Origin of the sequence: Arthrobacter sp. YAF34, assembly GCF_052113245.1 — a bacterium.
In the GTDB taxonomy this organism is placed as follows: Bacteria; Actinomycetota; Actinomycetes; order Actinomycetales; family Micrococcaceae; genus Arthrobacter.
The window spans coordinates 1-51,411 of record NZ_JBFRCV010000018.1 but is presented as its reverse complement, the minus strand read 5'-3'; the positions used below and the strand labels follow the sequence as shown (position 1 = coordinate 51,411).

The following is a 51,411-nucleotide window of genomic DNA, read 5'->3' as shown; positions in this document are numbered from 1 at the left end:
CCCGGCCGCCCCGGCCGCGTCCAGGGAGCTGGTTTCGTCGAGGAGGATCCGGGCGTGGGCCCAGGAGATCGTCCCGGCCTCCAGGGCGGCCAGGGTCAGCGGCAGCGCCGTGGTCAGGGCCCGGGTGTCGGCCAGCAGGGCCCCGGCGGCGCGTTCGCTGACGGTCAGGACGCAGGCGACCTCGGCGACCACGGCCATCGCCTGGGCTGCGCGGTCGTGCGGGGATCCGGCCGGTGCGGCCAGCGCCGCGGAGGCCTGCAGGTACTGGGAGGCCAGCGTTACTTTCAGCGCGGCGGTCCGGGCCTCCAGCCGGGCGACCTCGGCCAGCCCGTCCAGGGCAGCATCCGCCAGCTCCCGCAACGGATCAGCATCGAGCAACGAATGATTGGAATCCCGCAGCGGATCAGCATCCCGCAAGGGATCGGCGCCGGCCATATCAGCATGGTCCACTCCGGCCCCGATGACGGCAGCAAGCGCAGCAACGGACGCGGCGACGGCTTCCATCGCCTCGCTGTTTTCAGTAACCCACGCTGCCCTGCTCTTCACACTCAAAGACTATGTGGAGGCACCGACAAACAATGAGGTGACCACGAGGCCGCGAGGCAACGTCAGGCGGGCAGAATCCTGACGCCGTCAACCAGGCACTGACGGCGTCAACAAGCATCGGGCAGACCATTTCTGATCGCCACCCAAGGCAGCCAATACCGTTGGCGCGAGTGTTGAGTGTCACAGCCCGGCATAGTAGCGTGACAACCACTGTCAACACGCATCACAAGGACTCGGGAGCGATCATGGCATATATGACACGTGGGCTGGTGGCCGTCACGGCGGCCTTGGCATTGAGCGTGACGGGCGGCGTAGTCGCCGCCCCCGCGCAGGCCGAGCCGCGGCAAACTGCCAAGACGGCCACCGCCACCGGCTACGGCGGGGCGGTTAGCACCGTGGATCCGGAGGCATCCGCTGCGGCGATCGAAGTCCTCCGGAAGGGCGGCAACGCGGCGGACGCCGCCGTCGCCGCAGCCGCGACCCTTGGCGTCACCGAGCCGTACAGCGCCGGAATCGGCGGCGGGGGCTACTTCGTGTTCTACGACGCGAAGACCGGCAAAGTGGGCACCATCGACGGCCGCGAGACCGCACCGGCAGGAATGCCGCACGACGCATTCATCGACCCGGCGACCGGCAAGCCCTACAACTTCACACCCGAACTCGTCACGAGCGGCGTCTCCGTAGGCGTCCCCGGCACCCCGGCCACCTGGGCCCGTGCCCTCGACCGGTGGGGCACGCTGAGCCTCGGCGATGCCCTCAAGCCGGCCATCAACGTGGCCACACGAGGTTTCGTGGTGGACAAGACGTTCCGCCAGCAGACCCTCGACAACAAGGCCCGGTTCGAGGCATTCAAATCAACGAGCGACCTATACCTCCCCGGCGGTGATGCTCCCGCCGTCGGCAGTGTCTTCCAGAACCACGACCTCGCCGCGACATACCGGCTCCTCGCCAAGAAGGGCACGGGAAGCTTCTACGGTGGCCCGCTCGCGACCGAGATCGCGGCCACGGTGCAGACTCCGCCCAAGACTGCGGGCACAACGCTGCCGGTTCCCGCAGGCCACATGACGACGGCGGACCTCGCCGCATACCGCGCCGTGGATCAGGCGCCCACGCACGTGGATTACCGCGACCTGGACGTCTACGGCATGGCGCCGTCCAGCAGCGGCGGCACCACGGTCGGCGAGGCGCTGAACATCCTGGCGCCGTCCAACCTGTCCGGGATGTCCACGCCGGACGCCCTGCACCACTACCTCGAGGCCAGCGCGCTGGCCTTCGCGGACCGTGGCAAGTACGTGGGTGACCCCGCATTTGCCGACGTCCCCACGGCCGCGCTCACGGACCCGCTGTTCGGCAAGGAGCGCGCCTGCCAGATCGATCCGCTGCATGCGGCGGCGAAGCCCGTTGCGCCGGGGGACGTGTCCTCGTACGACGGCGCGTGCCCGGCTGCCGCCGTGGCGCCCGCCGCTGAGAAGGACACGGAGAACATCTCGACGACCAACCTGACCGTCGCGGACAAGTGGGGGAACGTGGTGGACTACACGCTCACAATCGAGCAGACCGGCGGGTCCGGCATGGTGGTCCCCGGCCGCGGCTTCCTGCTCAACAACGAGCTGACCGACTTCTCGACCGTTTACAACCAAGCCGACCCGAACCGGATCGAGCCGGGGAAGCGTCCGCGCTCGTCCATGGCGCCGACCATCATCCTTAAGGAGGGCAAGCCGTTCCTCGCTCTCGGCTCGCCCGGCGGTTCGACGATCATCACCACCGTCCTGCAGACGATCCTGAACCGGGTGGACCTGGGCATGACCATCTCCGAGGCGATCGCCGCACCGCGTGCCTCGCAGCGCAACACGGCCAAAGTCACGGCCGAGCCTGAGTTCATCACCGCCTATGGCAGCCAATTGACACCCTTTGGCCATCAGTTCACGCCGTCGGGGGATGCCTTCACCTCGGCAGCGGAGATCGGCGCCGCGACCGCCATCGAATTCCGGCCCGACGGCGGCATGGTCGCGGCCGCCGAGCCGGTAAGACGCGGCGGCGGATCCGCGATGGCACTCAACCGTCGTTGAGGTAGGGCCACGCAGTCCAGGAAGTAGCCACGCAGCCCTCCGGGCGCGTGGCTACTTCCGTTGCAGTACCGTTTCCGTTGCAGCGCTGTCGGAAGAAAGCGAAACGGCACACCTGTGGTGTCAGCGGCGAGTACCGCGAAGGTTCTATCAAGTAAAAACCGGACTTTAACAGGTAGCCTCCACTCAGGGTTTCGCTGCTCCGCAGTCGTTACGATGGGCTCTGCCGGGCTGGTGGTTTGGGCCGGGTGAATTCGGCGGCATAACTTTAAGCCGCCGCAGTCAGGGCCCTTGTCCCGAATCACGGTCCAGTCGCCGCCCTCAGATTCCAGCGGCGCGCGCCGCCGTTGTTGTCTGGCTCCTTAGTCCGCGTTGCGATGACCGGCGCAGGCGTTACATTTCCGCGGCATCTCAAATAGGTCATGGCGGGTAATTTACCGTTGACCGGCAGGGCACATTTCATGTCAATGACGACTTTGCGAGGAAATCATGCGGCGACCGATTTTTGCACGGCTAGTCCTTATCGCCACAATTGTCGGTCTCAGTTTGGTGCCCCTGCCCGCCAAAGCAGCTGGTGGAGTAGCCACGGACAAGGTGGTCAGCACGCACCAGTCCTCATCTTCTCGGTCGGTGGTTTCGCCAGCCTTTACAACCAGCCAAAACAACGAACTGTTGGTTGCATTTGTGACCTCTGATGGCCCGGCCACAACCGGGTCCCAGCAATTCACCTCAGTTACAGGCGGCGGGCTTACCTGGCGCCTGCGGAAGCGGACCAACGTTCAGTACGGGACGGCCGAAATCTGGCAGGCAGTTTCGAGCGGCATCCTCACAAACGTGAGAGTGACAGCTACACACAACGGGTCGTACCAGGCTTCCATGACGGTCGCCACCTTCACAGGCGCGGACACGTCCACCGATGGAGCGGTCGGGGGCGCGAACGGCCCGACGGGAGCGCCCACGGCCTCACTTACGACAACCCGCACCGGTTCCTGGGTCTGGGGTGTGGGAAATGACTGGACCAGGGCCACCCCCCGCACCGTCGGAAGTGGGCAAACCAAGGTCGATGAGTTCCTTGCCAGCACCGGCGACACGTTCTGGACGCAACGCCAGACTGCGCCCGGCACAGCGACGGCGCCCTCTACCGTGATAATCAACGACACCGCTCCGACTAACGATAAGTGGAATATGTCTCTGATCGAGATCCTGCCCTCCCTGCCCGGGCCAGCTGCCCCGGTGTTCACGGCGTCCACGCCGCCGGCGACGGCCACCGTCGGTGCCGCCTACACCTACACGTTCGCCGCGAGCGGTAACCCGGCGCCGACGTTCAAGGTGAATTCCGGTGCGCTGCCGGCCGGGCTGAGCCTGAACACCACCACCGGGGTTCTCTCCGGGACCCCGACGGCGGCCGGCCCCGCCACGTTCACGGTCGCCGCAACGAACGGGGTCAGTCCCGACGCGGTCACCCCCTCGATCACGATCACCGTGGGCCAGGCCCAGTCGGCTCCGGTGTTCACGGCGTCCACGCCGCCGGCGACGGCCACGGTTGGTGCCACCTACAGCTACACGTTCGCCGCGAGCGGTAGTCCGGCGCCGACGTTCCGGGTGAATTCCGGTGCACTGCCGGCAGGCCTGAGCCTGAACACCACCACCGGTGTTCTGTCCGGGACCCCGACGGCGGCCGAGGCTGCGACGTTCACGGTAGCCGCGGCGAATGGCGTCAGTCCCGACGCGGTCACCCCCTCGATCACGATCACCGTGGGCCCGGCCCAGTCGCCGGACGGTACCCAGGCCGCCGTCGTCTTCGGCTGGGGTCCGGTGGTGAACGGGGACGAGTTTTCCTACACTGGGGCGCCGAATCCGTTGAAGTGGAACGTTTACAACAGTGCGGGACATGCGGGCAACGGGATCCGGAGTCCGAACGCCTGGTCCGTGGACGGCAACGTCGTCACGGTCAGCGGCGACTCGGCCGGCACCACCGGCGGCATGTCAGCCAAGTTTGCCCAGCAGCAATACGGACGCTGGGAAGCCCGGATGAGAACCAGTGCCCGGGATCCGAAATACCACCCGGTCCTGATCCTCTGGCCCAACAACAACACGTCCCCCAACTGCGCGGAGATTGATTACGCCGAAGGAACCTCCGATACGTCCAGAATCAAGTTCTTCCTGCACTATGCGTGCAGCGGCTCGAACTTCCAGACGCAGGCAGCACAGCCGATCGATACTACCCAGTGGCACAACTACGCGGTCCAGTGGACCCCGTCCGGGATCACCGGGTACATCGATGGCGTGCAATGGTTCTCCGACACGGACCCGGCGCACCAGCCCACGGTCGGGATGCACCAAACAATCCAGCTGGACTGGTTCCCGGACGGGACCGCCACCCTGCCAAGCCAGATGCAGGTCGACTGGATCCGGGTCTACAACTAGGTGCCGGGTGGCCCGGTTGGCGGAAGTTCCGGCTCATGAGATGGTGTGAGTTCTTATGAAACGGATTGGCTTTCTGTCCTTCGGCCACTGGGGCGACGTCCCGGGATCGCGCGTGCGGTCCGCCAGGGACGCGCTCCTGCAGGCGATTGAGCTGGCCGTGGCCGCGGAGGAAGTCGGCGTCGACGGGGCATTCTTCCGCGTTCATCACTTTGCCGAGCAGCAAGCCTCGCCGTTCCCGCTGCTCGCCGCGATTGCCGCCCGCACCGCTCGGATCGAAATTGGCACCGGCGTCATCGACATGCGCTACGAAAACCCGCTCTCCATGGCCGAGGAGGCCGCCGCCGTCGACCTCATCAGTGGCGGCCGCCTGCAGCTGGGGATCAGCCGCGGTTCGCCCGAGTCGGTGCTTGCGGGCTACGAGGCCTTCGGGCACGTTCCGGCGGCGGGGGAGTCCGACGCCGACATGGCCCGCCGTCACGCCGAACGCTTCCGGAGCGCCATCGCGGGGGCGGGCATGGCCAGGGGAAATCCGCAGGTCAGCGGTCGCAGTGGGCTGGTCCCGCTTCAGCCGTTGTCCCCGACGCTTCCGGAGCGGATCTGGTGGGGTGCCGGAAACCGCGCCAGCGCCCGATGGGCCGGGCAGCAGGGGATGAACCTCATGTCCTCGACCCTGCTGACGGAGGACACCGGGGTTCCCTTCGACCAGTTGCAGGCCGAGCAGATAGCCGGATTCCGGGAGGCCTGGGCAGCCGCCGGCCACGCGCACACGCCACGGGTGTCCGTATCACGGAGCATCGTTCCGCTGATCGACGACGAATCGCGGCGTTATTTCGGGCTGCGCGCCCAGGCCGATGCCCGGGACCAGGTGGGCTACCTCGACGGCGGTCTGGCCCGCTTTGGGCGGAGCTACATCGGCGATCCCGGCCGCCTGGTTGAGGAGCTCGCCCGGGACGCAGCCGTGGCCGCGGCGGATACCGTGCTCGTCACCGTCCCCAATCAGCTTGGCGTCGACTTCAACGCCCGGGTGCTCGAGTCGATTGCCCGCGACGTCCGTCCCGCCCTGGGCTGGGAGTGACGCGGGCGCCGGCTCCCCAAAGGGTTTACGGCGGCACGGCCGCCCCTAGCCACGGGCAGAACTGGCACGCCGTCCCATGGGCCAGTACCGTCGTCGTAAGCAAGACGTTCGCAGACAGGCAGGGGCACCATGAGCAAGAGCGGCAGGAACCGGCACAAGGCCAAGGGATCGGCCGGGTCGGGCGGGGCTGGTAGCCGGGCTTCCGCGGCCCAATCGCTGAGTGCCTTCCGTGCCGAACGCGCTGTGGACGCTCTCACGCCAGCTTACGTCCGGTGGTTCGAGGAGGGCTCACCCGGCTCGGCGGCCGCCGCGTTGGAAAGCCTGGTGCTAATCAAAGCCGTCATGGGTCGCTATATGGAACGCACGGCCGCGTCGGACGTGACACGCCTCGATGCTGCTGCCTTGGCCGCCGCTGTTTCGGACGAACTTGTGGCCACGCTGGACGCCATTGCCGCTCTGGCCGGTGACGCCGCCCTCGACGTGGGGGCCGTCGAGAGCACCAACTTCGTCGTTGACGCCGTTCACGCGTTCGTTGGATTTCTCGTGGAAACTGACAGGTGGAGCGGCTCCGTGGATCAGCTGGCTGAAATCGTGGACTTTCTCGACACCACCGCGGAAGACGACGCCGGATGGGGTTACGTCGACGTGCCGGACATCCCCGAAGGACAGGCTTTGGACGTCTTTTCCGGCCTGCCGCTGATCCGGCGGGCAACGGCGCTCCTAGAGTGGATTGGGGATGGCCGGGCGGTCACGGCAACCGGTGCGCTCCGCCTGCGGGATATTGAAGCGGCGGCTGCCTGCGTCGGGGTGGCCGTCAGGGGCGGCTCCAAGCGGGCAGGTTCCCCGACGCCGGACAGCGCAGGTTCGGCCAGCGACGTGCCCACGGTCCGAAGCATGTACGAGGTGCCGCTCCTGGCGCAGATGTGGGCTGCTCTCGAAACCGCCGAGCTGATCAAGATCACGTCGACCAAGGTGGTGCCGTTCGAAGGCACCGAGGACTTCTTGGCCGGCGGCCCTTCGGCGAGGCTGGAGGAAATGGCGTTCTATGTTGACCAGTTCCTGGTCGCGGCCGTGCTCGATTACGATCCGGCACAGCCGTGGGAGCGGACTCTCGCCGGGCTGCAGACATCGCTCCTGATAGCGGCGGCAACGGAGGACCCGCCCTCGCTGGAACGCGTCCTTGCCGCCGCTGACCAGGCGCCGGCGGCGGAGAAAGCAATGGCTGGTCTGCTAACCGGCATGGCCATAAGCCGCATGGAAGCCCTCGCCGAGCTGGGGCTGCTGACAATCAACACACACTTCCGTGTGCCGCCGGCCCTGATCCGCTGCGTGGCGACTGTTTTCGATGACGACCGGCTGCTGGCAGAACTAGGCCTCGCGCCGGCCGCCGACGGTCCGGATGTTGTGCCTGGTGCGCCGGCGCCGGAAATGACGAAGGCGCCAGCTCCCACACCGCAGACCGAAACGCCCGTCCTGCAGCTCAAAATCATGCTCAACGGATCCAAGCCGCCCATCTGGCGCCGGGTCCTCGTACCTGCCGGAATGCCACTGCCGCAGCTGCACACGGTTATCCAAACACTGTTCGGCTGGTTTGATTACCATCTGCACGAGTTCCGGACCGGGGGATTCCGCGGCCCCGCGTATGCGCCGCTGACCGGCGAGGACGACTTCTATGGCGATGCTTCCCACGACGAAGCGACCGTGACTGTCGGCGAACTACTCCCGGGCGCGGGCAGCAGCATGACCTACACGTATGATTTCGGCGACAACTGGGTGCACTCCATCAAGCTGGAGAAAGTTCTGGCCTCCGACGACGGCGGCGGGCAACTCCCGCGGTGCACCGCGGGGCGCGGTGCCGCGCCGGCGGAGGACAGTGGCGGCACGTGGGGCTGGGCGAACATCGTCGAGGCCGTCAACGATCCACGCCACGAGGAACACAAGGAGTACCGGGAGTGGCTGGGAATGCTGCCGGGCGAGACACTGGACCCCAAAGCCTTCGATCTTGAAGACGTCAACGAGGACCTGGCAGACCTCTTCTGACGTGAGCACCCTCGCGCCGGCCGCCCCGCGCCAATATGTTTTTTTGCTGAGAGCTGGGCTTGGAGCTATGGCATCGCCGGGCGGTCGCCCTCACGCAGCCAGTCGTCGAAGAACGCGTCGAGCTGCTGACCCGATGCCTTTTCCATGACGGTCTGGAAGTCTTCCGTCGTCGCCGTCGAATCGTTGTAGCGGCTCAGCCACAAGCGGGCGCCCGCAAAGAACGCCGCGTCGCCAACCTTCGCGCGCAGCGCCTGGAGTGCAGCCGCGCCGCGGACATAGACCTGACCGGCGAACAGGTTGTCGCGGCCCGGGTCTGCGATGTTGAGCGCCCAGCGGTTGTTCGCGTCGAGGTACGCCACCGCGTCCGCGAACTGCTCCGGCATCGTCGCCGTGCCCTGGTGCTCGGCCCACAGCCACTCGATGTACGTCGCCCAGCCCTCGTTCAGCCAGATGTCCTTCCAATCAGACGGGCTCACCGCGTCCCCAAACCACTGGTGCCCCAGCTCGTGCACCACCGTGTATTCGTCGGCGACCCCCGAGTAGACCGGCCGCGTTTGCGTCTCCAGCGCATAGTCGACCGTGTCGTCGTCGACAATTGCGCCGAACGCCTCGAACGGATACCGCCCGAACCGGCTCTCCAGGAAGGTGATCATCTTCGGCTGCAGCGCGAGGGATGCCTTCGTCTCTGCCAGTGCCTGGCCCGTCACGCCCGCGTCGATCGCGTTGATGATTGGCAGGCCGCGCGGGCCCACATCGCGGGACAGGGCAAAGTCACCGACAGTCGCCGTCGACAGGTAGCTGGCCATCGGGTCCGAGGCCTTCCAAGTCCATGTCGTCCATCCGGCCGTGGTCGCAGGGCGGCCAATCGGCAGCCCGTTCGCCACTGCGGTCTTGCCAGCCGGCACCGTGATGCGGAACGTGTAGGTCGCCTTGTCTTCGGGATCGTCGTTCACGGGGTACCAGGTCGCCGCGCCCTCGGGCTCGTTAACCACCATCGCCCCGTCAGCGGTGGTGACCCAGCCGTAGAGCGCCCCGGTGGTGTCGAGCGGGCGCCCGGTGGTCCCGCCATACTCAATGACGATCGTCGTGGTCTGTCCCGCCTTCAGCTTCGGCCGCAGCCCGATCGTGAGTTCCCAGATGCGGTTCGCATCGTCCTGGTTCTGCGACCATTCGGCACGGTCGCCGCCCTGCGACTTTCCATGGTCCGCGGCCGTGCCGCCAACGCGGACCGACGTGACGTCGAGGCCGCGCAAGTCGAAGTTGAGAGATTGCAGGTCCTGCGTCGCGCGGAGGGTGACTGTCGCGACGCCGCTGAGCCGGCCTGCGAGCACCGCGGGGTCCGACGGCGGCGCGTAGCGAAGCGCGAGGTCGTAGTGCAGGACGTCGTACCCGCCGTTGCCGGCGTAGGGGAAGTACTCATCGCCGCTGCCGGGGGCGCCCGCCGTATAGCGGGGCTCGTCGTGGCCGGGAGCGGCCTGCGCCGTGCCGCTGAGCGCACCAATCCCGGCTGCCACCAGCACCACGGCAAAGGCCATGTGGCGCAGGCGTCCAATTCTTTGCTTGTTTTGGCTGCCGGTCATCTGCAGGTCCCTTCTCGTTCCTAAGTCTGGACTTCCGAGGCTGATCATGGCCGTACACATGGGGGTCTGGGAATGTCGCCCATGATCCTCACAGAACCTAGGAAAACCTTGAGCCTCGGGCCTGGTCCTGCACGCAGAAGTCCGGCTCGGTGATGCCGTGCTCATGGTGGCGAGTGACGATGCGGGACGAGCGTGATCGAGCCCGAAGACACTGACTGGGGTGCGAGGCGTGCGAGAGTGCTGGACCCTCAAGGACGCGAGTGGAGTGCGGGAAGTTATGCTCCGGGTGGCGTCTACTAGCTGACTGCGTGCCCTGAGGGGCGGCGGCTAGGCGACGTTTGTGCCAGCGGTACCGGGGCCGGCATTAATGGCCGCCGCCACCAAGCGGTCGAAACTCGCGGTCCCATTCTCGGCCGGGACCACGGTGAAGACCGCAACCCATTTCTCCGGGGCATGCTTCTCCAGCGTGGAAGCCCGGGCGACATGAAGGTTCAACCCGGGGACGCCGCTGACGTCGAGCGGGAGCCTCTCGCCGCTCTTGGCCAGGTGCCGAAACTGCTTGACCGACAGTTGGTCGCCAGGCCTGTTCGTCACCTCGGCGATGGTGATGTTGATCCTTTTGGTCAGCCCCTTGAGAAACCTTCGCTGAGCCGATGCCGCGCGCAGCGTGAGAAACGCGGCGAAGCAGAACGAGAATAGGAGCGCGGCACCGAAACTTCTGAGGCCGGACAGGAAGATCATCAGGAACAGGGACAGGATCATGCCCAAGATACTGGACATGATGAACTTGGTAACGGGGTGTTCGCCTGGCTGCTTTGACCAACGGACAAGAACGACGGTGTTCTTGCGGGGCTGATCGCGCCTTGAAATTTCCATGATTAGTATCCCTTCACTTCGATCAGCGCCTCGGCCAGGATGATTGCCTCGCGTGCTTCCTTGAGATCGCCCAGCAGCCCCGTGTCGGGAGGGACTCCGGCGGCCACGGCGGAGCCGGCGAGTTCGGAAAAGATGCTGCTCAACTCTTGGCGGTCCTGGGCCAGCATCCGGGACGACGTCAGCTTGATCCTGCTCAGCTCAAGCTCAAGCAGTGACTTGTCGATGGCCTCCCGACGGCCCTGAATGTCCGCGAGCTTTGCCGTGATGCGCTCGGCACGGCCGCGGAGCATCGATTCCATCTTTCCGGCCACGACGTGGAGCTCGCACAGCGCGGTGTAGGACTGCGGCGACCCGGAGTGCGCGCCGAGCTGCTCACTGACGTAATACCGCCGTCGTTCCCATTGCCGGACGGCCGATTCATAGGGTTCCAAGAGCAACGAGACGGCTGCCAGGGCCTTGTTCAGCGACTCGGCGCGGGTGGTCAGGCTGGCCGTGGCGGCGTCCAGCCTCGACAGGAACGCGTCGTAATTGTCGTGGGGCCGGGCGCTATCGGAATTCACGAGCCACTCGCGCGCGGTGGCGCGATTCCCCTTGCCGGCACTTGCCCCCGTCTCCCATGGCAAGAGAATAGAGCCTCCGGGCCCGATGGCATAGGGCCCAGGCGTGGATCCCGGACCATTTTCGGGGCGGTGGTCGGCGTGCCGGTGCTCATGAGAGGACGCACGATCAACACCGGCGGAAGCAGGTCCACCGCGTCGTGTAGGGCCACCGCGTCGTGTAGGGCCACCGGGTCGTGTAGCGCCACCGGCTCGAGTAGCCCGTCCCGGAGGGCTGCGGGCGCGTCTTCGTCATGGACGCTGGCGGCTTCGGGAACGACGCGGCGGGATAGTATCCGGCCACCTGCATAATGTAGTTCGCCCACTGCGGGCCGGCGAGCATGTACCCGTCAATGGCCTTGTAGAACTTGCCGTTGATGGTGATGTTCCGGCCGGGACGTTTTTGGCCTTCCAGGGCATCGCCGAAGAAGGACGCGGTGGCAATGCCGCTGGTGTAACCGACCACCCAGGTCGCGCCGTTGGTATTGGAAGTGCCGGTCTTGGCCGCGGTCGGGAAGCGGCTTTGAACCTTGGGATGGATATAGACGCCGGACCCGCGTTTCAGCACGTCCTGCAGCACCGACGTGACGCCGCGGGCCACCTCTGGCTTGATGGCGTCATGGCAGGCGCTGGACTCGGCCGGGAGCCGTCGTCCCGCGGCATCGGTCACAGCCACAATGGCGATCGGTGCGCAGTACCTGCCGTCATTGGCAAACGTGGCAAAGGCGTTCGCCAGATGGAGCGGCGCCACTCCAATGGCACCGAGCAGATTGCCCAGCTGGTGCATGTTTACCCGGGCGTTGTCCACGCCGCTATGGATCCCCGTGGCGTCGACCATTTTCTGGATCCCGCAGAAGTCGAGCTGGGCGGCCTCGGCGAAGGTTGCGGTGTTAATGGAGTTGTACACCCCGTAGTCCACCTGCATACGGCGGTAGTAGCCGGCGTCGTTGTTCTGCAGGTCGTCCGCCGCGCCGAGGCTCTTCTGAGCCGTGCTGTAGGCCCCGAGGACCCTGCCGCAGCTGGACCTCCACGGAAACCCGAGTGGATAGGAACGCCGGGAGGCGTCCACTATGGCGGTCAGGGGCTTGCCCTCGTTGAGCCACTCGGCCAGCGTGAACGGTTTCATGGTGGAGCCGGGCTGGAATCCGCCGGCGCCATTGAGGTCTTTGCCGTTGGCGTCCCTGGAATCGACATTGAAGTTCAGCTGGGTGTCGAACTTCCCGGGCTCGGGGAGGAACACGGTGTTTTGTGCCATCGCCAGGATCTTGCCCGTGCCGGGAGCGATCGAGACCAACGACGCGCCCCATTTGTCCGGGTTGGCCCCGGCCGTGGCATCGACCTGCGCTTGCGCGGCCAGTTGCAGCCGACTGTCCAGCGTGGTGGTGATGGTCAGGCCGCCGCGGAACAGCTTCCGCTCACGTTCGGCGAGATCGACGCCGTACGCCGGGTTGTTGAGGATGAGGTGGGACACGTAGTCGCAGAAATACGGTGCCAGTTGTGCGCCGGCGCAGCCCTGCCGCCCCGGCGTGAGCTTCAGGCCCACCGGGGCGGCGACGGCGGCATTATGTTGCTTTTGCGTAATGGAGCCCTGGCTGAGCATTTTGTCGAGAACCTGGTTGCGGCGGGCGACGGCGTTTCTTGGGTGGACGTCGGGATTGTAGAAACTGGGGCTGTTCACCAGGCCGGCGAGAAGCGCGGCCTGGGGCAGGGTGAGGGCCAGGGCCGTCGTGTTGAAGAAATAGCGCGACGCCGCTTCAATGCCGTAGGCGTCCTGGGCGAAGAATACGATGTTGAGGTACCCCTCAAGGATCTGGTCCTTGGTGTACTTCTTTTCCAATTCGACGGCGAGCTTCATCTCCCGGATCTTGTCAGCCATGCTCTTCTGCCCGTTGAGGACAATCTGGTCTCCCCGGTCAGTCGCCACCAGCGATTCATTGAGCACATTGGTCACGTACTGCTGGGTCAGGGTCGAGGCCCCCTGCTTGCTGCCGCTGCTCAGGTTGGACACCAGCGCCCGGGCAATGCCCTGCGGGTCGATCCCGCCGTGCTCATAGAAGCGGCGATCCTCGATCGCGACGATCGCTTCTTTGATGTAGGGGGACATCTGGTCGAGCCCGACCTTCACCCGGTTTTCCGCATAGAACGTGGCAATCGGCTTCCCGTCGGCACTGAGCACCCTGGTCGACTGCGACGGCGGATCGACGGTCAGTTCGGAGGGAAGGTTGTTGAACAGCACGATCGATTCCTTGACCGCGACGCCGGCCCCGGCAACGGTGGGGACCAGGAGGCCCGCGGCCAGGACCCCGCAGACCGCGCTCGCGGTCAGGAAGCCGAACAGCCGCAAAAGGGTCGCGGCTACTAGCGATCCGGTGCGTTTCCTGGGCGTCATGGTGCCTGAACAGGTTAGGTCAGCGAGTCGATTGCCACGGTGATTGCAAGGAGGAGCGGAACGTCCTCGCCCGCCGCGATTTCAACGCCGTAAGACTCCCGCACGCGGAACCACTTCTTCGAGACCGTGGCGATGGTGTGGCCGTCGCGCTCGATCTGGTACTCGTGGTCGACGATGTTGCCGTGCGCCTTCAGATCGGCGCCGTCCTTCACATCAATGGCAAAGCGGTCCCGGAGCCCGATCAGCGCCTTGTGCACGGTCGCCGCAGTGTCGCCTCCGCGCTCGATCGCGATTTTGTCCCGAAGCGAGAGTTTGCGCTCCTGGATGTGCGCCACCTCGTTGCCCGAGGCGTCCTCCAGCACGAACGTGTCACGGACGCGGACAGCCTTGCCGTCGACCTTGTAGGAGCGGTTGCCTTTGTCATCTTCGATCCAGAAGTCATCCCCGATCGACAGCAGTTTCTCGCGCATCTGAAACCGTTGCCCTGCCGGCTCGTCGTGGCGGTGCCGTATTAGTCCCATGTCCTGACCCTAGTGTCGCACCGCCAACCGGCGCCTCACCCGATCGGGGTGGTTCCGGTGCCCGCAAAAACGCCTCCCGGGGAGGGTGCGGTCGGCCGTCATCACCGGGCCCTATCCGCCGGTGCCGCCTCCGTGCAAGCATGGGCTCAGCGACGATGCACCGTGACGATGCACCATGACGATCTACAGCGAGGAGAATCGATGAAATCCAACGAACTGCTGCTGGACGCCTTCAGCCGGATCCATGAGGCCGTCACCGCCGCCCTTGACGGCGTCGACGACCGGACCCTACTCCGCCGGCCGGCAGGCAACGGGAACTCGATGGCCTGGCTGATCTGGCACCTCAGCCGGGTCGAGGACGCGCAGCTCGCCTCCGCTGCGGGCCTGGAGCAGGTGTGGACCTCGCAGGGCTTTGCCGGCCGGTTCAACCTGCCGCTTGCCCAACGCGACACGGGCTACGGTCATTCGAGCAGCCAAGTCGACGCGGTCCAGGCGTCGCCGGAGCTGTTGCTCGACTACTACGACGCCGTCCACCGGCAGACCGTCGGATTCCTGCAAAACCTCGGCGACGACGACTTCGACCGCATCGTCGATACCCGCTGGGACCCGCCCGTCACGCTCGGGGTGCGGCTGGTCAGCAGTGTTGCCGACTGCCTCCAGCATGCCGGGCAGGCGGCGTACGCCAGGGGCCTGAAAACCGGGCACACCACCGGCTAGGGGCGCCATGGACCCCGCCGACCTCCGCCGGCTCTTCCCCGGGCTCAAGGACACCATCTACCTCAACACCGCCACCATGAGTGTCGGCAGCGCCCCGGCCAAGGCGGCTTACGACCTCGCCGTCCGGAACTGGTCGGCCGGCCGTTTCGACTGGATGGCAGCCGAACGCGCGGGCGAGGCGGCGCGCGCCATGTTCGCGGCGATCATCGGCGCCACAGTGGAGGAAATCGCCATCGTTCCGGCGGTCAGCACAGGCGCCGGGATCGTTGCCGCGAACCTTCCGCCCGCGAAGCCCGGGGAAAACATTGTGGTCCCCGAGAACGAATTCACCTCAAACTACTTCCCGTGGCTCCTGCTCCGGGAGCGCGGCTACGAGGTCCGCACTGTGGCGCCCGACGGCGACGGCGTGCAGGCCGCGGCGTTCGGCAACGCGGCCGACGGCGGCACCCGCCTGATCGCCGTGAGCGCGGTGCATTCGGCCAACGGCTACCGGGCAGACCTGCCCGCGCTGAGCCGGGTCGCTGCCCGCTCGGGCGCCTGGTTCTTCGTCGACGCATGCCAGGCGGCCGGGGCGGTGCCGCTGGACGTGGTGCGCGACGGCGTCGACTTCCTGGCCGCCGCCAGCCACAAGTTCCTGCTCGGCTCAAGGGGCATGGGCTACCTCTATGTCCGCCGCGGGCTGCTGGAGCGTCTTCAGCCAATCGTGCCCGGCTGGAAGGCCGCCCGGAATCCAACCGAGAGCTTCTACGGACCGCGCATGGACCTGTCGCCTACCGCGTCAAAGCTCGATGCGTCGTTGGCGTGGTTTCCTGCCCTGGCAGAAGAGGCGGGGCTCGGCATCTTTGGCCGTTTCGGGATCACGGACCTGCTCGATCGCAACGCCCGGCTCGCACAGCGGCTTGAGTCCGCGCTGGCGGCGGAGGGCTCTGCCTTCCGGCCCTTCGCCGAGCAGCACCGCTCCACCATCGTCTCCGTGCCGGTGAGCGACCCGGAGTCGGTCCTGGCGCGCTTCCGGCAGGCGAACGTGGTGGCATCGGTCCGCGGCGGCAGGATCCGCCTGGCGGTACATTTCTACAACCTGGAGGAAGAGCTCGACCGCGTGGCCGAGCTCATAGGGCGCGCGTGAGCTTCCGCACGCTGCCGCCAGGCTAGGGCCGGAGCGCCGATCCGGGTCCTAAGGTGTGAGCGGACCTCGAAGCACGCGCCGGGCCAATGCGGTGTCGCCTTCGATGATGGCAGTGTCTTCGAGGTTTGATCGGCCCCACAAACCGAGGTACATGCCGGAAAGCGGGGCGGAAACCGTCGCCACGGCCGGGCCCGGGCCAAGCGTCCAGCGCCCGGTCCCGGGCACGTGGAAGGCCACGGCCCTGTCCAAGGGCGGCATCCGGTCCAGCCGCAGCTGGCGCGGCGCGAACATTGTCAGGACTTCGTCGACTCCGTCGGCCATGGTGTCCTCGCCGGGAGCCGGGATCTCCAGACCCAGCGCCTGGCAGGCGTCGATGAGGTGGATGGCGTGTTCATGCGCCTGCCGCCGGAGCCAGAACCCGGCCGTGCGCGGCGGCGGTCCAAAGTTCCAGCACGCTGTCCCGGGATCAAGTGCCGTCATCGTTTGGAGGAAGGGCGCCACGCCGTCGAGAAACCATGCGGCGGCACCCTCCGCCGGGGGAACCGGTTCCCCAACAAATGTTCCCTCACGAACCACTGCGGCGGCCCACCGCTCGATCGACCCCACATGCCCGAAGAGTTGGTCAACAGTCCAGCCGGGGCAGGCCGGAACGGGACGGGCCAGCAAATGCTCCGGCAGGCGGGCGAGCGTGCAGAGACGGTCCAGGGAGCCAGCCAGTTCGGCCAGGTAGCGATCAGGGGACATGCGATCAGCCTAACGCGACGCCGAGGCGAGCGGCCGGCGCAATCCGAAGGTGCGCAGCCGCGGCAGCCAGGACCGTGATCGAGGCGCCATCTTGACGCGGCCGGGCGGCAAGGGTAGACAAGGGCCATCCGGGTGTCGTTGCGGGCGGCCCCGGGGGAGTGAGGTGAGCCATGGCCGGATTAAGCACGCTCCGCACCCTGGCGCTTGGCTGGGCCGGCTTCGCCGCTGCGCAAGCAGGGATAGGGGACCAATGGGCGTACTACTTCGGCGTACTCGTGATCGTGCTCGCCCAGTGCGCCGGCGTACCCCTTCCCGCCGTCGCCGTCCTGCTCGGGGCCTACGCCTCAGCACGTCACGGAGATCTTAACCTTGCTGCCGTGATCGCCTTCGGCAGCCTCGGCGCCATTATTGGGAGCACCATCGGCTACATTCTCGGGCGGATTGGAGGACGTCCGCTGATGCTCAGTCTCGCCAAACGATTTCATGCCGATGAACACCGCATCGAACAGATGGAATCCTTTTTCGAACGGCACGGCGGCACGGCACTGTTCTTTGGCCGCTGGGTCATTGTCGTCCGGCTCTGGGGCGCCATTGCCGCGGGCGCTGCCAAGATGCCCTGGCCCAAGTTCTTGCTGTGGACCATCCCGGGGTGCATCGCCTGGGTCGCGAGCCTCAGCGTTCTCGCCTACGTGGCCGGTGCTCTCGCACAAGCCCTCGGCGACGCCCTCGACATTGGCGGCTGGGTGCTGGTTCCCATCGTCGCGCTGGGCCTGGTGATCGTCTGGCGGCGGCGCAAGCGGCGGAAGCTCGGATCGGGGCAAGGCACGGCCACCGAATAAGACGGCGAATAAGACGGGGACCCAGGATGCCCGGCCCTGGCCGCCCGCGCACTCCGGCTTCCGACAGCATGGGGCAGGAATTCCGGCTCGCCGGTCCCCGCGCACCGCTGTGTGCGGGTTGTCCGGCTAGGATTCCTCGCATGCGTCCCACAACACAGCACCGGTCATGAGCGCAGGGCCGGCGCCACGACCGCTGACGGAGCGATTTGCGGCCCAGTCCGTGATTGAAGAACTGTTGACTCTCCAAGACCTCGTTCCGCCGCGTTCGCGGCTCGGTCGGATATTCGGGGCCAGCCCGCTGAGCGATGCCAGCTGGCCCTGGTATAAGGGCGCGCTGGGCGAGATCGCCGTGGGCCGGATTCTGGCGGGCCTGGGGCCCGAATGGCTGGTGCTCCATGCTGTCCCCGTCGGCTCGGGCTGGTCGGATATCGACCATGTCCTGATCGGTCCGGCCGGTGTTTTCACCCTCAACACCAAGAACCACGCGGGTCAGTCGGTTTGGGTGGCCGGGCAGACCCTGATGGTGGCGGGCAACAAACAACGCCATCTTTACAATTCGGCGCACGAGGCCGCACGGGCCGCCAAGTTGCTGAGCACCGCAGCGGGCGTGGCCGTCGATGTTACGGGCGTCCTGGTGATCGTGGATCCCCGGCGACTCACGATCCGGGAGTTGCCACGTCAGGTGATGGTGCTGACCGAACGGCAACTCCTGGGCGCCCTGCAGCGGCGCAAGGCCGTGTTGGACGCCGCACAGGTGCAGGTCATCGCCTCCGCCGCGACGAGGGCCCGAACGTGGCACACGAAACCGGCGTCGCCCGGCAACGCGGAGGAACTCAAACAGAAATTCGCCGCCCTCCGGCGTCTGGTCAATCAGGCTCGACGGCGCCGGGTGGCTTGGCTACTCGGCGTTCCGGCCGTCAGCTTCTTGATGCTGGCCCCGGCAGGTCCACTGGGAGCTGCGATCCTGCACGCACTGTCCCACCGGTAGCAGAGGCCTTCAGCGAGGAGCGGGTTACGCCCCCGTGAACCTCCGTTCTGCCCTCATGCCAGCTGCCGGAACCGGGTAACCGCCCGCGTTCGCCCGCGCGGCGGCCAAGTAGCGCCCCCAAAAAGACGAGTAGGCCCCACTCGCGCGCTATTCCGTACCGGCTTTTAAGCTCCTCAGTACTGGGTGAATGAAGTCGATGTAGTGGTCTGAAATGGGTCTCAACCATGCGTGATCAAGCGGAATCTCGGGTGCTTTCCGGCCATCTTGCTGGCCGTGTCCGCGGCGGACGCTGGGGTGGGGCGCCGCACATTCCACGGCACCGGGTGGCCATTGTCCCCGGCAACTCGTCCCGGCTCCGCCCGTGGTCCCGAGGCGCCTGGGCTACTCTGCTGTCGACGTCGCTCGCACTGGCCGGGGTGTCCGTGGGCGGGGCCGCCGACGCGGACGTGGGAACCATCGCCCACGATTCGCTGCGGACGGGATGGGATAACAATGAGCCCGCGCTCTCGCCGGCGGCGGTCGCGTCCTCGAACTTCGGCAGACTCTTCTCCGCGACCGTGGACGGCCAGGTCTATGCCCAGCCGCTGGTGATTGGCGGCACCGTGGTTGCGGCGACGGAAAACAACGCCGTCTACGGGCTGGACGGTGCCACGGGCACGGCGAAGTGGACGCGCAATCTCGGGCCGGCGTGGCCCGCGTCAACCGTGGGTTGCGGTGACCTTACGCCTAACATCGGAATCACCTCGACGCCGGTCCACGACCCCGCGACGAATAGCGTATTCATGCTTGCGAAGACGAATGACGGAGCGACGGCCCAGCTTCCACACTGGTACATGCACTCCCTGGATGTGGTCACAGGGGCGGAGAAGCCCGGGTTCCCGGTCGTCATCGATGGTGCCCCGACGAACGACCCGAACCGCCCGTTCAACGCCATGACCGCGATGCAGCGGCCCGGGCTGCTGTTGCTGGACGGGGTGGTGTACGCCGGCTTTGCCAGCCACTGCGACTACACGCCGTTTGTCGGTTACGTCGTCGGTGTGTCGACCACCGGGCTGCAGACGACCATGTGGGCCACCGAGTCCGGCAACAGCACCGCCGAGGGCGGCATCTGGCAGTCCGGCGGAGGCCTGGTGTCCGACGGGCCCGGTCAAATCCTGTTCACCACGGGGAACGGCATCTCGCCGAATCCAGGCCCGGGCACAAAGCCCCCCACCACCCTGGCGGAATCGGTGGTCCGGCTCCGCGTCGGCACCGACGGCAACCTGACGCCCACCGATTTCTTCAGCCCAGCGAACAACGCGAAACTCAACCTAAACGACGCCGACCTGGGATCCGGCTCCCCGGTCGCGATCCCGGACGGTTACGGGACCGCCGCGCACCCGCACCTGATGGCCCAAATCGGCAAGGACGGCCACATGTACCTGCTGGACCGGGACAACCTGGGGGGCATGGCGCAGGGGCCCGGGGGCACCGACGCGGTCCTGGACATAGCCGGCCCCTACAGCGGGGTGTGGGGGCGGCCGGCATTCCTCGGGACGAGCAGCGGCGGTTACCTCTACATCGTTGAGAACAACGGGTACCTGCGGGCCTTCAAGCTGGTGGCAGGGGCCACGGGCGGGATCAGCCTTGCCGCCGTCGGGACGTCCGCGGGCACCTTCGGGTACACCTCAGGTGCGCCCGTGGTGACGTCCGCCGGCACGGACGGGACCTCCGCCCTTGTCTGGGTGGTGTACGCCAGCGGCAGCACCGGGGCAGGTGCGGAACTGCGCGCCTACCGCGCGCTCCCGGACACCACCGGCAACCTCAAGGAAGTGTTCAGCGCCCCGCTGGGGACGGCAGCCAAATTCACCACGGCGGCCACGGACAACGGTCGCGTGTATGTCGGAACTCGGGACGGACACGTTGTGGGGTTCGGTGCCCCGACGACGTCGGCGGTGGGGGCGCAGAACACTGACCTCGGCAGCGCAGAGGTGGGTTCCACCGCCACCGGAACGGTCACCATCACCGCGTCGCGGACCGTCACCATCAGCTCGGTCACGGCTGTCGCACCATTCAGGGTCGGAACCGCGCTCGCGCTGCCCGTGGCCTTGGCGCAGGGCGGAAGCATGACGGTACCGGTGGACTTCTCGCCCACGGCCCCGGGACAGGCCGACGGCACCCTGACCGTCACCACAGCGGACGGCGAAACCGATCTCCTCGGCGTGCACGGAGTCGGCACGAAGGACGGTCTGGGCGCGACTCCGGCCGCGGTCCTGTTCACCGATGTACCGACAAACACCGTCAGCCGGGCGACGGTCAACATCGTCAACACCGGCACAACCGCGGTCAACGTCACCGGTGTCACCTTGCCGGTCAGTGCGGAGCTCAGCGTCGACCCCGCCACGACGCCGGTGGTTGGGCAGACGATCCAACCACTCTCATCAATTGCGGTGTCCTTGGTCTTCAGTCCTACGGCGGCGGCTCCCGTCACTGACTCGCTCGTTGTCGCCAGCGACCTCGGCGCGGTGACCGTCACCGTGACCGCGACCGCCGTCGACGGCGCTGCACACCTGCAGATGCCGAGTTCACTTAACTTTGGTGACGTGCCCGTCGGGACGTCGGCCACCAAGGCTTTCCAGATCACGAACACCGGCAACGTGCCCATGACCATCACCAAAGCCAAGGCTCCGCAGGGCGCCTTTTCAACCACCACCCCCATTGCCGAGGGTTTGAAGATTCCCGCCGGTGACTCGGCGTACCAGAGCGTGACCTTTACGCCGACCGCCGTCGGGCAGGCAGGGACGCTGGACACCTTCTACCTGATCACCGCGGACGACGGCCAAGGCGCCCTGAAGGTGATGCTGGCGGGGAACGGCACCGACGACCCGATTGCGGCCTATGCGTGGAAGGCCGGCGCGGGCGATCCCCGTTCTGCTCTCGGCCGGTCGCTCACCTTGGAATACACCGTGGCCGACGGGAAGTGCCAGGACTATATCCGGGGGATCATCTGCTGGTCACCGAAGACGGGGGTGCATTCGGTCAGCGGGGGGATCTACACACGCTACAAGGCGGCGGGGGGCGCCGCCGGTGCTCTTGGCTTCCCGACCGCCGACGAGAATGCGTCGCCGGACGGCGGGGGGCGATACGTCCACTTCTCCGGCTCGGGCGGGTCCTCAATCTACTGGTCGCCGGCGACCGGGGCGCACGACATTCAGGGTGCCATCCGGACCAAGTGGGCGGCGCAGGGCTGGGAGCGGGGACCGCTGGGCTATCCGACCACCGACACCAAGGCCTCGCCGGACGGGGTGGGGCGGTACAACCACTTCTCCGGCGCGGGTGGATCCTCGATCTACTGGTCGCCGAAGACCGGGGCGCACTCCATCCAGGGTGGCATCAGGACCAAGTGGGCGGCGCAGGGCTGGGAGCGGGGACCGCTGGGCTATCCGATCACCGACGAGAAGGGCTCACCCGACGGGGTGGGGCGGTACAACCACTTCTCCGGCGCGGGCGGGTCCTCGATCTACTGGTCTCCCAAGACAGGGGCGCACTCCATCCAGGGTGCCATCCGGACCAAGTGGGCGACGCTGGGCTGGGAGAGGGGACCGCTGGGCTATCCGATCACCGATGAGATGGGCTCGCCGGACGGCGTGGGGCGGTACAACCACTTCTCCGGGGCGGCCGGGAACTCCATTTACTGGTCGCCGAAGACCGGGGCGCACTGGGTCAAAGGTGCGATCCGCAACAGATGGGCGTCCCTGGGCTGGGAGCGCGGCCGGCTCGGCTATCCGACCAGCGACGAGTTCTGGGTTTCCGTCGGCCGGGCATCTAATTTTCAACACAGCCGCCTGACCTGGAACTCGAAGACTTCGCAGGTCACCGGATAGCGCGGCCCGTCAGCGCAGGAACTCCCGGATCAGTTCGGCCGTCTCCCGGGCTCGTTCCAGGTGCGGCATGTGCCCGGTTTCCTCGAAGAGATGCGTTGTGGCGCCGGGCAGCAGCCGGCGCGCCTCCGCCAGGTGGCCGGCGGGCAGGATCACGTCCGAGTCGCCCCACAGGACCATCACGGGCTTTCCGGCTGCGACAACTTCGGCGAGCAGGCGGGCCCGCCACCTCGGGCGGATTCCCCTGAATGTCCCGAGGTCGTGGGCAACCTCGCGGAAGGCCCGCATGGCGCCCCGCCGCGAGCCGCGGGCCACGCTCGCCGCAATCCGGTCCCGGGAGATGAAGGTGCGGTTGACGAAAAGTGCACGTTCCGTCTGATACGCGGCCTTCGGAGTGGGCCGCAGCAGGATCCTGCCGACCACGGGCAGCGCAACCAGGCGCAGTGCCGGCGTCACGGTCGCACCGAAGCCGGCGCTGTTGATCAGCACCAGGCGGCGCACCTTGTCCGGGCGCAGCACGGACAAGCGCATCGCAACGGCGCCGCCGAGCGAGTTGCCCACGACGTCGACGGCGTCCAGGCCGCCTTCGGCGTCAAGTCCGTCTTTGGCATCCACGGCATCCAGGAAGCGGGAGACCCACGCGGCCAAGGAACCGAGGGTGTGCCTTCCGGACAGTGCCGTCGAGCCGCCGAATCCGGCGAGATCCACGCTCAGCACCCGGTGGCTGGCCTCCAGCAGGCGGTGCTGCTCGTCCCAGTCGGCGAGGCTCCGGCCGATGCCGTGGAGCAGGAGGACCGGGGACCCGCTTCCGGTGTCGCGGTAACGGGCCGGGCGGCCGTCCACGGCGATCGTGCGCGGCTCCGCCAACTCCGGCTGCGCGCTCACGGGGCCGCCAGCCGTTCGGGCTTAGTGGAGCGGGATACGGTGGAGCGCCCGCTGAACCGCAGGCCATTGCCAAGGAGCCGGCTGAGCCGGAACATCCTGACGTCGCGGGGATAGTTCTGGTGCAGCCGCCAGGGTGCGTGGCCGCCCTGCTTGGGCATCTGGTCGATGCCGCGGCGGATGTAGCCGGAGGTCAAATCGATGAGCGGCCGGAGTTCGCCGACATCGGCGGGGGCTATGGGCGTCACGGTGGTGTGCCGGCTCCGGTCCAGATGGCGCAGGATCCGGGCCACATAGTGCACCACGAGATCGATCTTGAGGGTCCACGACGCGTTCGTGTAGCCGATCGCGAAGGCCAGGTTCGGGACATCCGCCAGCATCATGCCCTGATACGTGACTTTCTGCGACGGGTCGACCGGGGCGCCGTCGACGCTGAGGTTCATGCCGCCGAAGAGCAGCAGATTAAGGCCGGTAGCGGTCACGATGACGTCGGCCGCCAGTTCAGTGCCGGACGCCAGACGGACCCCGGACGGCGTCAAGGTCACGATCGTGTCGGTGGCGACATCGGCGCTACCGGACCGGATCGCCTTGAAGAGGTCGCCGTTCGGTACGATGCACAGCCGCTCGTCCCAGGGGTTGTACTTGGGCTGGAAGTGCCTGTCGACGTCGTACCCCTCGGGCAGTCGCTTTGTCACCTGGTGCCGGAGGATGCTCTTCATCTTTTCCGGACTCCGCCGGCTGATCTGGTAGCTCAGCAGTGCCCGCGCGATCCCCTTCCAGCGTGAGACGACGGCGGCCAGGCGGCGCGGGACGCGACGCGCGACAAGGGTGTCGAAGCCGTCGTCGGTGTCCGGGAGGACGGCGACGTAACCGGGGGAGCGCTGCAGCATGGTGACGTGCTCGGCGGTGGAGGCCAGCGCGGGAACGAGTGTGACGGCCGTGGCGCCGCTGCCGATCACGACGATCCGCTTGCCGCTCGCATCGAAGTCATCGGGCCAGTGCTGCGGGTGGATGATCTGGCCGGCGAAGCTTTCCTGGCCCGGGAACACGGGGCTGTAGCCCTCGTCGTAGCGGTAGTAGCCGGAACAGATGAAGAGGAACGAACACGTGAAGGTCACCGGACCGTCGGCGCCCCGGATGACCTCGATCGTCCAGAGCGAGGTTTCCGAGGACCAATCGGCACTCACCACCCTGTGGCCGTACCGGATCATCCGGTCAACGCCGTAAGCCGAAGCGGTCTCCCGCACGTACTCAAGGATCGACGCTCCCGGTGCGATCGACGTCGACGTTTCCCACGGCCGGAACGAATAGCCGAGAGTGAACATGTCGCTGTCGGACCTGACCCCCGGGTAGCGGAACAGATCCCACGTGCCGCCGCTGGATGCACGCGCCTCGAGGATGGCAATCGACTTCGAGGGGAAGGCCGTGGTGAGGCGGCAGGCCGCGCCGATGCCGGAGAGGCCGGCGCCGACAATGAGGACGTCGAGATGTTCGGCGATGATGGTGCTCCCTGATCGTTGCGGTCCGGCAGGTGCCGGCCCGGTCCCCGCAGTCTATGAACAGGGTGTTGATGAAGTCAACACCCTGTCGAGAGGGTGCTAAGCTGACCGCATGACCTCACCGTCCGCGGCAAAAACTACACCGGCGACCGGCCCGGCGCCTGACGCGGCCACCGATTCGGCGGCCGGGCCCGTCCCTGAAACAGGCCCCAGGCGCGGACGCCGCGCCGCCAAACTCTCCGGTGACGAACGCCAGCATGCCATCCTGGTCGCGGCGGAGCGGCTGCTCGGTGAAAAGGACTTCGCGGACGTCACGATCGACGACCTGGCGCGGGGTGCCGGCATCTCCCGGCCGACGTTCTACTTCTACTTTGCGTCGAAGCAGGCGGTTCTGCTGACGCTCCTCGACCAGGTGGCGCACGAGGCCGAGAAGCGGACGGCGGACGTCTTCAGCGAGCTCCCGACGGCTCCGGCAACCGCGTGGCGCAAGGCAATCGAGGCCTTCACCGGGACGTTCGCGGCGCATCGGGGAGTGTCGCTGGCCGCCGCGGCCGCACGCTCCTCGGAACCCGAACTCGCCGCAGAGTGGGCCACGCTGACGAACCGCTGGATCGACGCCACAGCGGCCGCTATCCGGGCCGAACGCGACCGCGGCGCCTCACCGGCCGGGCCGGAGCCGCGGCGACTGGCCAGCGCGCTCAACCTGCTCAACGAACGCGTCATCACAGCGGCCCTGACCGGGCTCGATCCGGCAGGCACGCCGCGTGCGGCGGAAGCCCTTGCGGACGCCGTCGAGGACACTGTTGAGACCCTGCTCCACATTTGGCTCACCAGTATCTACGGTGCGGTCCCGGCCGACTCCTGAAGGTCAGGCCTCCCGGAATCCAATCCCAACGGCGCCCAGGCAGCGCCCATGTCGAAGGAGAAAACATGCTCGCAGGCCGGCTAAACGTTGGGAACGCCACGTTCGCGGTGCAGGAAGTGCCGGATCCGGAGGCCGGGCCGGGGCAGGTCCGGATCGCCGTCGCCGCGGCCGGCGTCTGCCTCTCCGACGTTCACCTCATCGAAGGAATGCTGAAGCCGCAATATCTCCGCGGCGATACGGTGACGCTGGGGCACGAAGTCGCCGGGGTGATTGATCAGCTCGGCGACGGCGTCGAGGGATTGCGGCTTGGCCAGCGGGTCCTCCTTCAAGCCGGCGAGGAGCGCGGCGGCACCGTCCTGACGCGCGGAGTTGACTACGACGGCGGCTGGGCCGAGTACGCCGTCGCGTCGGCCGGCACGGTGGTTCCCTTGCCGGACAGCCTCCCCTTCGAACAGGCCTGCTTCATCCCCGACGCCGTTTCTACGCCCTGGGCGGCCATCACCTCGACCGCCAAGATTCAGCCGGGCAAACCGGCCGGAATCTGGGGTGTGGGCGGCCTGGGGGCCCACGCCGTGCAGCTTCTCCGGCTCGTGGGCGCCGCGCCCATCATCGCCGTTGACCCGCTCGAAGCGGCCCGCACGCGGGCGCTCGAGTTCGGTGCCGACGTCGCCCTTGACCCCAACGACGCCGGGTTCGCCGCCGCCATGAAGGTGGCGACGCAGGGCCGCGGCCTCTCCGCGGCGTTCGACTTCGCCGGGGTGCCGTCGGTCCGGGAGCAGGCGGCCAGGTCCCTGGGCGCCGGCGGCAAGATGGTGCTCGTGGGCCTGGCGGATCAGCCGTTGCACGTCAGCAACGGGACGCTCTTCAGCTACCTGAGGCAGCAGATCCTGGGCCACTACGGTTCGGCTCCCGCCGACGTCACCGATCTCGTGGCGCTCTACGAGCTGGGCCGGGTCGAATTCTCGCGCTCGGTCAGCCGCGTGATGCCGCTGGCCGAGGCTGCCGATGCCGTGCGGATGCTCAGTGAGAAGGACGGTAACCCGATCAGGATCGTGCTCAAGCCGTAACCCCGTGCCCCGTTCCCACACTTGGCGGCCGGCCCCGTCTCCTTTGCCGGCTGGGAGCCGATCGCTCTGGAAGCGGGCAGGACGGCGGCGTACATTGATGGTTGGGGGTCGGCAGCCGCGTTGTTCCATCCGTCGCATCGCCGAGGCAGTACAGACCCTTTCGGGGAGCCTGCCCGGCCAGCCCACGGGCCCTGTCGGCTGACGTGAAGCAGAAAGTTTACTTGGCACGGACACCAGGAGACGCGATGTTTGCACTGCGGAAGGCTGCGGCATTGGCCGCGGCGGGCGCCCTCGCCCTCACTGGATGCGCCGCAACACCCGCCCTCGAACGGCAGGCCGTCCTGACCGGCGTATCCGACCTGGCCCAAGCCGCCGTCGTCCGCGGATGGGGGCCGGTCCTTGCGGGAGACGAATTCAATTATGCCGGGGCGCCTGATCCCGGAAAATGGAACGTCTTCGACGGTCCGGGGCACGCGGGCAAGGGGATCAGGAGTCCGAACGCCTTTAGGGTGGGCGGCGGCGTGGTGACGGTCAGCGGAAACGCCGCCGGCACCACGGGCGGCATGGCCGCCACATTCGCCAACCGGAAGTACGGCCGCTGGGAGGCGCGGATGAAGACCAGTGCGCGGGACTCGCAATATCATCCCGTCCTGCTCCTGTGGCCGAACAACAACAAATCACCCACCTGCGCCGAGGTGGATTATGCGGAAGGCACGGCGGACACCACCCAGATCAAGTTCAACCTGCACCACGCCTGCCACGGCCCGAACTTCCAGACGCGGGCCGCACGGCGGATCGACACGTCGCGATGGCACAACTACGCGGTCGAGTGGACCCCCGCCGGGATCACCGGATACCTCGACGGGATGCTGTGGTTTTCCGACTCTGCCCCGGCGCATCAGCCCACGGTGGGGATGCATCAGACGGTGCAGCTGGACTGGTTCCCCACTGGGGCTCATACCAAACCCAGCCAGATGCAGGTCGACTGGATCCGCGTCTATCGGTAAACGCCTGGGCCGTGCCTACTCGCTATGGGGGCCGGCCGCAGCCTGTAGCGCGGCGAGATGCTCTGCCAGGGCCCTTTCCGGGTGCCCCGGATGCGCGGCAAGCCGCTGGCGAAGCATTTCCCGGACTTTGTCGTGCTCCGGAGCGGTGTCGGCGAGGACGGCGTCGATGATTCCGGCTGCCTGGTGTCGGATTCCGGCGGCACCGGCGGCACGCTTCGCGCGGGATGCCAGGTCAACGGGTTCCTGTTCCTGGGGGCGTCCCTGCACGGACGACGGCTCTACCGACATCGGCAATTCCTTTGATCAACGTTCCGGCTGAGCCGGGGACCGGTCTTCCGCCTTCCCCCATCCCGGGTTTGGCCCCGGATCCTAAGGCGAACCACCGAGACAAACCATATAACGGGACCGGGTCCCCAACCCCAAGGGATGCGAAGGTTTTGCCAAGGACCTGCGCAGGTGACGGCGTCGACAACGCGGATGCCCCGATCCGCCGTCGACACGTCGCCTGAGCCGGCGGTCCTTGTCGAACTACTTGCAGACCTGCTTGCAGACCTGCTTGCAGACTTCCTTGCAGACCTACCTGTAGACGCGGACCCAGTCGATCTGCATCTGTGACGGCTTGGTGGCGGACCCGTCGGGGAACCAGTCCAGCTGCAGGGTCTGATGCATGCCCACGGAGGGCAGGTGCGCCGGATTGGTGTCAGAGAACGTCTTCACACCGTCGATGTATCCGGTGACGCCGGCCGGAGTCCACTCCACGGCGTAGTTGTGCCACTGGGTGGTGTCGATGGTCTTGGCCGCCGTGGTCTGGAAGTTCGAACCGCTGCAGGCATAGTGCAGGAAGAACTTGATCTGGGCGGTGTTCGTGCTTCCCTCGGCATAGTCGATCTCGGCACAGTTGGGGGAGGTGTTGTTGTTGGGCCACAGGATGAGCACCGGGTGGTACTTCGGGTCCCGGGCGTTGGTTCTCATCCGCGTTTCCCATTTGCCATATTTTTGCTGCGCAAACTTGGCCGACATTCCGCCCGTGGTGCCGGTTGAGTCGCCGCGGACCGTGGCCACACCGTTGGCAACTGACCAGGCCTGCGGGCTGCGCACGCCCTTGCCGGCATGTCCCGGTCCCTTGAAGACGCTCCATTTGGTGGAGTCCGGGGCCCCGGTGTTGGAGAACTCGTCGCCCGCGACAACCGCACCCCAGCCCCTGGCGGTCGCGGCTTGAGTGGTGTCCGTTGATGCGACGGCGGCTTGGGCCGTGACGGGGGCGGCGGCCGACGCGACCGACGCCGATCCCTTAACGGATGCCGCGTATGCGCCACGAGGCGCAGCCGGAGCGGCCGGCGCCGCGGCGGGTGCGGCGGCGGCAGGTGCCGCGTCGACGCCGGAGCCGGGGGTTTTGCCGACGGGGGCGGTGTCCGCCTTGACGGGTGTGGCAGCAACTCCTGTGGCTGCAGCCTTTGGCGTTGACGCAGCCTTTGCCGCCGGGGCTGCCGCGGGGGTTGAGGCTGCCGGGGACGCGGGAGCTTCAGCGGAGCGTACGGCCTGACCGGACGAGGGCGCAGCGGCACGGGCCGTGGATGCTGCACCGCACCCGGTCAGGCACAGAGCGCCCAGAGACAGCGCAATGGCCATCTTGCTGAACGGTGATGTGGTGAACTGCGTCTTTTTGAACTGCGTCTCTTTGAACTGCGTCTGGTTGAACAACGAACCCCTCCGGGCGTGAGTACTGGCGCACGCAACCGTCGTCGCCGTCGTGGCGACATCGCTGGCGACGGCGAGTGCGGGAAGCTTCATCCGGCCCCTGCCGGAAAGGCAGGAGCGAGCAGGCGCCAAGCGGCGCAACCGGGCCCCGCACAAGGCAGTCGCGCAGGGGCAATCCGGGGCCCTGCATTAGGGCCGGCCCTTCACGGGCAGCGCCAACGTTACTCGATCGTTACGTTTGGCTGCAACCCGAAAAAGCACGCCGGGTCCCCGCCTGATTCGGCGGGGACCCGGCCTGATTTCCGACGGTTGTGTTACACGCAGGCGGGCTGGAAGGCCGGGTCGGCGGGCCGGCCGGACCCTTGTGTCAGCGCGTTGGAGACGAGTCGCTGGACGATGGGGTCGTTTGGAGTCTGGTCATGATCGATCACGTCAGCCGGGCATTTGTCCTGGATGGTGATGTTGGTGATCTGTTGCGACGGGCCGGTGAGGAACTGGCTTTGGTAGGGCGTCACTACCTCGTCATGCGTGGTGGAAATTACCGTGTAGGCCGGTCCGGGAAGTGTATCTCCGATGGAGTTGAGCTCGGTGAGGAAGGGCGAGCCCGCCTGCTGGTCGGAACAGGCTTGGCAGTTGGAGCCACCCACGGAGGTAGCCGGCGGAACGTAGTCGGGGGAGGGGACGATCAGCCCGCTGGTGCCGTGGTTGGACGGGGCAATTCCAACCAGCTGGTTTACCTTCTTGGCGCCATTGAGAAATCCCATGTAGTAGCGCGGCATCATGCCGCCCTGGCTGTGGCCGACCAGATCGACCTTCTTCGCCCCCGTGGAGGCCAGCACGGAATCCACAAACGGGGCGAGCTGCCGGGCGGAGTCGGCCACCGGGCCCGTGGCGTCGACGCCGTTGGTCGCGCCGTAGTTCAGCGCGTAAACGCAGTAACCCTGGTTCTTCAGTGCCGGTGCCATCGTGGCCCAGTTCTTGGCCATGTTCTCGAACGTTCCCGGCACCAAGACCACCGGGTAGGGGTGGACCGCGGAGGGCTTACAGGACCAGTCGTTCGCCCCGGGAGGGGAGACGTCTGCGGTCGCGGCCTGGGTTGCCGGGGCGGCGGCCATGGATGCACAGAGCAGGGCCATGGTCGCAAGGATTGCAGGTTTGGTCAGATGGGGCACGGAAATACCTCTTCGGTTGGACGCGTCGGCAATGACGCTCTGCATGGTAAGAAGCGAGGTAGGGGATCACCCTCCGCTGTGATCCGGCTCACTTCTATCACTTCATGCTAGGAAAGGCGTCGGCAGGGCCGGGGGATTCTGCACGTTTGTGCGGCTCCTTCTCGCTGTGGGCCCGTGCTTCCGGCATTACGCATGCCTTGGTTGCACATTCGTGCAGATGCGGCCGCGGCCGGCCCCGCCGTCGTCCTATTCGCCCGAGGGGAAGTCGTAGGCCGCCGGGACCTTTGCCGGGGCGGCGCCGTAGGACAGGACGATCTCGTCGTGCGCCTTCAACGGAAGGTCCCGGATGCCGGCGTCGCGCTTTTGGCCATTGACGTAAAGGGTCCAGCCGTCCAGCGGGCCGTCCCCGGTGCCGGGGGCCCCGCTGCCGCCGAGGACGCCCCATTCAGTCAGGAGCTGTCCGAGGGTGAACACCTGGCCCGCCGTGGGGGACTCGATGTGGACCACGCCGGTGGTGTCGTGGGTGTGCAGGGCTGAGATGCCGTTGGCCCTGTTGTCCGGTCCGGCTGTGATGCCGATGTTGGCCGGCACCGTCACGGGCTTGCCGTCCTTGAACAGGTCCAGATGTGCGTGATAGTGGTCCACGTTGCCCTCGGCCGTCAGCACCGAGAGGCCGGCCTGCGCGATCCGGCCCGGCGCTCCCGCGATGTCCAGGGCAAAATCCGAGGCGGCCGCCGGCGACGTCCCGGTGGACTCGGGCGAGGGCGCCATAGCCGACGTGGACGGGGCGGCCGACGGGGCAGGGGCAGGGGCAGGGGCAGCGCAGGCTGCCACGCCCAACGTCACGGCGGAAAGTGCGACGGCGAGTGCCAGTTTGGTGTGCATGGTTGCGTGAACCGCTTTCAATTGGAGACTTGCCCTAACAGTCTAGGCAGAAGGGGCGTGCGGAACCTCCAAAGGCGGTTTGCGCCGCGTTTCCACTGCGGGCTGCGAAGGGAAAGAATGGACGCGTGAGTGATGCTGGCGAATTCATTGACGCCGCGCTGCAGCGGGAAAGCTCCTGGAGCCGTGCCGACGAACTGCAGTCCCGGCTGGGAAAAGAACCCGGAGGGAGCGGCCTGCGGTTCTACGGTGCCTCCGTGGGCGCCGTGCGCGGGACCGTCCGCAATGCCGGGCGCCGCTATCCTGGGCTGTCCCACGATGAGATCACGGCGCTCAGCTCGGAATTGTGGGCGGTGCCGGTTTTCGAACGGCGCCTGGCCGCGGTGGTGCTTCTGCAGGCCAAGGTAAAGCTGTTGACCAACTCTGACCTCACACGGCTGGAGGGCTTCATCCGGGACGCGCGGGTGCGGGAGCTCGTCGATCCGCTCGCCGTCGAGGTCGTCGGACCCCTCGTGGCCGGACTCGACGTGCTGGGCAGGGTGCGGGCCGACAGTGTGCTGGAACGGTGGGTGCGCGAACCCGATCCGTGGCTGCGCCGGGCCGCGCTGCTCTCGCCGCTGCTGGCCCTGCGCGCCGGCGCGGGGGACTGGGACACCTTCGTCCGACACGCCGGCTCCGTGCAGCACGAGCCGTCCGAAACGCCCACGCCCGACTCTGACGGCGCAGTGGTCCGGGAGGCGGTTTCCCGGGTCCTGGCGGAGATGGCAAAGAAAAGACCGGAGCTGCGGTTCGCGTCGGTCCGAGGCTGACGAACCGGCGGGGACTGCCCGCGCTCCCGGTCAGCCCTTTGGTTCGCCCGGATTGCCTGGGTCGCCTTGGCCGACGGCGCTGCCGGTCCCGCCGGATTTCCCGTTGACGTGCGCGGGGAGCGCGAACCTCTTGGCTGCCCGGGACCCGGCCGCCGCGCTCGCCGCAATCGTGATCAGGGCGCCCATGAGCAGGGCCGCTGCCTCGCCGGGGAGCAGGACATCAAGCTGCGTGCCGATGCTTGCCGCTGCCACCGGCACGCCGAGTTGGGCCGCCGACAACACGCCGAGCGGCAGGGGGAGCCCCAGGAATGCCAAACCGGAGTGCGTCAGCAGGGTCCCGACTCCCAGCGCCGCGCCGAGGCCAATCATGTCCGGATGCCCGGCCAGGTCCTTGAGCGTGAGGGAGGCGCCCAGCCAGACGAAGAACAGCGGGCTCAGGAAGCCGTCGCTGAGGGCGAACAGTTGGCGGGCCAACCGCCTCGGCTCGCCGACTGCAGCCACCACCAGGCCGAAGGAGAAACCCGCCAACATCACGGACACATTGCCGAAAGTCGCCACACCGGCCAGGGCAAAGAGCACGACCAGTTGGAACCTCAGCTCCAGGGCAAACTTGCGGTTTTCCGAGAGCCGGTGCACGCGTTGGCGGATGCCCGTGTTCTCGAGCCATCTCAGCACGATGTAGAGAACCACGGCGCAGCCCGCCACGGTGATCACGGTCAAGGCCGCCCGGCCCGCGTGGGGCGGATCCACCAGGAGCGGCAGCGCCACAATGCAGGCTATGTCGGCGATCGCGACCTGCGCTGTCATCGAAATGACGTCGGGTCCGCCGAGGCGCAGCGAATCGACGATCGGGAGGACCAGTGCGGCTGAGGAAGACGCCAGCAGCACGACGTACAGGGGCGCATGTCCGGTCCCGAAGAGCAGGCCGATGCCCGTTCCGACAGCCACCGCGGCCGCTGTGGACGCCGCGGCCCTGCGGGCGCCTTTGCCGAGACCGGAGCGGATCTGCGGATCCCGCACGGGAACATGGGTTCCGGCCACAAACATCATCAGCGCGAACCCGATGTTGGCCAGCAGGCTGAACGTCGGATCGGCCGGGTTTACCAGGCCAAAGCCCGACCGCCCGATCACGATGCCGGCCAGCAGTTCGCCCAGCACCACCGGCAGCCGCCAGCGCACCGGCAGGGCCAGCAGCGGGCCGGCCAGAGCGACGGCGGCGATCAGCGCCAGGGTGAGAAATGTCACGGCTCGCCGCGGCGGGCAGGCCGCTGGCTCACCGGGGCGGCCCCCGTGGCCGGGATGTGCCCGGCCGTCGAAACCTTGATCATGGAATGAGACTAGTCCCGTCCACCGTGTAACGCGCCTCCTGTGCCGCGCGGCTAAAGCGCGGTCCGCCGCTCCACCACCGCGTAGGCCTTGCCGTCGAGGAAGGCCCAGTCATTGATCACCATGAACCCGAGCGCGTCCACCCTGTCGTTCAGGACGTGCTCATCGAAGCCGCCGTCCCGTGGTTCCGCGTCCCAGGTGGACACATGGACGTCCGCGCCGTCCAGGATCAGCAGTTCGGTGTTGACGTCGAAATCCTCCTGGGGCTGGTTGCTCAACTGGCAGATGGCGACACAGTGGCTGTTCAATTCGGGCCTCCGCTTCGAGGGTGGTGGTGATGGCATCATCCTATGTTCGAAAAGCCGCGCCGTCCTCTGCGCATTTGACGGATGGGGCCGTTTCTGCCGTTACCTGAATGTGACATTGGGGTGCGGATCGCGTTACGTTGGATAAGTGCCTGTTGTCTCCGATACGGGCGCTCCCCAGCCGATTGCCTAACTCTGCCGCGGCCCGGGGGTAACTCGCATCAACGACCGGCAGAGACGGGGAAACCACTTTTGGCCTGGCTGTTCCGCAGGTCTTGGGGTGAAGCCGCACAGCGCCCGCAACGACGGGCCCCTAGAGTGCGGCCGGGTGACTCCCATCCGAATCCGACAGCTCACCTCGCAGGCATTGGGAGAGGCTACATTCATGACTTCAATCAGTACTTTTGCGCGCCATGCCGCCGTCGTCACCGCCGCGTCCGGCCTGGTCCTCACCAGCGGCATGGCTGCCAACGCTGCCGCCGCGCCCGCGCAGCGTGACTCCGCCCCGGCGTCCAACGTGGACGTCAAGTCGCTGGTCAGCGCGCCGGTCAGCGCAGACTCAAGCGTCAAGATCAGCTATGCCCGCCCCGCAGTAGCCACCGTCGCGGCACCAGTCATCGAACAGCCCAAGCCCGTGGCCGCGGCTCCCGCAGCAGCCCCCGCCGCTCCAGTGGCAGCACCTGCGGCGCCCGCGGCGGCACCTGCCGCCGCACCCAAGGCCACGGTGCAGGTGCAGGCCGCCCCGGCTGCCCCGGCCGCGGCGCCCGCCGCCGGCCGCAACGCCGTCATGCTCTCTGCCGCCTACAGCCAGCTGGGCATCACCCAGGACTGCACCGCAATGGTGGAGAAGGCCCTGGGCGCGGCGGGCAAGCCGGTCGGCGACATCGCCCCGCGTGACTTCCTTGGCCTCGGTACCGTTGTGGCGACCCCCCAGCCGGGGGACATGGTGGTTCAGTCCGGGCACGTTGGCATCTACGCCGGCCACGGCCAGGTCATCAGCGGCGGCATGAACGGCACCAACCAGACGATCGTCCACCCGCTGTCCTGGCTCACCGCCACCGGCGGCGTGACCTTCGTCCGGGCCTAAGCCGAGCGGTCCCTCCCGGTTCTAGCCGGCGGGGCCGAATAGTCCGGAAAGACCGGCGATCGATTTCCCTTGGGGGCAAGCGATCGCCGGTCTTTTCCCTGTCCGGGAGACCCGGCGCCAGGAATCTTCAGGGCTTCCCGGTCCCGGCCAGCGGGAGCCTCATTTTCATGACGGTCCCCTCGGGGCCGGTTGATGCCACCTCGACTGCGCCGCCGGCAGCGACGGCGATTTCCCGGACCAGCGCCAGTCCGATGCCAAAGCTCCGTTGTCCCGGCGCTCCGCCGGTTCCGGAAGTCCGCACGAAGCGGTCAAAGATCCGCGCCTGATCCACGCCGGTGATTCCTGCCCCGGTGTCCGCCACGGCAATAACCGCGTGGCTCTGCTCCACCGACGTCGTGATGCCGATGCGGCCGCCCGCAGGAGTGTGGGCCAGGGCGTTGTCCGCCAGGGCCAGCACTGCACGGCGCAGCGCATTCGCGTCGATCCGTGCCAGCGGCCGGGCGTCGGCGGAGAACTCGAGGCGCACGTCCCGCTGGTCCGCCACCAGCTGAAGGCTTTCGGCGACCTCGGCGGCGGTGTCGGCGAGGTCGGTAGGCGCTGCCGAACGGTCCGGTGCGTCAGTGGTTGCCGCGAGGAGCAGCTCGTTGACAATCCCGGTCAGCGTCGCGGCGTCCTCGCGGATCCGGGCCAGGTCCTTTCCCTGCCGGGAGCCGGGCTCGATGTTGCGCTGGGCCAGCTGGATCCGGGTGTCGAGGATGGTCAGCGGCGTGCGCAGTTCGTGGCTGGCGTCCTGAACGAAGCGCCGTTGCCGGGCTAAGGCGTCGCCGAGGGGGCGGATGGCGCTGCGCGCGCTGAGCCACCCGACGAGACCTGCCAAGACGATCCCCGCGATCCCGGCTATGACCATGGCCTCGAGCACATCCTTGGCATCCAGGTAGGCGTAGGCCGTCCCGGACGCTGCCGGGCCCGGCACTTCCGGATGGGCGAGTTGATTCACGAGGTAGAGGGCTGTGGCTGCGAGGAGCCCGAGGACCATGACGGCGCACGCGGCGCTGATCCGCAGGGCGACCTTGAGCGAGGCCTTGCGCAGTGTGACTTGGTCCGGATTTTCGTGCGGGGTCCCGCCGTTACTCATGGGCGTCACCGATCTGGTAGCCCACGCCGTGAACTGTGCGGATGACGGCCTTGGAGATTTTGCGGCGCAGGTGGTGGACATAGGTGTCGATGACGCCGGGCTGGTCGGAGGCATGGAAGTGCGCCGCGAGGAGCTCATCCCGGGTGAAGACCCGGTCAGGCTCCGCGGCGAGGGCCGACAGGAGTTGGCCCTCCTTCGCGGTCAGCTGCACCGTGTGCCCGTAGACCGAGCGGACGGAGCGCCGCGAGGGGTCGAGTTCCCAGTCCCCGATCGTCACCGACGCCGTGGCCGGGGCAAAGGTGCGCGTCAGGGCGCGCAGGCGTGCTGCGAGCTCGTCGGCGTCGAACGGCTTGGTGACGTAGTCGTTGGCACCGGCGTCGAGGCCCCGGACTTTCTCGCTGGCATCGCCGAGCGCGGTCAGGATCAGGATGGGCGTGGGAACGCCCTTGGAACGTAATGCGGCGATGAGGGAGATGCCGTCCATGACGGGCAGCCCGCGGTCGATCACCATCACGTCCCACGTCTCGGTCAGCCCCAGGTGCAGGCCGTCCTGGCCGTCGGTGACCAGCCTGACCCGGTAATCCGGATCCAGGAGCTCGGCGATGAGCGGTCCCAGGACGGCATCGTCCTCGACGAGCAGCAGGGACGGACGGTCAGCGGTTGTCATGGCACCTATTCTTCCGCGGCCATTTCCCGACGCCGGAGTCCGTCGCCCGTTGCCTCCTCCGTGTCGCTGGCGTCGTCCGTTGCTGCGGCGGCGCTGCGGGCATTCCGGCGGCGCCGAAGGAGCTGCACCAGCCCAGGCACTACCGAGACGAGGACCATGACCACGGCAATGACATCGATGTTCTTGGCGATGATGTCGAAGTGTCCCAGCCAGGTACCCAGAAGGGTGACTGAGGCTGCCCAGGCCAGGGCGCCGACGACGTTCCAGAGAGCGAAGTACTTGTACTCATAGCGCGCGATCCCGGCACTGAGCGGGGCAAAAGTCCTCACCATCGGCACGAAGCGGGCCAGTACGACGGCGGCGCCGCCGTGCCGCCGGAAGAATTCCTCCGTGGTGGTCAGGTGCGCCGTCTTGAGGATGCGGGCATCGTCCTTGAACCATCGCCGGCCAAAGGTGCGCCCCAGCATGTAGCCGATCTGGTCCCCGGCGATGGCGGCCGCGGTGACGACGCCGATCAGCACCGGCAGCGTCAGCTGCAGCTGTTGATGCAGGAGGCCGGCGGTGAACAGCAGCGAGTCTCCCGGCAGGAAAGGGAAGAGGACGCCGGATTCGATGAAGACCATGACCGCGACGACGCCCAAGGCGGCCGGGCCCAGACCTGTGAGCAGGCTTGCCGGGTCCAGCAGCGACGGTGTTCCGGCGGCCGGCGCGGCCGGAAGGAACATTGAAATGTCCAGGGTGTGCAACCTTAGTTCCTTTCAGAGCCCGGCGACCGGATGGTGGACCGGGCAGCGACCCGGCTGGCAATCCGCGGCGTGACAAGATTCCACAGCCCGGTGACCATGACCACGGCCGCGCTGGCAGCGAGGAACGACGCCGTGACGTCGGTGGGGTAGTGCACGCCGATGTACAGCCGTGACCACGCCACGACCAGCGCCATCGCCGCAGCTCCCACGGCCGTGACCTTGGCCCAGCGGGTTCCCCGGGCCAGGAAGTACAGCGCGAATCCGAGGGCGACGGCAAAGGAGACATGGCCGCTCGGGAAGCTGTTGGAGCCCGTCTCCGGAGACAGGGGATCGAACAGCAGGGCCGGGTTGGGCCGCTGGCGGGCCACGATGATCTTGAAGAATTCGCTGGCCACCCAGCCGGACACTGCCACGAGGCCGAACCCTAGCGCCTTGACCAGGCCGCCGCGGAACAGCCAGATATAGAGAGCCACGGCGCCGATCAGTGCGACGCCGGCCACCGGCCCAAACACCACGTTCAGCACCATCGCGACGGCGGTTAGTGCGGCGGCGTGATGCTGGCTGAGGTCCTGGTCGACGCCGAGCTCGGCCGCGCTGAAGCCCGGGGTCGCCTGCGCCGTCAGACCCAGGGCCAGGACGGCCGCGGACAGCAGGACGCCCAGCAGTACCCAGTGGCGGGCCTGGGGGAGGGACCACACCCGGGGGTCCGCAACGGGACGCGTGGCGCCGGGGCGCATGGGGGAGTGGCTAGGTGCTGTATCGCGTTCAACAGGGGCGGGTCCAGTCATGGGATCCTCCGACTCGGGACAGGGGCACCCGGATCGGCACCGCGTCCCAGTCTTCCGCCTGGCTCTTAAGAAACGCTTAAGAACTGCCGCGCCGGGGTGACTCCCGGTGCGCGCCGGCTACGCGGCGAAGCGCAGCAGCACTACGCCGTTGCCGAAGGCGCGCGTTTCCACGAGGCGGAGCTGGGCCTGGCTGTCCGCAGGCTTAAACAGGGGCCGTCCCCGGCCGACAAGCACCGGATGGACGTACAGCCAATATTCGTCAATCAAGCCGAGCCGCCGGAACGTGTCGGCAAGGTCGGCCCCGCCGAGGGCGAGGTCCCCGCCCGGCTGGGACTTCAGCTCCAGAACCTCCTCGGCCACCACGTCCCGGACGACGGCGGTGTTCCAGTCCGCCGTCGTCAGCGTCCGGGAGTAGACGATCTTGGGCATCTCCCTCCAGATCCGGGCGAACTCGGCCACCGGGCCGCTGCTGGCGGGATTCTCATCCGCCGTCGGCCAGAACCCCGCCATCAGCTCATACGTCACCCGGCCGTCCAAGAAGGCACCCATGGCGCCGAGCTGGTCGTTGAAGTGCCGGTGCAGCTCGTCGTCGACCATATGCCAGCTCAGGTCGCGGTCCGGGCCCTCGAAAAACCCGTCGAGGGACACCTGCATGGCGAGGATGATCTTCCGCATCACGGCTCCTGACGTAGTCTCGAGTGGCTCCAGACTACGCCGCGGCGAGATCCGTCCGACACGGGAGTCGGGGGACGTGAACGGGGATTTCCGGCGCCGCGGGTTGACCGGCCGAGCCCAGTTTTTCCCAAGGTCCTGCCCTTGCGCCGCGGATCGCGGGGGTAAAGAATGCAGGAACTTCATAACCACACCGCGGTAAGTCACCTTTCGGGGGGAAGAATGATGCCGGCGAACCTTTGCGAACACCTGCCCTGGCGAGATCCTGATGACTAAGCCGCCACGACACTACGCCACCGGCGGGCATCGGGCCGACGCCGGATCGAAGCCCGGGCCAGAGTCCCTTACGAGGCGTTTGCGGTGGTTCCGGCCGCACTATCTGACGGCGGCCGGCGTCGCGGTTGCCCTCGTTATTGCCGGTGGCGTCTACGCGAGCGTCCAGACGGGGCTGCCGGTTGACCCGCCGGCCGCTGCGGCCACACCGTCCGGCACCCCCGCCGCGTCACCGACGACTGTAAAGGCATCGCCGACGCCGACAGTCACCCACACCGGGCCGGCCTCGCCGAAAGCCACGCACCCGCCAACAACCAAGGCCGCGCCGCCCAAGGCCGTCACCGTCCCGGCTTCCAGTGCCCCGGCCGCCCCCGCCGGCAAGTCCACTAAAGTTCCCGTCGCCGCCAGCAAGTCCGCTAAAGTCCCTGCCGCCGCGGCTCGGGCCATCGGCCCCGAACTGGACGAAGAGATCGGCGAGATCATCCAGGCCAACAGCGCCTACGCGGTGGGGGTGTCCTTGATCGATCTCTCCGACGGTGTGGTCCACAGCTACGGAGCCCAGGGTAATTTTGTGGCCGCGAGCACGGCCAAGATCCTGGCCGCGTCGGCGTACTACCACCTCGTGGAGACTGGCCGTGCGTCGCTGTTTGCCCCGCTGGGTTCTTCGACGGCCGGGGCGCAGATCCGTCTGATGGTCCAGCAAAGCAACAACGATTCGTGGGCGCTGATCCTGGCTGCGGTCGGCCAATGGGGTATCGCGGACTATGCGGCGTCGATCGGGATCACCTACGATCGCACGGTGAACCTGCTGACGCCGGCAGAAATGGCGCGGATCCTCCAGCTGCTCTACACGGGACGGCTGCTCAATGCGGCCCACACCGCCCAGCTGTTGTCCTACATGCAGAACACCAACTTCGAGACGCTGATCCCTCCTGCGGTTCCGCCGGGGATAGGGGTCTTCCACAAGTACGGGCTGCTGTTCGGAAACCTGCACGATGCCAGTGTGCTGGTCAAGGGCGGCCGGGCCTTCGTGTTCGTCGTGTACACCCGCGGTGTGGGCTACTCGGACATGGGCCCGCGGACCTGGATCATTCAGCAACTCACCCGGACAGTGACCGCCGCCTTGTTCTAGCGCGCTGTTCTAACGCCTTGTTATTGCACCGGAATGCAGGGGCGGCTCCTCAGTCCAAGGCCATAGCGCCCCCAGCCGTCAGGAGCCATAATGATCTTCGGGCACACACGCGTCAATAGGGATACAGGTGATCGCCATGAAGGCAGTCGCAGGGGACCGCATCATCATTCGGGGGACCACGGTCGAGTCCGCGGACCGGCACGGCCTCATCCTGGAAGTGAAGGGGGCCGAGGGGGCGCCGCCGTACCTCGTCAGGTTCGATGACGGCCACGAAACGATCATGTTCCCGGGCGGTGATTTCGTCGTCGAACGGGCCGGGAGCGGGCCCTAAAGGCGCCGGCCCTAATAGCGGCGGCGCCAAGCACGCCGGCCTGCAGGTTGGTCCTTAGAAACCCGACGAGCTCCCGGACCCGGAGAAGCTGCCGCCGCTGGACCCGTAGCCGGCGGTGGCACCTCCGCCGCGGGCGCTGCTGACGCTGCTGACGCCGGTGCTGAAGCCGGAATTGAAGCTCGGCACCGAGAAGAAGTAGTAGGACGGGTACACCGTTCCGAGGATGCTCGGCTCGTAGGAGCGGCCGTGCCGGGATTCCGCCCCGGCCTGCGCACTCTCCATATCCGTGCGCATGAGTTCGGCTTCCTTCTCATTGCGGGCATAGGCGTCGATCACGGTATCGGCGTGGTTCTTCAGCAGCTCCGAGAGATGGGTCCGGGCGTCGCGCAACCGGTCCAGCGCCGTCTCGGGACTGATCGAGCCGTCCGCCAGTTCCGCTGACCAGCGCTCAAGGTCGCTCCGGCTTTCATCGCGGAAGGACCTCAGGGCGGCCGCCGTGGCTGAGGCTCCCTCGGCACGGCGGCCGCCCAGCAGCTCCTCCAGCCCGTCCAGGTCACGACGGAAGGGCGCCAGTTGGCGGTCCCATGCGGCCGGCCAGGAGGCGCCGCGGTTAAGCAGGGCATTGGTATCCGCGATCACGTCGTCCAGCACGTCCAGTTCCGCGGAAGCGTCGGCGTAGCTCCGCACGAGTTTAAGGGTGGGCCGGCGGCTCAGGTCCCGGCTGCTGAGGGAGTTCACCTGGTTGGAGAGCTCGGTGGCCGTGTTGTACCGGTTCAGGAACGTGCGGTGTTTCTCCAGGACCGTGCTGCCGTACCGCGAGGACTCCGGAATGGTGCTGGCGTTGAGCTCGGTGACCTGCAGGTCCATGCTGACGTTCGCGTAGCTGGCGTTGCCCCGGGAGAGCTCCTTCCGGGATGCTACCCGGGTCCGCCACCGGACGATCAGCCACGCAGCGGCGCCGCAGACCGCCGCGGCCGCCGCCGCCCAGACCGTCACGAGGAAAGCCGTGGACCGGTACCACGGCTGGTTGATGAGTTCGGCCCCGCGGCGGATCCCCGCGATGGTGCCGTCGGTCCACTGGGCGTCACGGAAGAGCTCCTTGGAGGCGTTCTGGATGTCCTCGCGCTGTTCGGGGGAGACCTTGCGGTCCTCACCCATATACGTCCCGACGTGCCGCCCCACCGGGTCCAGCGCGAAGATGAACAGCCCGTCCGCCCACTTCTGCCCGTCGGGGCTGATCCATTCCGGGTGTTCGGCGCGGGCGAACCGCAGGACTTCCTCGTTCAGGTTGTCCGAGGCCGTGCCGTTGTACGTGTAGATGGCCACCTTGGTGGGCTGGTAGAAGTCCGTGGCTTGGACCGCCGGCAGGAGAGTCTTTTGGTCTAGGACTCCGGCACGGTCCTCAACAACGACGGCGGTCGGCGTCACGGCGAGCGCCGCGTGGGCTCCGCCGAGAAACGCGGCCAGGAACACAATCACAACGGCGAGGGCATTGCCCATGATTGCCATTTTCCGAGCGTAGTGGCTGGCCCCTGCCGCGTCGATGCAGCCGCCGCAGGAACGGGACGAAAGGCACCATGACGGCGCCCCGGGCCGCCCGGGTTCTGGTCGTTGCCGGCGGAATCGACGTCATCCCGCTGCAGGGGTGAACGCCTGTCCTGTATCCCGGTGGGCCGGGCTGCCCCTAGGATTGCGGCATGTCTACCTTTGAAGTCACCCGCAGCGCAGTCATTCCCGCACCGGCCGAGGACATCTTTCCGCTGGTCAACAACTTCCACGAATGGACCAAGTGGTCGCCGTGGGAGTCGGTTGACCCTGCCATGCAGCGCAGCTATTCCGGCAGCGAATCCGGTGTCGGCGCCAAGTACGCGTGGAGCGGGAACCGCAAGGCCGGATCCGGCACCATGGAAATTGTGGACACCGCCGAGCCGCGGAGCATCAAGATCCGGCTTGAGTTCACCAAGCCTTTTAAGGCCGTCAACCCCACGGCTTTCACGTTCACGCCCTCCGGCAGCGGCACCGAAGTCACCTGGACGATGACCGGCGAGAACAAGGGAATCGGCAAGGTCTTTGCCCTGTTCATGAACATGGACAAGATGGTTGGCGCGGATTTCGAAAAGGGCCTGGCCTCGCTCGCCGGCGCCGTTTCACAGCGACAGGCCTGACCAGTCCCCGCCGGTGAATAGTGCCCCGCCGGGGAATGGTCCCTCCTTACCCCGTCCTCGGGCGGAGCCGGCGGCCACCGTTCCCAGCTTTTCTCTAGGCTACTCGCGGGCTTTCTTGACTGCCGTGTGTCAGAGTTCAACCACGAGAGCCGCACTGCCACGCTGATCGGATAAACGAGAAAGCTGGAATCCATGAGCCGGAACACCACAAAACCTCAACACCGAATCTCCGTGCGGCTGCTTCTGGCCGCCGTTCTGGTGGTGTCGGCAGCAGCGTGCGAGCCCTCACCGCCGGGCGGCAGCCCGGGAACGGCATCCGGCACTCCCAGCACGGCACCGAGCACTGGCGCGTCCACCGGCAGCCAGTCGCCGGGTCCCACTGCCGGGGGCTATACCACGGCGCAGGCCGGCGCGAAACCGGCGCACGTGTTCGTCATCAACCTCGAGAACAAGGGCTACAACAAAGTCTGGGGTGACGGGTCCGAAGCCACCTACCTGTCCCAGACGCTTCGCAGCCAGGGCGTGCTGCTGTCCGACTACTACGGGATCGCCCACAACTCGAACCCGAACTACCTTGCCCAGATCTCCGGGCAGGCATCCAACCCGATGACCCGCGCCGACTGCACCACGTACGCCCCGTTCCAGCAGACGGGGACGGCGGCGCTGGGCCAGGTTGAAGGAACCGGCTGCGTGTATCCGGCATCCGTCCCCACGGTCGCCGGGCAGCTCAGCGCAGCCGGCAAAACCTGGAAAGGCTACATGGAGGACATGGGAACACCGTGCCGGCATCCGGACCTGGGCGCGAAGGACACCAGCCAGAGCGCCCAGGTGGGTGACCAGTACGCTACCCGCCACAATCCGTTTGTGTATTTCGAATCCATCACCTCGTCGGCGGACTGCCAGCGCAATGTGGTGGACTTCAGCGAACTCGCCAGAGACCTCCACTCCGTGGCCACCACGCCGAACCTGTCGTACATCTCGCCCAATCTCTGCAACGACGGCCACGACGAGCCGTGCGTCGATGGCAGCGCCGGGGGGCTGGCTGCCGCGGATGCCTGGTTGAGCCGGCAAGTCCCGGCAATCCTTGCCTCCCCGGCGTTCAAGCAGGACGGCATGCTGGTGATCACCTTCGATGAATCCGAGGGCAAGACGACGGGACCGTCCGGACTGCTGCCCGGGGGGACCGCCGGAGGCAGGATCGGTGCGCTGGTTCTCTCGCCGCTCACGAAAGGCGGCACGACGTCGGACCGGCCTTACAACCACTTCAGCCTCCTGGCCAGCATCGAGGACGCGTTTGCCTTGCCCCGGCTTGGGTACGCCGGGGCGCCGGACCTGAACAGCTTCGGTGCGGACGTCTTCAACGCCGGCCAATGATTTCCCTGCTGCCGCGACCCTGGGCCTCCTAGACGCCTGCGTTGTAAACGTCGAGCCCGAAGCGGTTCAGCCCAGGGGCTCCCGCATAGCCGAGATAGGGCAGGCCGAAGGTGTCTTCGATGCTGGCGAGCAGACTGTAGTGGTTATAGGGAGTGGTGGACCAGGTGCCGGCCTTGACGAAGGGTGAGATCACCAGTGCGCCGACACGGCCGCCGCCCGGGCCGGTGATGCCAGGCTCGGGAGTGTTCGGGCCGGCGGTTTCGCCGCAGCAGGCGGTGGCGTCCGACTGCGGTCCGTCGGATTCGTCAAACGTGATCACCAATACGCCGTCCTGCCTGAAGGCCGGAGACGACGTGATGGCCGGAACCCACTGCTTGAGCCATTCGTCCGCACTGGCCAGCCCGCCCGGTTGTCCGTCCACGCACGGGGAGTCGTGGCCGTCGTGGCACAGGTTTGGGGTGATCATCGACAGGTTGGGCGTGGTGGCGGCCGAGGCGAGGTCCGTCTTCAGCGCGCTGAGGTCGACGTCGTTCCTGGCGCAGTCCGGTGAGGCCGTGATCCCGGCAAAGTACACGAAGGGGTTGTGACGCGCAGCGTACTGGTCCCCGACTTTGGCTTTCTGCGTGTCGTCCACCGCGCCCAGGGCAGGGTGGCGGCACGGTGTCCCCATGTCTTCCATGTACCCCTTCCACGTCTTGCCGGCCGCCGTCAGCTGCCCGGCGACGGTGGGCACGTTGGCCGGGAAGACGCAACCGTCCCCGACGGCTTGGCCTTGGCTGGCTGTTCCGGTGCCGGCGAAGGGCGAGTACGTCTGGCAATCGGCTTGCATTTGCGGGTTGGGGCCCTGCCCGGAAATCTGCGCGACGTAGTTCGGCTGGGAATTGTGCGCAGTGCCGTAGTACTGGTTCAGCAGTACCCCTTGGGACCGCAGTGTCGTGGACAAGTACGGCGCCGCTGATCCCTGTCCCCACGTGGAGTCATAGCCCTTGTTCTCGAGGTTGATGACAAAGACATGCTGGGCGCCGGGGAGATAGCCCTGTCTCTGGGTAGCTGTGGGGGCGCTGGCTGTGGCAGCCGGCTGGGCCGGTCCGTAGCCAATCGCCGCCGCGGCGAGCAGGACAAGGGCCGCGGCGGAGGCCCGTCGGGCCAGCCGGCGGCCCCGATTGCGGGACCCCGGGGTCGCCGTCGCGTGATCTGTGGTGGTGGTCAAGGCAGTTTCCATCCGTCGGCGAGTGCTTTTTGTTTGAGTCCGGACCATTCCTCGGCGGGCGGCGGCCCCACGGGGGTGCACGCCGGGCCGGCCGCGAAGGGCGGGACCAGGTAGGTGGGTGCGGCCAGATTGGCCGGGGTGCCGAAGTCCAGGACTTCGGCGATGTTGCGGGCCGCCTGGTCCCGGGGCGTGAGCGGCGGCAGGTTCCACCGCCATTCGATGGCCTTGAGGACGGACGTATGGTCGTAGACATCGTGGGCGACGTACCGCCGTCGGGCCCGCGGAGAGATCACCACGGACGGCACGCGGAAGCCGCGCAGGGCGGTCGCGGGGTTCGTGTCCGGGGCGGTGTCCGGGACGACGTGGTCGTAGAAGCCGCCCCATTCGTCATAGTTGATGACCAGCATGGTGTTGGCCCAGCCCGGGCCGGTGGTGACGGCGTTGTAGACCTCGGCGAGGAACGTCTCCCCGGAGCGGATGTCCGCGTGGGGGTGGTCGTCGCCCGACGTGCCTGAGCTCTCGTCGGTGAAGCGCGGATCGACGAAGGACACCGCGGGAAGGCTGCCGGAGCCGGCGTCGGAGAGGAATTCGGAGTAGTGGTGCGAGATGCCGAGGTGCTTGGTGCCCCAGAGCGCGGTAAAGGGGATGTCGCCGTAGTAGTACTTGCCGTCGACGCCGGCGGCGGCCAGCCGGTCCCAGATGGTCGGGAGCGTGGACGTCACGGTGGAGTTGTGCAGCCGGTCGGTGGCGGCCGCGTGCTGGTAGAACCGGTTCGGGTAGGTTTCGGCCATCGTGGCGGCGAAGTACCGGTCGCAGACCGTCCAGTCCGGACCGGCCTGTCGCCAGAAATCGAGGTCGGCGGCGTCGTAGTAGCCGACCGCGAACTCGTCGTTTTCGCCGGCCCGGAGCCAGCCGTTGTTCTTGCCGCTGTTGTATTGGATCCGGCCGCCCTCGTACGAGTGGTCCGGGTCAGGGTGCCCGCAGCCCTGGAAGTCCGTCAGGTGGTGGGTGGTGTGCGGGATGCCGTAGCGGTCCGTGTAGCTCAGGCCGCCCTGCATGCCGTCGGCACCGGGTAGCCAGCCCAAGAAGTGGTCAAAGGACCGGTTCTCCATCATCACCACGATGATGTGGTCAATGCCGGATGCGTCGGCCGGCGGGAGGGCCGGCGTCGCGGCATCGGCGGCCCGCCAGCTGGTGCCGGCGGCCAGCGCTGTGGCCGTTCCGGCGGCCGTCAGGAATGTTCGTCTTGAGAAGGTCACGCCCAGCAGTAGATCACGGGCAGATTACGAAAAACCCTCTTTCGATGCCCGGTTCACCCGTTGTTCACCGGCTGTTCGTGCCCCCGGAACAGCGGCTACTGAGCCCCCGGCTCCGCACCGTTTCCGGACGCCTCCTGGCCGTATTCGGCCGAGATCAGGATGGGGAGGTGGTCCGAGGCGCCGCGGGGCAGCGTCTCCACGCTTTCGATGTCGAGCCCCTGGGAGGTGGCAAAGTCGAAATGGCCCTTGAAGACTTTGTACCGGGTGTAGGTCCGGCGGTCACTCATCGTGAGGTCGTAGCCGGCGTCCTTCATCTGCGCTGTTAGGTACTTGGTGAAGAACGGATAGTTGAAGTCACCCACCATCAGCGACATCAGACCGCCGCCCATGCTGAGCAGCTCGGCGTGGGCGGCATGGATCTGATTTCGCCGCAGCGAATTCGACGCCGTCAACGGTGCCGCGTGGAAGGACGCGATGACGAGCTCGTGCTCGGTCTCGTTGTCGGTCACACGCGTGCCGATGAGCCGCTCGTGGGCTGGGGAGAGGACGCGGTCGTGGAGGGACTTCTTCAAGGCGAACGTCTGGCTGTCGTGCGCGGTGAAGCGGTCCTTGCGGTAGTAGATCGCCAGGCCCAGCCGGTTGCCCTTGGTGGCGTCGGCGAGGTGCAGATCCCCGATGGTTTCCGGCAGATCGTCCGTGTCGCACTCCTGGAGGCACAGAGCATCAATCTCGAAATCGCGGGCCAGATCGACCAGCTCCCCACTGGCCTTGTGCTTGCGGAGGTTGTAGCTGATGACTCGAATCAGGAGTGCACCCCTTCGGATGATAGTTACGGACGCTCTGATCGAGTCTACCTAGTCCGGCCGGCGGAACGGTGACTATCGACACGGGAGCCGCCCATAAAAGGCCCCGTAGGCGTCCGTCATCGCTGAGGGGCCGCACCCTGACTTTTGATCCCGGACCCGGCGTGGCGTCAGATCTCCGGGGCGACTTCCACGGGAATGACGAGGCCTAGGATCCGATGAAGCGAGAGATGCCCGGGGCACCATTGATAACCCACAGGACTATCCCAGCAACGATCATTACCAGGACGAGGACGACGCCCAGCATGATCAAGGGAACGAGTTCACGGTCCCAGAAGCGTGGTTTGCGTTTTGGTGACATCGACGGCACCTCACTGTTCAGGGCCTGGACCGGCGGATCTACTGGTCACGCCGAGGGGCGTGGAAGCCGCGGTTTAGGATGTACGGGCCTGCGGCGCTCCGGTGAGTCGCGGTCGCCGTCGCCTTCGCGGCTACCCCAGTTCCAACAACAGTGGACCCGCCGACTGTGCTCTTTATTGGGATCGTCTGTGGAATTGCTGTGTGGAACGGTTGGACGGCTGAAGGTTTTGTGGAGCGTTTAGGGCACCTTCACCGGGCAGCTTTGCGGGCGGGTTCGGGCAGCGGTAGGACCCCTGATGTCGGAGGTGCAGCAGAGGGCCGAAACATCGCAACTGCGGCAAGAAAGACTGTGCCCTTCCGTGAACTCCTCCCTCTGAACAAACAACTGGCCGAAACCCTCCGCGCCGGATCCGAATGAAGAGCTGCCTGCCCACACCAGCTCATCCTGTTGGACGTCAGGGTTGCAGGCACTAGCCTGCTGGGATGTGCGATGAAGAGCAGGAACTGACCGGAGGCAATGCGTCAGGCCGCGTGGTGCGTTTAGGTGAGACAGTACGAAAGCCGTGGATCGGGAACACGTCGGTCGTGCAGAGCTATCTCGGCGCTCTGCGCGCGCGTGGTGTGGACGCCCCGAAGCCGCTTGGTCGCGACGGGCGTGGGCGGCAGGTGGTTGAGTATGTCAGCGGCACTCTTGCGCTGGATCAATTGCCGCTCAGGCTCGAGGACCTGCTGCGGGTAGGGAGAATGATTCGACGCATTCACGATTCCAGCGAATTCATTCCGATTCCCGATCCGGACGGCTGGCAGATGTTGCTGCCAGCGGAGAGTCCGAATCTGATGTGCCATAACGACCTCGCGCCTTGGAACCTCATCACGGGGGATCGGTGGGTCTTCATTGATTGGGACGGTGCTGGGCCGAGCACGCGGTTGTGGGATCTGGCATACGCCGCGCAGTCATTCGGCATGCTCGTTGAAGGGCAGCCGGTGGGATCAGCTGCTAAGAGATTGCGCGCTTTGGTCGACGGGTACGGGGCTGACCTCGCGTTGCGCGAGGCGCTGCCAGCCGCTATGGCGAAACGGGCCGCTGCGATGTTCGAACTTCTACGTTCCTCAAGCGAGAGCGGATTCCAGCCGTGGGCCGAGATGTATGTGACCGGGCATGGTGAGCATTGGCGTGCCGCCTCTGAGTACGTTGCCCGAAACCAAACAGCCTGGGAGCGAGTACTCCGATTCGAGGTTGCCGGTTCGCCGTTGCGCGACTGACCCGATCCGATGTGGACGCCCACTGAGGACGACATCAATGATGTGCGGACGCCGCTGAATCCCGGTCGGGTGATTGAAGATTGCGTGGAGGAGCTTTTGACGTCTGCTGAAATAGGTATTTCCCGTCCGGTGTCCTTTTGCCGCCGTCCCGCCCGTCGTAATGGTGTATCAGTCGAAAAGAAGGAGACATCGTGGAGTACATGCTTTTCATCTGCAGCGATCCCACAGCGCCGGAATATGTGGCCGCTGAGGACAATATCGTGGAATGGGTGTCCGAAATGGAGGCCCGTGGTGTCGCCCGTCATGGGGACAGGCTGCGTCCTATAGAGGACGCAACCACGGTCACCGTGCGGGCGGGCGAAGTGCTGGTCTCGGACGGGCCGTTTGCGGAGACGAAGGAATGGATCGCCGGCTATGACATCATCTCGTGTGCCAATCTCGACGAAGCTATTGAGGTGGCGTCCAAGCACCCCATGGCCCGGTTCGGCAAAATCGAAATCAGGCCCCTGTGGCCGCTCGGGCTCTAGACTTCCGCCCGATAGCCGCAGCGGATGATTGGGGGAGGTGACGTGGCTCGGGAGCTGAGGGACGTGCGGAGCGCTGTTGAGGCCGCCTCCGTGGCGGAGACCGCGCGGATCACCGCAACCCTCATCCGCGTGACGGGCGACTGGAGCCTGGCCGAGGATTGTGTCCAGGATGCGTTCGCCAAGGCCCTCATCGACTGGCCGGAGCACGGCGTTCCCAGGAACCCCGGGGCCTGGCTGACAACCGTGGCCAAAAACAGGGCGATCGACCGCATGCGGAGTGCCGCCAGCGAAAAGAGGGCGGTGGATGAACTCGCGATTCTCACCGAGCTCGAAGGGCTGGAAGAAGGGGCCGGCGGTTATCGGACTGCCGGCGATGACAGGCTGAGCCTGATTCACACCTGTTGCCACCCTGCCCTCCCGCTCGATGCCAGGGTGGCCTTGACCTTGCGCACCGTCGCCGGGCTGACAACGGGAGAGATCGCGCGCGCGTTCCTCGTCTCGGAAGCAACAATGTCCAAACGGCTCGTCCGGGCCCGGGCAAAGATACGCGATGCAGGCATCCCTTATCGTGTTCCCCCGCCGGAGCTGATATCCGAGCGCACGGCGGGAATCCTGGCCGTGCTCTATCTCTTGTTCAACGAAGGGTATTCGGGGACCGGCGGCAGCGCCTTGGTCCGCGAGCCGCTGGCCCGGGAAGCGATTCGCCTCACCCGGTTGTTAGTTGCTTTGCTCGAGGGTTCCCCACAAGAACCGGAGTCGTTGGGTCTGCTGGCGCTCATGCTGTTCCACCACGCCCGGCGACAGACGCGCACGGACGCCGCTGGGGACCTGGTGACCCTCGAGGAACAGGATCGCGGATCTTGGGACCAGTTCGCGATAGCCGAAGCTAGGGCGCTGATGGCGGCCGCCGATCACCTGGGCGTTTCGCTCCGTTCACGACCGGGCAGCTACCGTGTTCAGGCCGCCATTGCTGCATGCCACATGACCGCCGGTGACTTCGGCAGCACGGACTTCGCCCGGGTGGCCATGCTGTATGACTCCCTGGCGCAGATCGCGCCGTCGCCCGTCGTGGAGCTGAATCGTGCTGTCGCCGTCGCGATGTCCCAGGGACCGGAGGCTGGGCTCGCCCTCCTGGACCGGCTGGACCGGACACGGTCACTCGAGGGGTACTACCTCCTGCCGGCGGCGAAGGCTGACCTGCTGCGTCGCCTTGGCAGACAGACGGAGGCCGGGCACGAATACCGGCGTGCGCTGGACCTGGCGCCATCCGAGACCGAGCGCCGCTACCTCGGCAAACGCTTGGCCGAGGTAGGTCCCGGGTCCACAGCGGAACCCAACCTGAACAAAAGCACGGCAGCCACCCATATGCACCCGAAGAAGCGAGGACAAGAATGAAACATTTACTCCTGATCCCAAACGACATTGACACGTGGAACGCGCTCTCCGCGCCCGAGATCGAGGCGATCATGCAGGCGCACACCTCGTTGCAGCAGGAACTCAGGGCCTCCGGAGAGTTCGTGGAGGCCCATGAGCTCGGTGAAGAGGCGATGTTCGTGCGCAATAACGGCAGCACATGCACCGTGACCGATGGCCCGTTTATGGAGACGAAAGAAATTGTCGCCGGCTACTACATCGTCGACTGCGTCGATCTTGTCCGTGCCGTGGAAATTGCGGGCAAGCTCGGAGAGGCAAGGCTGTGGCCGATCCAGGTACGCCG

The 51,411-nt window shown here is 66.8% G+C and carries 46 protein-coding genes, 1 pseudogene and 1 riboswitch; of the genes and pseudogenes, 22 read left to right on the top strand and 25 right to left on the bottom strand.

Translation table 11 applies throughout. The annotated features are described in order from the left end of the window. A pseudogene (locus tag AB4Y72_RS18395) lies at nucleotides 1-546 on the bottom strand (HNH endonuclease signature motif containing protein); the annotation flags it as partial. A 245-nt stretch (nucleotides 547-791) separates the two neighbouring features. On the opposite strand from AB4Y72_RS18395, the gene ggt reads away from it, so the two are divergent. The 4 genes from ggt to AB4Y72_RS18375 all read left to right on the top strand — a co-directional run bounded on the left by ggt (nucleotide 792) and on the right by AB4Y72_RS18375 (nucleotide 8,154). Then, nucleotides 792-2,615, top strand: a complete 1,824-nt coding sequence (gene ggt, locus AB4Y72_RS18390; protein WP_441427576.1) for a gamma-glutamyltransferase — start codon at nucleotides 792-794, stop codon at nucleotides 2,613-2,615. An 837-nt stretch (nucleotides 2,616-3,452) separates the two neighbouring features. Then, a complete protein-coding gene (locus tag AB4Y72_RS18385; RefSeq protein ID WP_441427575.1) occupies nucleotides 3,453-5,039 on the top strand; it encodes a putative Ig domain-containing protein in 1,587 nt (528 codons plus the stop codon). A 55-nt stretch (nucleotides 5,040-5,094) separates the two neighbouring features. Further along, nucleotides 5,095-6,114 (top strand): LLM class flavin-dependent oxidoreductase, encoded by a 1,020-nt coding sequence (locus AB4Y72_RS18380; protein ID WP_441427574.1) that lies wholly within the window; start codon nucleotides 5,095-5,097, stop codon nucleotides 6,112-6,114. Between the two features lie 129 nt (nucleotides 6,115-6,243). Further along, nucleotides 6,244-8,154 (top strand): plasmid pRiA4b ORF-3 family protein, encoded by a 1,911-nt coding sequence (locus AB4Y72_RS18375; RefSeq protein WP_441427573.1) that lies wholly within the window; start codon nucleotides 6,244-6,246, stop codon nucleotides 8,152-8,154. Nucleotides 8,155-8,219: 65 nt separating this feature from the next. Here the strand turns inward: AB4Y72_RS18375 and AB4Y72_RS18370 are convergent, their stop codons facing one another. The 5 genes from AB4Y72_RS18370 to AB4Y72_RS18350 form a co-directional block, all read right to left on the bottom strand. Beyond that, nucleotides 8,220-9,734, bottom strand: a complete 1,515-nt coding sequence (locus AB4Y72_RS18370; RefSeq protein ID WP_441427572.1) for a M1 family metallopeptidase — start codon at nucleotides 9,732-9,734, stop codon at nucleotides 8,220-8,222. Nucleotides 9,735-10,061: 327 nt separating this feature from the next. Further along, entirely contained in the window at nucleotides 10,062-10,496 is a 435-nt protein-coding gene (locus tag AB4Y72_RS18365) for a hypothetical protein (protein WP_441427571.1), read from the bottom strand. A gap of 116 nt (nucleotides 10,497-10,612) precedes the next feature. Continuing rightward, nucleotides 10,613-11,170 carry a hypothetical protein gene (locus tag AB4Y72_RS18360; RefSeq protein ID WP_441427570.1) on the bottom strand — a complete coding sequence of 186 codons (558 nt, stop codon included), beginning with the start codon at nucleotides 11,168-11,170 and terminating at the stop codon, nucleotides 10,613-10,615. Nucleotides 11,171-11,336: 166 nt separating this feature from the next. After that, complete coding sequence (locus AB4Y72_RS18355) at nucleotides 11,337-13,595, bottom strand: transglycosylase domain-containing protein (RefSeq protein WP_441427569.1); 2,259 nt, start codon at nucleotides 13,593-13,595, stop codon at nucleotides 11,337-11,339. Between the two features lie 14 nt (nucleotides 13,596-13,609). After that, nucleotides 13,610-14,116: an LURP-one-related/scramblase family protein gene (locus AB4Y72_RS18350; protein WP_441427568.1), complete on the bottom strand. Its 507-nt coding sequence runs from the start codon at nucleotides 14,114-14,116 to the stop codon at nucleotides 13,610-13,612. 201 nt (nucleotides 14,117-14,317) lie between these two features. On the opposite strand from AB4Y72_RS18350, the gene AB4Y72_RS18345 reads away from it, so the two are divergent. Both AB4Y72_RS18345 and AB4Y72_RS18340 read left to right on the top strand, forming a co-directional pair. Further along, nucleotides 14,318-14,833, top strand: coding sequence for a mycothiol transferase (locus tag AB4Y72_RS18345; RefSeq protein WP_441427567.1), 516 nt, complete (start codon nucleotides 14,318-14,320; stop codon nucleotides 14,831-14,833). A gap of 7 nt (nucleotides 14,834-14,840) precedes the next feature. Beyond that, the gene (locus tag AB4Y72_RS18340; RefSeq protein WP_441427566.1) at nucleotides 14,841-15,959 is read left to right on the top strand and encodes an aminotransferase class V-fold PLP-dependent enzyme; all 1,119 of its coding nucleotides are present in this window, start codon (nucleotides 14,841-14,843) and stop codon (nucleotides 15,957-15,959) included. 48 nt (nucleotides 15,960-16,007) lie between these two features. On the opposite strand, the gene AB4Y72_RS18335 is transcribed toward AB4Y72_RS18340, so the two are convergent. Next, entirely contained in the window at nucleotides 16,008-16,703 is a 696-nt protein-coding gene (locus tag AB4Y72_RS18335; RefSeq protein ID WP_441427565.1) for a maleylpyruvate isomerase family mycothiol-dependent enzyme, read from the bottom strand. Between the two features lie 170 nt (nucleotides 16,704-16,873). Between AB4Y72_RS18335 and AB4Y72_RS18330 the strand changes: the two genes are divergently transcribed. From AB4Y72_RS18330 to AB4Y72_RS18320, 3 genes are all read left to right on the top strand, one after another. Next, a complete protein-coding gene (locus AB4Y72_RS18330; protein WP_441427564.1) occupies nucleotides 16,874-17,542 on the top strand; it encodes a DedA family protein in 669 nt (222 codons plus the stop codon). A 166-nt stretch (nucleotides 17,543-17,708) separates the two neighbouring features. Beyond that, nucleotides 17,709-18,530: a nuclease-related domain-containing protein gene (locus tag AB4Y72_RS18325; RefSeq protein WP_441427563.1), complete on the top strand. Its 822-nt coding sequence runs from the start codon at nucleotides 17,709-17,711 to the stop codon at nucleotides 18,528-18,530. A 323-nt stretch (nucleotides 18,531-18,853) separates the two neighbouring features. Further along, the gene (locus tag AB4Y72_RS18320; protein ID WP_441427562.1) at nucleotides 18,854-22,393 is read left to right on the top strand and encodes a choice-of-anchor D domain-containing protein; all 3,540 of its coding nucleotides are present in this window, start codon (nucleotides 18,854-18,856) and stop codon (nucleotides 22,391-22,393) included. A gap of 9 nt (nucleotides 22,394-22,402) precedes the next feature. Here the strand turns inward: AB4Y72_RS18320 and AB4Y72_RS18315 are convergent, their stop codons facing one another. Further along, nucleotides 22,403-23,275, bottom strand: a complete 873-nt coding sequence (locus AB4Y72_RS18315; protein WP_441427561.1) for an alpha/beta fold hydrolase — start codon at nucleotides 23,273-23,275, stop codon at nucleotides 22,403-22,405. After that, the gene (locus AB4Y72_RS18310; protein WP_441427580.1) at nucleotides 23,272-24,747 is read right to left on the bottom strand and encodes a flavin-containing monooxygenase; all 1,476 of its coding nucleotides are present in this window, start codon (nucleotides 24,745-24,747) and stop codon (nucleotides 23,272-23,274) included. Before AB4Y72_RS18310 ends, AB4Y72_RS18315 begins: the two co-directional genes overlap by 4 nt. Nucleotides 24,748-24,883: 136 nt before the next feature. Between AB4Y72_RS18310 and AB4Y72_RS18305 the strand changes: the two genes are divergently transcribed. The 3 genes from AB4Y72_RS18305 (at nucleotide 24,884) to AB4Y72_RS18295 (ending at nucleotide 27,710) form a co-directional block, all read left to right on the top strand. Beyond that, nucleotides 24,884-25,636 (top strand): TetR/AcrR family transcriptional regulator, encoded by a 753-nt coding sequence (locus AB4Y72_RS18305; protein WP_441427560.1) that lies wholly within the window; start codon nucleotides 24,884-24,886, stop codon nucleotides 25,634-25,636. 65 nt (nucleotides 25,637-25,701) lie between these two features. Beyond that, nucleotides 25,702-26,703 (top strand): zinc-binding dehydrogenase, encoded by a 1,002-nt coding sequence (locus AB4Y72_RS18300; RefSeq protein ID WP_441427559.1) that lies wholly within the window; start codon nucleotides 25,702-25,704, stop codon nucleotides 26,701-26,703. A gap of 245 nt (nucleotides 26,704-26,948) precedes the next feature. Next, complete coding sequence (locus tag AB4Y72_RS18295; RefSeq protein WP_441427558.1) at nucleotides 26,949-27,710, top strand: glycoside hydrolase family 16 protein; 762 nt, start codon at nucleotides 26,949-26,951, stop codon at nucleotides 27,708-27,710. Nucleotides 27,711-27,725: 15 nt separating this feature from the next. On the opposite strand, the gene AB4Y72_RS18290 is transcribed toward AB4Y72_RS18295, so the two are convergent. From AB4Y72_RS18290 to AB4Y72_RS18275, 4 genes are all read right to left on the bottom strand, one after another. After that, nucleotides 27,726-27,998, bottom strand: coding sequence for a hypothetical protein (locus AB4Y72_RS18290; protein WP_441427557.1), 273 nt, complete (start codon nucleotides 27,996-27,998; stop codon nucleotides 27,726-27,728). 288 nt (nucleotides 27,999-28,286) lie between these two features. Further along, nucleotides 28,287-29,501: a glycoside hydrolase family 16 protein gene (locus AB4Y72_RS18285; RefSeq protein WP_441427556.1), complete on the bottom strand. Its 1,215-nt coding sequence runs from the start codon at nucleotides 29,499-29,501 to the stop codon at nucleotides 28,287-28,289. Nucleotides 29,502-29,722: 221 nt separating this feature from the next. Further along, on the bottom strand, nucleotides 29,723-30,580 hold the full coding sequence (locus AB4Y72_RS18280; protein ID WP_441427555.1) for an esterase/lipase family protein: 858 nt from the start codon (nucleotides 30,578-30,580) through the stop codon (nucleotides 29,723-29,725). A gap of 246 nt (nucleotides 30,581-30,826) precedes the next feature. Next, the gene (locus AB4Y72_RS18275) at nucleotides 30,827-31,465 is read right to left on the bottom strand and encodes a DUF4430 domain-containing protein (protein WP_441427554.1); all 639 of its coding nucleotides are present in this window, start codon (nucleotides 31,463-31,465) and stop codon (nucleotides 30,827-30,829) included. 125 nt (nucleotides 31,466-31,590) lie between these two features. Here AB4Y72_RS18275 and AB4Y72_RS18270 point away from each other — a divergent pair, with 125 nt between their 5' ends. Beyond that, the gene (locus AB4Y72_RS18270) at nucleotides 31,591-32,271 is read left to right on the top strand and encodes a DNA alkylation repair protein (protein WP_441427553.1); all 681 of its coding nucleotides are present in this window, start codon (nucleotides 31,591-31,593) and stop codon (nucleotides 32,269-32,271) included. Between the two features lie 30 nt (nucleotides 32,272-32,301). On the opposite strand, the gene AB4Y72_RS18265 is transcribed toward AB4Y72_RS18270, so the two are convergent. Then, nucleotides 32,302-33,516 (bottom strand): cation:proton antiporter, encoded by a 1,215-nt coding sequence (locus AB4Y72_RS18265; protein ID WP_441427552.1) that lies wholly within the window; start codon nucleotides 33,514-33,516, stop codon nucleotides 32,302-32,304. Nucleotides 33,517-33,650: 134 nt separating this feature from the next. Further along, nucleotides 33,651-33,875 (bottom strand): hypothetical protein, encoded by a 225-nt coding sequence (locus AB4Y72_RS18260; RefSeq protein WP_441427551.1) that lies wholly within the window; start codon nucleotides 33,873-33,875, stop codon nucleotides 33,651-33,653. A gap of 203 nt (nucleotides 33,876-34,078) precedes the next feature. Further along, a riboswitch (cyclic di-AMP (ydaO/yuaA leader) is annotated at nucleotides 34,079-34,283 on the top strand. A 4-nt stretch (nucleotides 34,284-34,287) separates the two neighbouring features. Between AB4Y72_RS18260 and AB4Y72_RS18255 the strand changes: the two genes are divergently transcribed. After that, nucleotides 34,288-34,989 carry a hypothetical protein gene (locus AB4Y72_RS18255; protein ID WP_441427550.1) on the top strand — a complete coding sequence of 234 codons (702 nt, stop codon included), beginning with the start codon at nucleotides 34,288-34,290 and terminating at the stop codon, nucleotides 34,987-34,989. A gap of 127 nt (nucleotides 34,990-35,116) precedes the next feature. Here the strand turns inward: AB4Y72_RS18255 and AB4Y72_RS18250 are convergent, their stop codons facing one another. The 5 genes from AB4Y72_RS18250 to AB4Y72_RS18230 all read right to left on the bottom strand — a co-directional run bounded on the left by AB4Y72_RS18250 (nucleotide 35,117) and on the right by AB4Y72_RS18230 (nucleotide 39,000). Further along, entirely contained in the window at nucleotides 35,117-36,124 is a 1,008-nt protein-coding gene (locus AB4Y72_RS18250) for a sensor histidine kinase (protein ID WP_441427549.1), read from the bottom strand. Continuing rightward, complete coding sequence (locus tag AB4Y72_RS18245) at nucleotides 36,117-36,791, bottom strand: response regulator transcription factor (RefSeq protein ID WP_441427548.1); 675 nt, start codon at nucleotides 36,789-36,791, stop codon at nucleotides 36,117-36,119. The genes AB4Y72_RS18250 and AB4Y72_RS18245 overlap by 8 nt, the downstream gene beginning before the upstream one ends. A gap of 5 nt (nucleotides 36,792-36,796) precedes the next feature. Then, nucleotides 36,797-37,516: a VTT domain-containing protein gene (locus AB4Y72_RS18240; protein ID WP_441427579.1), complete on the bottom strand. Its 720-nt coding sequence runs from the start codon at nucleotides 37,514-37,516 to the stop codon at nucleotides 36,797-36,799. A 23-nt stretch (nucleotides 37,517-37,539) separates the two neighbouring features. After that, nucleotides 37,540-38,325, bottom strand: a complete 786-nt coding sequence (locus AB4Y72_RS18235; protein ID WP_441427547.1) for a phosphatase PAP2 family protein — start codon at nucleotides 38,323-38,325, stop codon at nucleotides 37,540-37,542. A 117-nt stretch (nucleotides 38,326-38,442) separates the two neighbouring features. Then, the gene (locus AB4Y72_RS18230; protein WP_441427546.1) at nucleotides 38,443-39,000 is read right to left on the bottom strand and encodes a dihydrofolate reductase family protein; all 558 of its coding nucleotides are present in this window, start codon (nucleotides 38,998-39,000) and stop codon (nucleotides 38,443-38,445) included. A 265-nt stretch (nucleotides 39,001-39,265) separates the two neighbouring features. Here AB4Y72_RS18230 and AB4Y72_RS18225 point away from each other — a divergent pair, with 265 nt between their 5' ends. Beyond that, the gene (locus AB4Y72_RS18225) at nucleotides 39,266-40,402 is read left to right on the top strand and encodes a serine hydrolase (RefSeq protein WP_441427545.1); all 1,137 of its coding nucleotides are present in this window, start codon (nucleotides 39,266-39,268) and stop codon (nucleotides 40,400-40,402) included. A gap of 136 nt (nucleotides 40,403-40,538) precedes the next feature. Beyond that, nucleotides 40,539-40,733: a DUF1918 domain-containing protein gene (locus AB4Y72_RS18220; protein ID WP_441427544.1), complete on the top strand. Its 195-nt coding sequence runs from the start codon at nucleotides 40,539-40,541 to the stop codon at nucleotides 40,731-40,733. Between the two features lie 54 nt (nucleotides 40,734-40,787). On the opposite strand, the gene AB4Y72_RS18215 is transcribed toward AB4Y72_RS18220, so the two are convergent. Next, complete coding sequence (locus AB4Y72_RS18215) at nucleotides 40,788-42,242, bottom strand: DUF5129 domain-containing protein (RefSeq protein ID WP_441427543.1); 1,455 nt, start codon at nucleotides 42,240-42,242, stop codon at nucleotides 40,788-40,790. 188 nt (nucleotides 42,243-42,430) lie between these two features. Here AB4Y72_RS18215 and AB4Y72_RS18210 point away from each other — a divergent pair, with 188 nt between their 5' ends. Beyond that, entirely contained in the window at nucleotides 42,431-42,898 is a 468-nt protein-coding gene (locus AB4Y72_RS18210; protein WP_441427542.1) for an SRPBCC family protein, read from the top strand. Nucleotides 42,899-43,090: 192 nt separating this feature from the next. Next, nucleotides 43,091-44,272, top strand: a complete 1,182-nt coding sequence (locus tag AB4Y72_RS18205) for an alkaline phosphatase family protein (protein ID WP_441427541.1) — start codon at nucleotides 43,091-43,093, stop codon at nucleotides 44,270-44,272. Between the two features lie 28 nt (nucleotides 44,273-44,300). Here AB4Y72_RS18205 and AB4Y72_RS18200 read toward each other — a convergent pair whose 3' ends face one another. The 4 genes from AB4Y72_RS18200 to AB4Y72_RS18185 all read right to left on the bottom strand — a co-directional run bounded on the left by AB4Y72_RS18200 (nucleotide 44,301) and on the right by AB4Y72_RS18185 (nucleotide 47,905). Then, on the bottom strand, nucleotides 44,301-45,482 hold the full coding sequence (locus tag AB4Y72_RS18200) for an alkaline phosphatase family protein (protein ID WP_441427540.1): 1,182 nt from the start codon (nucleotides 45,480-45,482) through the stop codon (nucleotides 44,301-44,303). Further along, complete coding sequence (locus AB4Y72_RS18195) at nucleotides 45,479-46,741, bottom strand: alkaline phosphatase family protein (protein WP_441427539.1); 1,263 nt, start codon at nucleotides 46,739-46,741, stop codon at nucleotides 45,479-45,481. Before AB4Y72_RS18195 ends, AB4Y72_RS18200 begins: the two co-directional genes overlap by 4 nt. Nucleotides 46,742-46,836: 95 nt before the next feature. Then, complete coding sequence (locus AB4Y72_RS18190; RefSeq protein ID WP_441427578.1) at nucleotides 46,837-47,544, bottom strand: endonuclease/exonuclease/phosphatase family protein; 708 nt, start codon at nucleotides 47,542-47,544, stop codon at nucleotides 46,837-46,839. Nucleotides 47,545-47,752: 208 nt separating this feature from the next. Next, nucleotides 47,753-47,905, bottom strand: coding sequence for a hypothetical protein (locus AB4Y72_RS18185; RefSeq protein WP_441427538.1), 153 nt, complete (start codon nucleotides 47,903-47,905; stop codon nucleotides 47,753-47,755). Between the two features lie 482 nt (nucleotides 47,906-48,387). On the opposite strand from AB4Y72_RS18185, the gene AB4Y72_RS18180 reads away from it, so the two are divergent. From AB4Y72_RS18180 to AB4Y72_RS18165, 4 genes are all read left to right on the top strand, one after another. Next, complete coding sequence (locus tag AB4Y72_RS18180) at nucleotides 48,388-49,167, top strand: phosphotransferase (RefSeq protein WP_441427537.1); 780 nt, start codon at nucleotides 48,388-48,390, stop codon at nucleotides 49,165-49,167. A gap of 200 nt (nucleotides 49,168-49,367) precedes the next feature. Beyond that, on the top strand, nucleotides 49,368-49,694 hold the full coding sequence (locus tag AB4Y72_RS18175; protein WP_441427577.1) for a YciI family protein: 327 nt from the start codon (nucleotides 49,368-49,370) through the stop codon (nucleotides 49,692-49,694). Between the two features lie 42 nt (nucleotides 49,695-49,736). Then, entirely contained in the window at nucleotides 49,737-51,089 is a 1,353-nt protein-coding gene (locus tag AB4Y72_RS18170; RefSeq protein WP_441427536.1) for an RNA polymerase sigma factor, read from the top strand. After that, nucleotides 51,086-51,411 (top strand): YciI family protein (locus tag AB4Y72_RS18165; RefSeq protein ID WP_441427535.1); only part of this gene is annotated, 326 nt, incomplete at its 3' end. The genes AB4Y72_RS18170 and AB4Y72_RS18165, both read left to right, overlap by 4 nt.

Excerpts from the sequence above, each read along its gene's own strand:
- ggt (WP_441427576.1), top strand. The coding sequence starts at position 792 with ATGGCATATATGACACGTGGGCTGGTGGCCGTCACGGCGGCCTTGGCA.
- AB4Y72_RS18380 (WP_441427574.1), top strand. The coding sequence starts at position 5,095 with ATGAAACGGATTGGCTTTCTGTCCTTCGGCCACTGGGGCGACGTCCCG.
- AB4Y72_RS18375 (WP_441427573.1), top strand. The coding sequence starts at position 6,244 with ATGAGCAAGAGCGGCAGGAACCGGCACAAGGCCAAGGGATCGGCCGGG.
- AB4Y72_RS18370 (WP_441427572.1), bottom strand. The coding sequence starts at position 9,734 with ATGACCGGCAGCCAAAACAAGCAAAGAATTGGACGCCTGCGCCACATG.
- AB4Y72_RS18365 (WP_441427571.1), bottom strand. The coding sequence starts at position 10,496 with ATGATCCTGTCCCTGTTCCTGATGATCTTCCTGTCCGGCCTCAGAAGT.
- AB4Y72_RS18355 (WP_441427569.1), bottom strand. The coding sequence starts at position 13,595 with ATGACGCCCAGGAAACGCACCGGATCGCTAGTAGCCGCGACCCTTTTG.
- AB4Y72_RS18350 (WP_441427568.1), bottom strand. The coding sequence starts at position 14,116 with ATGGGACTAATACGGCACCGCCACGACGAGCCGGCAGGGCAACGGTTT.
- AB4Y72_RS18345 (WP_441427567.1), top strand. The coding sequence starts at position 14,318 with ATGAAATCCAACGAACTGCTGCTGGACGCCTTCAGCCGGATCCATGAG.
- AB4Y72_RS18340 (WP_441427566.1), top strand. The coding sequence starts at position 14,841 with ATGGACCCCGCCGACCTCCGCCGGCTCTTCCCCGGGCTCAAGGACACC.
- AB4Y72_RS18335 (WP_441427565.1), bottom strand. The coding sequence starts at position 16,703 with ATGTCCCCTGATCGCTACCTGGCCGAACTGGCTGGCTCCCTGGACCGT.
- AB4Y72_RS18330 (WP_441427564.1), top strand. The coding sequence starts at position 16,874 with ATGGCCGGATTAAGCACGCTCCGCACCCTGGCGCTTGGCTGGGCCGGC.
- AB4Y72_RS18325 (WP_441427563.1), top strand. The coding sequence starts at position 17,709 with ATGAGCGCAGGGCCGGCGCCACGACCGCTGACGGAGCGATTTGCGGCC.
- AB4Y72_RS18305 (WP_441427560.1), top strand. The coding sequence starts at position 24,884 with ATGACCTCACCGTCCGCGGCAAAAACTACACCGGCGACCGGCCCGGCG.
- AB4Y72_RS18300 (WP_441427559.1), top strand. The coding sequence starts at position 25,702 with ATGCTCGCAGGCCGGCTAAACGTTGGGAACGCCACGTTCGCGGTGCAG.
- AB4Y72_RS18295 (WP_441427558.1), top strand. The coding sequence starts at position 26,949 with ATGTTTGCACTGCGGAAGGCTGCGGCATTGGCCGCGGCGGGCGCCCTC.
- AB4Y72_RS18290 (WP_441427557.1), bottom strand. The coding sequence starts at position 27,998 with ATGTCGGTAGAGCCGTCGTCCGTGCAGGGACGCCCCCAGGAACAGGAA.
- AB4Y72_RS18285 (WP_441427556.1), bottom strand. The coding sequence starts at position 29,501 with ATGAAGCTTCCCGCACTCGCCGTCGCCAGCGATGTCGCCACGACGGCG.
- AB4Y72_RS18275 (WP_441427554.1), bottom strand. The coding sequence starts at position 31,465 with ATGCACACCAAACTGGCACTCGCCGTCGCACTTTCCGCCGTGACGTTG.
- AB4Y72_RS18255 (WP_441427550.1), top strand. The coding sequence starts at position 34,288 with ATGACTTCAATCAGTACTTTTGCGCGCCATGCCGCCGTCGTCACCGCC.
- AB4Y72_RS18250 (WP_441427549.1), bottom strand. The coding sequence starts at position 36,124 with ATGAGTAACGGCGGGACCCCGCACGAAAATCCGGACCAAGTCACACTG.
- AB4Y72_RS18245 (WP_441427548.1), bottom strand. The coding sequence starts at position 36,791 with ATGACAACCGCTGACCGTCCGTCCCTGCTGCTCGTCGAGGACGATGCC.
- AB4Y72_RS18240 (WP_441427579.1), bottom strand. The coding sequence starts at position 37,516 with ATGTTCCTTCCGGCCGCGCCGGCCGCCGGAACACCGTCGCTGCTGGAC.
- AB4Y72_RS18235 (WP_441427547.1), bottom strand. The coding sequence starts at position 38,325 with ATGACTGGACCCGCCCCTGTTGAACGCGATACAGCACCTAGCCACTCC.
- AB4Y72_RS18230 (WP_441427546.1), bottom strand. The coding sequence starts at position 39,000 with ATGCGGAAGATCATCCTCGCCATGCAGGTGTCCCTCGACGGGTTTTTC.
- AB4Y72_RS18225 (WP_441427545.1), top strand. The coding sequence starts at position 39,266 with ATGACTAAGCCGCCACGACACTACGCCACCGGCGGGCATCGGGCCGAC.
- AB4Y72_RS18220 (WP_441427544.1), top strand. The coding sequence starts at position 40,539 with ATGAAGGCAGTCGCAGGGGACCGCATCATCATTCGGGGGACCACGGTC.
- AB4Y72_RS18215 (WP_441427543.1), bottom strand. The coding sequence starts at position 42,242 with ATGGCAATCATGGGCAATGCCCTCGCCGTTGTGATTGTGTTCCTGGCC.
- AB4Y72_RS18210 (WP_441427542.1), top strand. The coding sequence starts at position 42,431 with ATGTCTACCTTTGAAGTCACCCGCAGCGCAGTCATTCCCGCACCGGCC.
- AB4Y72_RS18205 (WP_441427541.1), top strand. The coding sequence starts at position 43,091 with ATGAGCCGGAACACCACAAAACCTCAACACCGAATCTCCGTGCGGCTG.
- AB4Y72_RS18185 (WP_441427538.1), bottom strand. The coding sequence starts at position 47,905 with ATGTCACCAAAACGCAAACCACGCTTCTGGGACCGTGAACTCGTTCCC.
- AB4Y72_RS18180 (WP_441427537.1), top strand. The coding sequence starts at position 48,388 with ATGTGCGATGAAGAGCAGGAACTGACCGGAGGCAATGCGTCAGGCCGC.
- AB4Y72_RS18175 (WP_441427577.1), top strand. The coding sequence starts at position 49,368 with ATGCTTTTCATCTGCAGCGATCCCACAGCGCCGGAATATGTGGCCGCT.